This window comes from Phenylobacterium sp. (assembly GCF_037189685.1).
Classification (GTDB): Bacteria; Pseudomonadota; Alphaproteobacteria; order Caulobacterales; family Caulobacteraceae; genus Phenylobacterium.
The window spans coordinates 55,916-111,183 of record NZ_JBBCIT010000016.1 but is presented as its reverse complement, the minus strand read 5'-3'; the positions used below and the strand labels follow the sequence as shown (position 1 = coordinate 111,183).

The following is a 55,268-nucleotide window of genomic DNA, read 5'->3' as shown; positions in this document are numbered from 1 at the left end:
GGCCCCCTTCCTGGTCTCGGGGAAGGGGGCCGCGCGGCGATCAGTGCCGCGTATTGTCGTCGGCGGCCGCCTTCCGCACCTGTCGTCGGCGGACCATCATGTTCAGGGCCTCGACGCCCGCCGAGAACGCCATGGCCGCGTAGATGTAGCCCTTCGGGACATGCACCCCGAAGCCGTCGGCGATCAGGATCGCGCCGATCATCAGCAGGAAGCCCAGCGCCAGCATCACCACCGTCGGGTTGTTGTTGATGAAGTTGGCGAGCGGATCGGCGGCGATCAGCATGATGATCACGGTGATCACCACCGCGGTGATCATGATGGGCAGCTGATCGGTCATCCCGATCGCGGTCAGGATCGAGTCGATCGAGAACACGATGTCGAGAAGGATGATCTGGAAGATCGCCGACCCGAAGTTGGTGATCACCTTGCCCTTCACGTCCAGAAGGGTGTCGGTCTCGTGGGGGTCGACCTTCTCGTGGATTTCGGTCGTCGCCTTCCAGACCAGGAAGAGGCCGCCCGAGATCAGGATGATGTCTCGCCACGAGAAGTCGAGCTCGAAGATCGGCTTGCCGTCCTGGCCGATCATGCCGTGCCAGGGCAGGCTGAAGACCGTCTGGGTCATGCCGACGATGAAGGCCAGCGTCGACAGCAGACCCAGCCGCATGACCAGCGCCAGCGAGATGCCGATCCGGCGCGCCTTCGTGCGCTGGTGCTCGGGCAGCTTGTTCGAGAGGATCGATATGAAGATGAGGTTGTCGATGCCGAGGACCACCTCCATCACGATGAGGGTGATGAGGGCCGCCCATGCGGCCGGGTCGCTCAAGAGGGCGACGATGTCCATTTTCGTAGTTTCTCCCAGCTTCCCCGCGCGCGCATATCTAGTGGCTCCTGCGAGAACAGCCAGAGGGCAGAGCGCGGCGCCCCGCGGCGCCTAAAATCTGGGCGCCCGGAACGGAATCTCACGGGTTCGTGATGTGGAAACTCTCCTGACGCGCGAGTCTCGGTTGGTCTGTGCTCAGGGGACGCGAGCACTTGTTTCGGTTTGTTGCAATGCGGTGTGACCAAGTGACGAGAAGAAAAATGCAGATAAAAGAATAAGTCGAAGACGGCTGATACGACGCCGGAATACAAGATCTAGAGAGGTGGAGCGGAAAATTTTTCTTCGATCGAGGGGATGCTTCACGATAAGCATGGAACTTGCTGATCCCGATCCGCTGTTGGCTTGTGGCGCGGCTATGCAGGCCTGTGGATAACCCGCGAGGATTGGGACGGCTCAGCTCGTAAACCCTCTTTTCACCCCCGGCATATACGGCTAGCCCTTCACGCGGAGAGTTCGGGGAGTCACCGAGAGCATGCGCAAACGGACGCGGACCCTTGTGGGTTCCCTGGCCGCCGCGGCCTTCGTGGCCTTCGCGCCGGCAGGCGCGATCGCCGACACCTACTGGCAGTGCGTGCCTTTCGCGCGCCTCATCTCCGGCATCCAGATCTTCGGCGACGCCCGCACCTGGTGGGGCCAGGCGGTCGGCAAGTACGAGACGGGCTTCGTTCCGCGCGCCGGCGCCGTGCTCTGCTTCAAGCCCACGTCACGGATGCGACTGGGCCATGTGGCCGTCGTGAGCCAGGTTCTGACCGATCGCGTCGTCCAGATCACCCATGCCAACTGGAGCCCCATCGGCGGCTCGCGGGGCAAGGTGGAACAGGACGTCACGGTCATCGACGTGTCGCCCGAGGGGGATTGGAGCGAGGTGAAGGTCTGGTACGACCCCAACCGCGACCTGGGCGGCTCGACCTACGCCGTCCACGGCTTCATCTATCCCGACGCCACGGCCCGCGTCCTGGCCGCCACCGGCATGAGCAAGGTCCAGAACGGCGCCATCGCCGTCGCCCAGTCCGCCGCGTCACAGATGGCCAATGCGGTCCGGCCGGGCCAGGGGCCCATGAGCGTGCTGTCACAGGCCGCCGATTCCACGGACCGTATCGCCGCCCTGATCGCGGCCGCCACCCGCCCGGACGCGCCGACCGCGCGCTGAATCCCCGCGTTGACGCACGTCGCGACGCACGCCCACAAAGGCGCGCGGAGGCTTCGGCATGCTCCAGGTCCTGCGGCGCGGCGACGCCGCCTTCCATATCGTCTCGCCGGACGCCGGCTGGCGCGTCGAGTCCGACGTCGTGTGGATCGACCTGCTCCGGCCCACGCGCGAGGAGGAGCTGGCCGTCGAGGCCGCGCTGGGCCTGGACCTCCCCACGCCGAGCGAGATGGCGGCGCTCGAGCCGTCCAGCCGGCTCTACCAGGAACACGGCGCCACGTTCCTGACCGCTACGCTGCTGGCGCGCAGCGCGGCCGAGGCGCCGTTCGGCGCCCCTGTGACCTTCGTTCTCGCCAAGGGCCTGCTCGTCACCCTTCGCTATCATGACTTCCGCGCCTTCACCGTCTTCGCGGGGCGGGCCTGTGTCGAGGTCGACGCCGACGGCGGCTCGGCCTTCCTGGGCCTGCTGGACGCCGTGATCGAACGCCTGGCCCAGGTTCTCGACGAGACCGGCCATCGGGTCGAGGAGGCCTCGGCCGCCATCTTCGAGCGACCCAAGGCGGGCAACTTCCGTCCGATGCTCACAGGGTTGGCCAAGGCCCAGTCCCTGACCGCCCTGGCCCGTTCGAGCCTGGTCAGCCTGGCCCGGATGCTCAGCTTCGCGGCGCTGGCCCCACGGATCGCCGGGGCCGCGGAGGCGCGGGCGCACCTCGACAGCCTCCAGCGCGACGCCCAGTCGCTGTCCGAGCACGCGAGCCAGCAGTCGGCGCATGTGGCCTTCCTGCTCGACGCCGCCCTGGGCCTCATCAACATCGAGCAGAACGGGATCATCAAGTTCTTCTCGGTGGTCGCGGTGGTGTTCATGCCGCCCACCCTCATCGCCTCGATCTACGGCATGAACTTCCGGGTGATGCCCGAACTCGGCTGGGCCCTGGGCTACCCCGCCGCCGTTCTCGCGATGGTGGTCGCCGCCGCGCTTCCGGTCCTCTGGTTCAAGCATCGCGGCTGGCTCTGAATCGGGTTTCAGGATCGCTTAAGGCTGTCCTGCAACCGCACCTTAAGCCCGCTTGCGGCATGGTGAACGGCAAGGTCCCGAATGTCGTCCCAGCCTCAGCAGCATCACACCGCGCTCGACGCCCCCGCCTTGCGCGAAGCGCTGGAGGCGCATCAGCGCTATCTGGCCGGCCGTTCCGGGGGGCGGCGGCTCAACCTGCACTACGCCGACCTGGCGAACTGTTCGCTGGAGGGCCTGGATCTTCGCGACGCCGACCTGACCGGCGCCCGGCTTTCGGGCGCGACCCTGGCGCGGGCCAACCTCTCGCGGGCGATCCTGTTCGGCGCCGACCTTCGCGAAGCCGACATGCGGCATGTGAACCTGAAGCGGGCCGACCTGCGCGGCGTCTGCATGCGCGGCGCCAATCTCGCGGGCGCCGAACTGGCCGGCTGCGACCTGCGTGAAGGCCGCATCGCGCTTCAGGACAAGCTGGACGGCTTCCGCATCCTGCGTCACGAGCATCGGCCAGGTGAGCTGAACTACGCTGTCCTGGCCGGGGCGAACCTCGCCGGAGCGCAGATGAGCGGCGCGGTGGCGATGACTTCGGACTTCACCGACGCCAATCTGTCGGGCGCCGTCCTGACGGGCGCCAAGCTGATGCGCGCCGTGCTGGACGGCGCCGATCTTTCGCACGCGGACCTCGGCGGCGCCGACCTGACCGGGGCGTCGATGAAGCGGGCCGTGCTGAACGGTGTGAACCTGAGCCAGGCGCGGCTGGACGACTGCGACCTGACCGGCGTGCTCCGGGCGCCGCCGCCGATCTTCTACATCGACGACAAGTCGCTCGCCGAAGTGCTTTCCGAGCACGAGGCGTTCTGTGACACCCATGGCCGGCAGGGCCAGGTCGTGAAGCTGTCCGAAGTGGATTTCCGGCCGATGAAGGCGCTGAAGAAGCGGCGTCTCTCCGGGTTGTCGGCGCCCCGGTCCATCTTCTTCGGCATGGACCTGGAAGGTGTCCAGCTTCAGGGCGCCGACCTGTCGGGCAGCGACTTCCGGGGCGCGAACCTGCGTGAGGCCGACCTGCGCGGGGCCCGGTTCACCCACGCGCAACTGGCCCGCGCCGACCTGCGCGGCGCGAAGATGGGCCCGCTGACCATAGGCGACAACCGCTTCGTCCGTACCGACTTCAGCCGCGCGTCCCTCCGCGGCGCGGATCTTCGAGGCGCCCATGCCCCCCGGGCCCGGTTCCTGGAAGCCGAGATGGACGGCGCCCGCCTCGCCGGCTGCGATCTGGCGGGCGCGGAGATGGAAATCTAGCCCGGCGTGGATCTGGCCGGGTGTCGAGGGCGCGAGGCTTCCGGCGTCGAGCTCCGCGGCCGTGATCCTGCGCCTTGCGACGAGGGTGCGGCGGCGCCCGCGGTGGCCGGCCTCGTCGCCGATCACGGCCAGGGGGATCTTCCGGTCATGGCGCCTTGCCGGCGGCGTCCTTCGGCGGCTCGCGCGTGTGGGCGTCGATCAGGACTTCGGCCGCGCCCCGCGCCGCGGCGGCCGGGCCGTCCGCGCCGAAAAGCTGGCTGGTGAGGAAGACGCCTTCGATGAGCAGCAACAGGCTGTCGGCCAGTTTCTTCGGCTTGCGGGCGCCCATCGCACGGGTCAGTTCGCGCAGGCGGTCGCGCAGGCGGGCCTTCTGCTCCACAGCGACCTGCCGGCCGGGATGCGCCGGGTCGGGGTACTCGACCGCGGCGTTCGAAAGGCCGCACCCGCGATAGCCCGGCTCCACCGCCCGCCGCCCCAGGCCGTCGAAATAGGCGAGGAGCTGGGCCTTGGGATCGTCGGGATGGGCGGCGACGGCGGCGTCGAAATAGGTCCAGAAGCGTTCGCCCTCACCCTGAAGGTAGACCGCGATGAGCTGGTCCTTGGATTCGAACGCCCGATAGAGGCTGGGTTTCGTGGCGCCGGCGCGCGCCACGATCTGGTCCACGCCGATGGCGCGCGCCCCCTCCCGGTAGAACAGCTCGCTGGCCGTCGACAGGATGCGCTCGGCCGCTTTAGGGCCCTGGCTTTCGACCGGGGGCTTGCGGTTGCTCATGGTTTCCCGCCTTGACAATGTTACGGACCAGTACGTATCAATCCGCGCAAGGATCAAACCGTACCGGTCAGTCACACGATGATAGCGCGCGCGGGCCGGCTGGGCCAGAACTACGCCTGGGTGGTCGCCGCCGTCACCTTCCTGGCGCTTCTGGCCGCGGCGGGTCTGCGGTCGGCGCCCGGCGTGCTGATGACCCCGCTCCACCAGGCCTTCGGCTGGGAGCGGGCGCAACTCTCGGCCGCCGCGGCGCTCGGCATCTTCCTATACGGGCTCGTGGGGCCCTTCGCCGCGGCGCTGATGCAGACCGTCGGCCTGAAGCGGACGCTGCTGGGCGGCCTGATCCTGATGAGCGGCTCGACCGCGGCCAGCCTCTTCATGGCCCAACCCTGGCACTACGTCGCGACCTGGGGCGTCCTGTCGGGACTTGGCAGCGGCGCGGTGGCGCTGTCGATGGGGGCGACGGTCGTGAACCGGTGGTTCGTGCGCCGCCGCGGCCTGGCGATGGGTCTGCTCAGCGCCTCGACGGCCACCGGGTCCCTGGTCTTCCTGCCGGGCATGGCGGCCCTCGCCGAGAGCGGCGGCTGGAAACCCGTGGCGATCGCCGTCTCTGCGGCCGCCGCGGCGCTCGTTCCGCTGGTGGCGTTCCTGATGCCCGAGCGCCCGGCCGACATCGGCCAGCCGCCGTATGGCGGCGAACACGTCGAGCCTGCGGCGCCGCCGGGCCGGGCGACCGACGCGGTGGGGATGGCGCTGGGGGTCCTCGCCCGCGCCTCCCGCACGCCGGCCTTCTGGCTGCTCTTCGGCACATTCTTCGTCTGCGGCTTCACCACCAACGGCCTGATCGGCACGCATCTGATCTCGTTCTGCGGCGACCAGGGCCTGATGCTGGTCCAGGCCGGCCTGCTGCTGGCGGCGATGGGCGTGTTCGACATCGTCGGCACGACCGCGTCCGGCTGGCTCACCGACCGCTACGACCCGCGCAAGCTGCTATTCGTCTACTACGTCCTGCGAGGGCTCTCCCTGCTGGCCCTGCCCTTCCTGGAGTTCGATCTCGTGAGCCTGTCGCTGTTCGCCGTGTTCTACGGCCTGGACTGGCTGGCCACGGTGCCGCCCACGGCCCGGCTGGCCAGCGAGTCTTTCGGCGATGGGGAGGGTCCCGTCGTGTTCGGCTGGGTGGCCTTCGGGCATCAGATCGGGGCCGCGACGGCCGCGTTCGGCGCGGGCGTCCTGCGCGATCTCCAGGGCCGCTATCTGGAGAGCTTCCTGATCGCCGGCGTCCTGGCCGTCGTCGCCGGGTTCGCCGCCCTGGCCATCCGCAGGCCGGGCGACGACGCGACGGCGCAGCCCGCAGCCGCCTGATCGGCTTTCCTTTCCCCGCGGCGCCCCGTTAGGAAAGGGGCATGGACGGAAGCGTCGAATTCGAGCCGCGGGCGCGGCATGTGGACCTGGCCTCGCGGGGCGGGGCGATGGCGGTGCTGGATTTCGGTTCGCCGGAACGGCCGGTGGACGTGGTCTTCTGCCATGCCAACGGCTTCAACGCCCGCACCTACCGCTCGATCCTGGCGCCGCTGGCGGCCTCGATGCGCCTCCTGGCGGTCGACATGCGCGGCCACGGCGCCTCGACCCTTCCCGCCGTGGTGGAAGGCCGCGAGGGCTGGCCCGAGTTCCGCGACGATCTCATCGCCCTGCTCCAGTCGGAGACGGAGGGGCCCGTGGTCCTGGCCGGACATTCGATGGGCGGCACGACCTGCCTGCTGGCGGCCGCCGCCGCGCCCGAACGCGCGCGGCGCCTCGTGCTGTTCGACCCCGTGTTCTTCGACCCCAAGCGCGCCGCCCCGGGCCAGTCCAACCCGCTGGCGGAAGGCGCCGCGCGCCGGCGTGCCGTCTTCCCGGACAAGGCCGCCGCGACAGCGGCCTACAGCGGCCGGGGCGCCTTCCGCACCTGGAGCGCCGAGCAGCTCGCCGACTATGTGGACGCCGGTTTCCGCGAGACCGAGGCGGGCGAGGTCACGCTGACCTGCGCGCCCGCATGGGAAGCCTCGAACTTCCGGACCCACAACTACGATCCCTTCCAGGCGCTCCGCGACGTCCGTTGCCCGGTCCGGATGCTGCGCGCCGAGATCGCCTCGACGGCGCGGATCGACGAGCACCGCGCCGAGGTTGACGCCAACACGAGGGTCCGTCACGAGACGGTCCCCGGAACGTCGCACTTCCTGCCGATGGAGCGGCCCGAACTGGTCCGAACGGCCCTGCGCGAAGCTGTGGAGGCGGCGGCGGACCCATCACCCATCTAGCCGCCGCCCCGGCGTCCGTGCCATCTTCGATCTTCGAAGATCGAGCATAATATACGACGTAAAGTCGAGGTGCGGAGGAAACGGGATGGATGCGGTGATCGACGGGCGCGGGCTGGAGGCGCGGCTGGAAGCCGCGGCGCTCGAAGGTATGACCACGGCGGTCTGGGCGGAGGTGCAGCCCGACAAGCCGGCGGTGATCGACCCCGACGGGCGAACGCGCACCTTCGCAGAGGTCAACGCCAACGCGAACCGCATCGTGCGCCGGCTGCGCGCGGCCGGCCTGCAGGCGGGCGACGCCGTGGCCCTGGTCATGTCCAACCGCGGCGAGTTCCTCGAGATCCAGGCCGCGACCCTGCGCGGCGGTTTCCGCATCACGCCGATCAACTGGCACCTGACCGTCGACGAGATCGCCTACATCCTGAACGACTGCGAGGCGAAGGCGGTCTTCGCCGAGGCCCGGATCGCCACGGCCGGCCCGGCGGCCGACCAGGGGACGGGGTTGAAGCTCAAGGTCGCGGTGGGCGGGGCCATCGACGGGTTCACGCCCTACGTCGCCGCGCTGGACGGGCTGGACCCGTCGGACATCCAGGACCCGGTGCTGGGCAACCAGATGCTCTACACCTCCGGCACGACCGGCCGTCCCAAGGGCGTGCATCGCGCCGCGCCGATGGTGAGCCCGCAGGCGATGTACGCCCTGCGCGGCTACGACGCGGCCTCGGTCCAGCTCTGCGCCGGCCCGGCCTATCATGCCGCGCCGCTGGCCTTCGACGTCCGCGCGGCCATGGGCGCGGGCGCGACCCTGGTCTTCCTGGACAAATGGGATTCCGAGCACACGCTGGCCACGATCGCCGAGCGTCGCGTCACGCACATGCACCTGGTCCCGATCATGTTCCAGCGGCTGCTCGCGCTGCCCGAGGCGGTGAAGGCGAGATACGACCTCTCCTCGCTGAAATACGTCGTGCATGGCGCCGCGCCATGCCCGCCCGAGGTCAAGCATGCGATGATCGAGTGGTTGGGGCCGATCCTCAACGAATACTACGCCGGCTCCGAGGGCGGGGCGGGCTTCATGATCAATTCCGAAGAGTGGCTCCGGAAGCCGGGTTCGGTGGGCAAGCGGCCCGAGCTGCTGGGCTCGAAGATCCTGGACGAGCAGGGGAACGAGTGTCCCCCCAACGTCTCGGGCACGATCTACCACCAGCTCCCGCCCGGCGGCGGCTTCACCTACTACAAGGACGAGACGAAGACCCAGGCGTCGCGCGTCGGCGACTACTTCACCATGGGCGACATGGGCTACTTCGACGACGACGGGTACCTGTTCCTGACCGGCCGCAGCGCCGAGACGATCATCTCCGGCGGCGTGAACATCTATCCGCAGGAGGTCGACAACGAGCTGATCAAGCACGAGGCGGTGGCCGACAGCGCGACGGTGGGCGTGCCGCACGACGAGTGGGGCGAACAGGTGAAGGCGGTGATCCTGCTGAAGCCCGGCTACCAGCCCTCGGACCTGCTGGCGCAGGAGATCCTGGCCTTCGCCCGCGACGCGCTGCCCAGCTTCAAGGTCCCGCGCAGCCTGGACTTCGTGACCGAGCTGCCCCGCTCCGAGGCCGGCAAGATCCAGCGCGGCAAAGTGCGCGCGCCCTACTGGGAGGGCCGGGCGCGCCAGATCTGACGCGGGTCTTCAGGCCGTCGCGGCGGCGCGCACCTGCTCCAGGAACCAGGCGGCGCCGGGGTCCGCCGCGCCGGAGCGCCGCATGACCGAAACTGCGATGGCCCAGGGCGGGAAGGGCGTGTCCACGACCTGCAGGCCGAGCCGGTCGGCGTGCCGTTCGGCCAGCCGGCGCGGGACCGTCCCGATGGCGTCGGTGGCGGCCACCAGCATCAGGACGTTCAGCCACTGGGGCACGGCGGCGACCATCGCGACGGAGGCGTCCGACTCGACGTCGGGTCCGGTCTCGGCCGCGTTCCAGGCATAGACGTGGCCGATCCGGCGCCACGCGGCCTCGTCGATGGCGCCGGCGACCTCCGGGTGTCCCCGGCGCGCCACGACGCAGTAGGCGTCCTCGAACAGGGGCTCGACCACATAGCCCGGGCGTGCGGCGCCGAAACGCCCCAGGGCGAAGTCGATCTCGCCGCTCTTCAGGGCGCGCAGCACCTCGGCCTCATCGCTGTGGCCGACCGTGAAGGTCACGCCCGGCGCGGCCTGCTTCAGCCCGAGGATCAGCTCGGCGCCGATCAGGGCGGTCACGAACTCGGGCGCGGCTATCCGGAACACCCGGCGGCTGCGCATCGGGTCGAAGGCGGCGTCCGGACTCATCGCCGCACCGGCCAGGGCGATCAGGGCGTCGACCTGCGGCCCCAGCTCCAGCGCCCGCCGCGTGGGCTCGAAGCCGTGCGGCCGGCGAATGAACAGCGGGTCGTCGAACAGGTCGCGCAGGCGACCGAGCGCGTGGCTGATCGCCGGCTGCGACAGCCCGAGACGTTCGGCCGCTCGCGCGGCGCGCCCCGTGCGGAGGAGCTCGCGGAAGACCAGGAGCAGCCCGCCGTCCAGCCGACGGAATTTACTTTCATCGAAATCATTCATTCAAAGAATTCAGTACTACCGAACCATAGCGCCCAGCTACCGCTGGAGCATGACCCGGTTCGCCATCCCCGCCGCCCTCAGCCTGACGGCCGCGCTCCTGCCCGCTCCGGCCGCCCGTGCGGGCGACTGGGGCGGGCTCTTCTCGGCGGTGATGCTCGCCAGCGATTATCGCTACCAGGGCGTCTCGAACTCGAACAACGGCCCGGCCATGCAGGGCTACGTCCACTGGTGGCGCCCCGACAACTGGTACGCCGGCGTCTTCGCCACACAGGTCGACTACGGCTATGCCCAGGGTCCCGACTTCGAACTCGACCTCTATGCCGGCCGCCATTTCGTCCTGGACGGTGGCCGGACGAGGCTCACGGGCGAGGTCATGGCCACGGTCTTCCCCGACGACCGCACCCCGGGACCTACGCTGAACTTCGTTCAGGTCAAGGCGGTGGCCCGGCGCACCGAGGGGCCGTGGACGTTCGCCGGCGCGGCCAGCTTCGTCCCCGAGGCGTCCTACGGCGGCGGGCGGGCGTGGCGGCTGGAGAGCGAGGCCCACTATGCGGTGCGGCCGGGTCTCAAGGCCAAGGCGCTGGCCGGCCGCGCCTGGCGCGAGCGCGGCGTCGACCGCAGCTACTGGAGCCTGGGCGCCGAGGCGACCTGGAAGACGGTCACCGTCGAGGTGAAGTACCAGGACACCGACCTGTCGAAGCGCCGCTGCGGCTTCAATCCCGACGTCTGCGGCCCCGCCCTGGTGGGCGTCCTCACGGTCGCCCTGCCGCCGATCCTCTAGGACCTCGGGCCGTGCTTCGAGCCTCCGCGCAAGGGGGCTCCGTCATTCCACCGCGGAAAACGCGGAAGGACGCGGAATCGCAGCTTCGCCTTCCGCGGCTTTCCGCGTTTTCCGCGGTTCTCGAGGCTGGAAGGCGCCGTTTCGCGGCCTCGCCGATGGCCGACGCGCCTGCGGATCGCTAGGCTTGGCCGCAGTCTTTCCGGGGAGCGTCCACGTGAGATCCATCGTCCTGGCGGCCGCGGTCGCCGCCGCCATCGCCCTGCCCGCCGCGGCCCAGCCGCCGGCCCAGACCTTCGTCCACGCCGGCCGGGTGCTGGTCGATCCCGCTTCGGGCCGGGTGGAGGCGGCGAAAACGCTGGTGGTCCAGGACGGCAAGGTCGTCCGCGTCGCCGACGGCTACGTCTCCGAGCCGGGCGGCCGGATCGTGGACCTGAAGGACCGCTTTGTCCTGCCGGGCCTGATCGACAGCCACGTCCACATCACCGCCGAGCAGAACCCCAACTCGCGCCTGGAGGAGGTGACCCAGTCGTCGGCCGAGCAGGCCCTGATCGGCGCCCGGTACGCGCGGCGCACCCTGATGGCCGGCTTCACCACCGTGGCCGACCTGGGCGGCGACAACGAGGCCGTCTTCGCCCTGCGCAAGGCGACCGCCGCCGGCGACGTGCCCGGCCCGCGGATCGTGGCGGCCGGCTCGGCGATCTCGGTCCACGGCGGCCACGGCGACGTCAACGGATACCGCGAGGACGTGATGCACGTGCTGCGGCCGGGCTCGGTCTGCTCGGGCCCCGACGACTGCCGCCGCGCGGTGCGCGAGCAGGTGTGGAAGGGCGCCGACGTCATCAAGATCACCGCCACCGGCGGGGTGCTGTCCAATACGGCCGCGGGGCTGGGCCAGCAGTTCTCCGCGCCCGAGCTGGAGGCCATCGTCGACGCCGCCCACCGCATGGGCCGCCGCGTGACCGCCCACGCCCACGGGGGCGATGGCATCGTCAGCTTCATGAAGGCCGGCGGGGATTCGATCGAGCACGGCACCTGGCTGGACGCCGAGGGCGTCGCGGCGATGAAGAAGAACGGCGCCTACCTCGTGCCGACGCTGATGGCCGGCGACTTCGTCTACCGGGTCGCGTCCGGGCCGGACAACTTCCTCACCCCGGCCCAGACCCAGAAGGCGTTGGAGGCCGGCCCGCGCATGCTGGACATGGCCCGCCGGGCGCACGCCGGCGGGGTGAAGATCGCCTTCGGCACCGACACCGGCGTGTCGGCCCACGGCGACAACGCCCGGGAGTTCGCCCTCTTGGTCAAGGCGGGCCTCACGCCCTTGCAGGCGATCCAGGCGGCCACGGTGAACGCCGCCGACCACCTGCAGCTCAGGGGCGTCGCCGGCGCGCTCACCCCTGGCCACGCCGCCGACATCGTGGCCGTGCGCGGCGACCCGCTGGCCGACGTCTCGGTGCTGGAGAGGATCGACTTCGTGATGAAGGCCGGCGTCGTCCACAAGGAGTAGGCGGGAACCACGAAAGACACGAAAGCACACGAAAGGCCGGGCCGCCCCCGAGCCTCCGCGTGAGCGGAGGCTCCCTCATGCAAACCACGGAAAACGCGGAAGGGCGCGGAATCGAAAGCCTCGCCTTCCGCGTTCCTATGCGTCCTTCCGCGGTTCCTTGATTTTGGAAGCCGCCGCTTCGCGGCCTCGCGGGGCCCACGCCCTTTCGTGTCCCTTCATGTTTTTCGTGGTGAACCTCTCGGGCCGGGCCGCTTGACCGACCCCGCGTCAGGACGGCCTGCTGGCTCCAACGATCAAAGCGGGAGGTGACGATGGCCGAGTTGAGCCTGGACGACCTGATGTTCAAGCCTGGCCTGATGAGGGGGCAGCGCATCCTCATCACCGGCGGCGGCACCGGACTGGGGAAGGTGATGGCCGAGGCCTGTGTGGCGCTGGGCGCCGACGTCTACATCTGGGGCCGCCGCGGGAGCGTCATCGAGGCGACCGCGAAGGAACTGATGGACGCCCACCCCGAGAGCGGCAAGTGCGTGGGCATGGCCTGCGACATCCGCGTCCCTGAGGCGATCCACGAGGCGATGGACCAGGTGTGGGCGGGCGGGGCCCTGACCGGCCTGGTCAACAACGCGGCGGGCAACTTCATCAGCCGCACCGAGGACCTCAGCCCGCGCGGCTTCGACGCCATCGCCAACATCGTCTTCCGCGGCTCGTTCTTCGTGACGCTGGATGCGGGCAAGCGCTGGCTGGCCGAGGGCAAGCACGCCTCGGTGGTGTCGATCCTGACCACCTGGGTCTGGCACGGCGGGCCGTTCACGGTGCCATCGGCCATGTCGAAGGCGGGGCTGAACGTCATGACCCAGTCGCTGGCCGTGGAATGGGGCGGGCGGGGCGTCCGCTTCAACGCCATCGCGCCGGGGCCTTTCCCGACCGAGGGCGCGTGGGCCCGCCTGAACCCCGGCTCGACCGGGGCGATGGGCGGCGCGCCCGAAAAGGCCGACCCCACCATTCCGCTGAACCGCAACGGCGAGATGCGCGAACTGGCCAATCTCGCCGTCTACCTGCTGGATCCCGGCTCGGCCTATGTGAACGGCCAGACCATCGCCATCGACGGCGGCGGCCATCTGAAGGGCGGCGGCGGTTTCGCGCGGCTGTCCGAATGGGGCGACACGGAGTGGGCCGCCGCCCGCGACGCCATCAAGGGCGCCAACGAGAAGGACCGCGCCCAGCGAACGGTTTGAGAGGCCCGCGCCGTCGAACGGCCGGAACCTCCGGCGCGTAGGGCCCCGCCTCCGGGCGCCGCCAGAGCGGTGGCGTACCCGGCCTCTGCGCCCGGGGCCCTTCCGTATGCGGAAACCCTTTGCTGTCGTAACGGACACCCCGTTAGAATGACACGCGTCAACTTTCGCGCGTCAGGATTCGCATGTCGCAGGTCGCCTACCTCCCCGTTGGAAAGCTCGCAGGGGGCAAGCGGGAGCAGACCAAGGTCCAGAACCGGCAGGCCATCCTGGACGCCGCGCGCGAGGTGTTCGGCGAACTGGGCTACGAGGCGGCCACGGTGCGCGACATCATCCGGCGGACGGGCCTCGCCGCGGGCACCTTCTACAACTACTACCGTTCGAAGGAGGAGGTGTTCGCCGCCCTCGCCGACGACGGCGCCCGGCGGTTCGCCCCGGTGCTGAAGTCGCTCCGGACCCAGGGGCTGTCCTTCGAGGACTTCGTCCGCGCCGCCATCGTGGCCTACTTCGAGTTCATGGCCGACGAGCATGTGAGCTGGGCCGCACGGCGCCCGGCCGGGGAGTCGCATCCCCATATCCACGGCGAGACGCCCGAGATGGCCGCCGTGTTCGCCGAGGTGAAGGATGCGATCGAGGACGCCATCGAGGCGGGCCGGGGGCCGGTCTCGGACTCCGAGTACATGACGGCCGCCTGCATCGCGGTGGCCCGTGAGGTCTGCGACAAGATGCTGGAGCGGCGTCCCATCGACACCGCCGTCGCGGCCGACTTCGCGGTGGCCATGATCCTCGACGGCCTGCGCGGCCTGCCGGGAACCCAGGGCTGATGGCCGGCACCATGCGCGCGCTCGTCGTCGATCGCCTGGCCCCGGACTACCAGGGCGTCGCCGTGCGCGAGATCGCCCGTCCCGAGCCGGGACCTAGCGAGGTGCGCGTGCGGGTGCGCGCCGCCGCCGTGAATTTCCCCGATCTGATGCAGACGCGCGGCGAGCACCAGCACAAGCCGGACCTGCCGTTCATCGGCGGCCTGGAGATGGCGGGCGAGGTGGATGCGGTCGGTCCGGGCGTGACAGCGTTCAGGCCGGGCGACGCCGTCTGTTCGGGCGGTCGCGGCGTCTTCGCGGAATATGTGGTGCTGCCGGCGGCGATCCTGCAACCCAAGCCGGCGCGGCTGAGCTATGGCGAGGCGGCCGGCTATCCCGTGGCCTACCTGACCGCCTATGTGGCCCTGGTGCGCGCGGCGGACGCCCGGCCGGGGGAATGGGTTCTGGTGCACGGCGCGGCGGGGGGCGTTGGCCTGGCCGCCGTCGACCTGGCCCGGGCGATGGGCTGCAAGGTTATCGCCGCCTCGGCCTCGGACGAGAAGCTGGCGGTGATCGGGCGGGAATACGCCCCCGACGCCCTGGTGAACGTCACGGAGGGCTTCCGCGAACGCGTGAAGGCGCTGACGGGCGGCCGCGGGGCGGACGTGATCTACGATCCGGTCGGCGGCGACATCTTCGACGAGAGCGTCCGCTGCATCGCCTTCGGCGGGCGCATCCTCTCGATCGGTTTCACCTCGGGCCGGCTGCCCACGCTTCCGGTCAACATCGCCCTCATCAAGGGTTTCTCGGTCCACGGCGTCCGGGCCGGCGAATACGGGCGTCAGTTCCCCGAGAAGGGCCGCGAGAACACCGCCGCGATCTGGCGCCTGGCCGAAGAAGGCAGGGTGAAGCCGCGGGTCCATGCGGAATATCCGCTCGACCGGTGGCGCGAGGCCTACGAGACGCTGGCCCAGCGCAAGGTCGTGGGCAAGACCATCATCCGCCCCGATCTGTGAGCCCGCGTCGATGACCATCGGTAGCGAAGACGACCTGGAGAAGCTGAAGGCGGCGGGGCGGCTGGTCGCCCGCACGCTCAAGGCGATGGGCGAGGCGCTCGAGCCCGGGATCACCACCCGCGACCTGGACGGCCTGGGCCGGACGATGCTGGAAGCCGGCGGCGCACGCCCGGCGCCCGAGCTGACCTACGGCTTTCCCGGCGCCACCTGCATATCCGTAGGGCCCGACGTGGCGCACGGCGTTCCCGGCGAGCGCCGGATCGAGGCCGGCGACCTGGTCAACATCGATGTCTCCGCCGAACTGGACGGCTTCTTCGGCGACACCGGCGCCAGCTTCGCGGTTCCGCCGGTCAGTCGGCGGGTGGAACGTCTCTGCCGTGACGGGCGTCGCGCGCTGTGGACCGGCATCCGGGCCGTCCGGCCGGGCGCCGCCCTGGGCGAACCTGGCCGCCAGATCGAAGCCTTCGCGCGGAGAAACGGGTACAGCCTGGTGCGCAACCTGGCGAGCCACGGCGTCGGCGCCGCGCTCCATGAGGAGCCGACCGAGATCCCCACCTGGCGCGAGCCGGGCGAACGCCGCCGCATCACCGAGGGCCTGGTCTTCACCCTGGAGCCGTTCCTCAGCCTGGGCGCCGACTGGGTCGAGGAGGCGAACGACGACGGCTGGACCCTGCGCCCCCCGCGCGGCGAGCCGACCGTCCAGTACGAGCACACCCTGGTGGCCAAGCGCCGCGGGCCGGTGGTGGTGACGCTGGCAGAGTGAGCAGATTGCCATCCTCATCCCATGAGCACGATGAACATCTCGCCGCCGGACTCCCTGGAGGCGTTCGCCGGCATCGCCCGGAACCCGGCGGCCGGATTCCCGCGCTATTCGCATGAGCTAGGCGTTCCAGGCCTTCGAACCCGCCCCGTCAGGCGTTTTCCTTTCCTGGTCTTCTACAAGGAGGGCGTGGATCACGTGGGTGTCTGGCGTGTCCTGCACGCCCAGCGAGATGTTCCCGCTCAACTCGTAGGGACCGGGCCCTGATCGCTCTTCCTGGGCGGTTGACACATCCGGGCCGTTCCACTATCCACCGCCGCTCGATTTTCGACCGGAGCCACTCTCGTGAAGCGGACCTTTCAGCCGTCCCGACTCGTGCGCAAGCGCCGTCACGGCTTCCGCCTGCGCATGTCCACCAAGAATGGGCAGAAGATCCTGGCTCGTCGCCGCGCCAAGGGTCGCAAGCGCCTGAGCGCCTAGGCGCGCCTGCGGTAAGGTGTCCGCATGGCGGACGCCGGGACTGTCATCCAGAGATTGAAGACGCGCAGCGAGTTCCTCGCCTGCGCCCAGGCCCCCTTTTTCGCGAAGGGGGCCGTCGTCGTGCAGGCGCGTCCGCGGGACGACGGCGATCCGATGATCCGCATCGGCTTCACCGCCACCCGGCGCATCGGAGGCGCGGTCGAGCGCAACCGCGCCAAGCGACGCCTGCGCGAGGCCGCCCGCCTGATCGTGCCGCAGCACGGCGCCCCCGGCGTGGACTATGTGCTGATCGCGCGCGGCGGGACCATCGGTCGCCCCTGGCCCCGTTTGCTTGACGATGTGAAAACCGCGCTGATAAGGCTCGGCGCCGACCGCGCGGCCCCCCACCAGCAGACCTCAGCGCCGCCCCCTCCCGCCGACGGAAGCCCCGCGTCCCGCCCATGAGAGACGACAACACCCGCAACACGATCATCTTCTTCGTGTGCGCGGCCCTGCTGCTCCTGGTCTACCAGGTGTTCATCATCGACCCGCAGGCGCGCCGTCAGGCCGAGGAGCGGGCGCGCCAGGCGCCGGCCGCGGCGTCGGCGCCCGTCGCCGGCCCGGCTGCGCCGGCCGTGCCCCAGGCGGTGACGCGCGAGGCCGCGGTCACCGCATCGCCCCGCGTGCCGATCGCCACCCCCTATCTGAAGGGTTCGCTGTCGCTGCGCGGCGCCCGGATCGACGATCTGTACCTGCTCATGCACCGCCAGACCCTGGCGAAGGACTCGCCGCCGGTGGAGCTGTTCCGGCCCGAGGGGACCCAGTACGCATGGTTCGCCGACATGGGCTGGACGGGAGCCAACGTTCATGGCCTGCCGGGGCCGCAGACCGTCTGGACCCTGGCCCAGGGCTCGACCCTGGCGCCCGGCCAGCCCGTGACGCTCACCTACACCAACGGCCAGGGGCTGACGTTCACCCGCGTCCTCGCCGTGGACGACAAGTACATGTTCACCGTCACCGACACCGTGGCCAATACCACAGGCCAGCCGGTCACGCTGGCGCCGTACGGGTCGGTGCAGCGCCAGGGCGTTCCGCCCACGCTGGGCCGCAACGGCGTGGTCCACGAAGGCGGCATGGGGTGGATCGAGAAGCGCCGGCCGCTGAAGTACGCCAAATGGCAGAAGGACGGCTCCAGCCCGACCTACACGGCCCAGGGCGGATGGATCGGCATCACCGACCACTACTGGCTGGCGGCCATGATCCCGGCCCAGAACCAGGAGGTCCAGGGCCAGTACCGGCTGACCCGCGCGCCGGGCGTCAACGTGCTCGACGCCAATTTCGTGGGCCAGGCCCAGGCGATCGCGCCGGGCCGCCAGATCACCGTCTCGACCCACATCTTCGCCGGCGCCAAGAACGCGCCGATCCTGCGCGACTACCAGGACACGCTGAAGGTGGCGCATCTGGACGAGGCCATCGACTGGGGGATGCTCTGGTTCCTGACGCGGCCCGTCTACGACTTCCTCTCGTGGCTCTACGGCCATGTCGGCAACTTCGGCGTCGCCATCCTGATCCTGACGATCGTGGTCCGCCTCGTCTTCTTCCCGCTCGCCAACAAGCAGTACGAGGCGATGACGAAGATGAAGAAGGTGCAGCCGGCGATGACCGAGCTGCGCACGAAGTACAAGGACGACCCGCAGAAGCAGCAGCAGGAGCTCCTGGCCCTCTACCAGAAGGAAAAGGTGAACCCGCTCGCGGGCTGCCTGCCGATCTTCCTGCAGATCCCGGTCTTCTTCGCCCTCTTCAAGGTGCTCCAGCTCGCCATCGACATGCGGCACGCGCCGTTTGTGGGCTACATCAAGGACCTCTCGGCGCCCGACCCCACGACCGTCTTCAACCTGTTCGGCCTGATCCCCTGGGACCCGGGCGCGCTGCCGATGATCGGCAGCCTGTTCGCCTATGGAACGCCGCCGGGCTTCCTGCACATCGGCGTGCTGCCGATCCTCTACGGCTTCACGACCTGGCTCACGACGTCGATGAATCCGCCGGCGCCGGACCCGATCCAGCAACGGATCTTCCAGCTCATGCCGATCCTGTTCACCTTCATCCTGGCCCAGTTCGCGATCGGCCTCCTCGTCTACTACACGTGGTCGAACATCCTGACCGTGGCGCAGCAGTACGTGATCATGCGCCGGTTCAAGGTGGACAATCCGATCGATCAGATCATCCGCCGTCTGCAGGGCAAGCCGAAGGAGGCCGGGTGACCGGCCCCGCCGCCCCGGAGTCCGCGTTCGACGCCGAGGCCCTCGAGGCGGCGCGGGTCTTCTTCGCCCACCCCGTCACGTTCCTGATGGGCGCCGTCCGTATGGACGGCCTGCCGCCCGCCGACCTTCCCGAAGTGGCCTTCGCCGGCCGGTCCAATGTGGGCAAGAGTTCGCTCATCAACGCCGTCACCGGGCGGACGCACCTGGCGCGGGCCTCCACCGCGCCCGGCCGGACGCGCGAGATCAACTTCTTCGTCGCCGACGACGCCCTGCGCCTCGTCGACCTGCCGGGATACGGCTTCGCCAAGGTCAGCCGGGGCGAGAAGAACAAGTTCCAGAACCTCGGCCGCGCCTACCTGCGCGGCCGGCCGAACCTGAAGCGCGCCTACCTGCTCATCGACAGCCGGCACGGCGTGAAGGACCTGGACCTCGAGGCGATGGAGGCCTTCGACCTCGCCGCGGTCAGCTATCAGATCGTGCTGACCAAGGTCGACAAGCTGCGGGGCCGCGACCTGGAGCAGGTCCACGCCGAGACCACCCGCAAGATCGCTCGCCGCCCGGCCGCCTTCCCGCGCGTCCTGGCCACATCGTCCGAGAAGGGCGCGGGCATTCCCGAACTCCGCGCCGAGATCCTGGCGGCCTGCGCCGCGTAGCCTGACCCAGCGTAATCACGCTAAGCGGCGGCCCTCTCCAAGGAGCCCGCCCGATGATCGACACCGCCGCCCGCCCCGTCTTCGACGAGGAACTGAACCTGTTCCGCGATCAGGTCCGGAAGTTCTACGAGCGCGCGCTCCTGCCCCATCTCGACCGCTGGGAGGAAGACGGGATCATCGACCGCGACTTCTGGCTGGCCTGCGGCGAGGCGGGAATCCTGTGCCCCACGGCGCCGGCCGAATATGGCGGGCTGGGGCTCGACTTCCGCTACAACGCCGTGATCTCGGAAGAGCTGTTCTATGCGGGCTCGTCGGCCGGGATCACGCTCCAGTCGGACATCGTCGCCGACTACATCGCCAACTACGGCTCGGAAGCGCAGAAGCTGGAATGGCTTCCGAAGATGGTCTCGGGCGAGGCCATCACCGCCATCGCCATGACCGAACCCGGCACGGGCTCGGATCTTCAGGCGGTCCGCACCACGGCGATCCGCGACGGCGACCACTATGTGGTCAACGGCTCGAAGACCTACATCACCAACGGCCAGAACGCCGACCTCGTCATCGTCGTGGCCAAGACCGATCCGACCCAGGGCGCCAAGGGGATCTCCCTGATCCTCGTGGAAGCGACGCGGGAGGGTTTCAAGCGCGGCCGCAACCTGGACAAGGTGGGCCAGAACTCGGCCGACACCTCGGAGCTGTTCTTCGAGGACGTCCGCGTTCCCGTCGAGAACCGGCTGGGGGACGAGGGTAGGGGCTTCTCGTACCTGATGAACCAGCTCCCGCAGGAGCGCCTGGGCATCGCGCTCCAGGCCCAGGCCGGCGCCCAGCGCGCCTTCGACGAAGGCGTGAAGTTCACCAAGGAGCGCAAGGCGTTCGGCCAGACCGTCTTCGACTTCCAGAACACCCGTTTCACCCTGGCCGGGCTGAAGGCGAAGCTCCAGGCCGGGTGGGCGCACCTCGACTGGGCCATTGCGCGCCATCTGGAAGGGAAGCTGACCGCGGCCGAGGCCTCGGCCGCCAAGCTGTTCCACACCGAACTGCAATGGGAGGTCTGCGACGCCGCCCTGCAGCTTCACGGCGGCGCCGGCTACATGAACGAGTACCTGATCGCCCGGCTGTGGCGGGACGCCCGCGTCCAGCGCATCTATGGCGGCACCTCCGAGATCATGAAGGAAGTGGTGTCGCGCACCCTCTGAACGGCCGTTGCGTCGAACAGGCGTTGCGTCGGACGCCCGACGCAACAAGCGCGGCCGTTCGCGCGTTCATCCCAGGTTCCAGCTTCGGAGACCCCAGGGCCATGAGCGAAGGGAGCGTCGCTTCGCGACGTGCGGCCGTCGACGCCAAGGCGGCGGGGCGGGGCAATCGCCTGCTGTCGACGCTCGCGCCGCGTGACTTCGACGTCCTGGCTCCGCATCTGGAACGGGTCAAGCTGCCGCGCGGAAGGGTCCTGTTCGAGCCCGGCGACGAGGTGGAGACGACCTATTTCCTCCTGCACCGCACGATGGTGTCGCTGCTGATCGTCACCCGCGACGGCGACGAGGTGGAAGCCGCCACCATCGGCCGCGAGGGCGCGGTGGGCGGCATCGTGAGCGAGGGGAGCAAGCCCGCCTTCGGTCGCGCCGTCGTGCAGATTCCCGGCGAGGCCTACGCCGTGCCGACCCGTCATCTGGAGGCGGCCAAGGAAGGATCCGTGCGCTTCGGCGACCTCTTCGCCCGCTACGCCGACGCCCTGCTTGCCCAGATCATGCAGTCGGTGGCGTGCAATGCGCTGCACGCGGTCGAGGCCCGTTGCTGCCGCTGGCTGCTGGCGGCCCACGACCGGGCCGGAGACGGCACGATCCACCTGACCCAGCAGGCCCTGGCCGGGATGCTGGGTGTCCAGCGCACCACGGTGACGGCGGTGACGCGGGCGCTTCAGGACCGCGGGCTGATCCGGACGCGTCGCGGGGGCGTCGAAGTGATCGACCGCCCCGGCCTCGAACGCGCCGCCTGTGAATGCTATGCGGCGGTCGACTCCCATTTCGAGCGACTGTTGCCCGAGGTGGCGATCTAGGCTGCATCCGACCGGCGCCCGCGACGGCCGCAGCCGGGTGACAGGGGCGCCCTCGTCCGCTATCGGGACGCCGCAGGTTCGAGGGCGATGAATTGAGCGACGAGACGGAAGCGCAGGGCTGGGCCACCGCGAAGACCCTGGCCGAGGCGCTGCCCTACATCCAGATCTATGACCGCGAGACGGTGGTCATCAAATACGGCGGCCACGCCATGGGCGAGGAGGCGGTCGCACGGCTGTTCGCCACCGACGTCGTCCTGCTCAAGATGCTGGGCATCAACCCCGTGGTGGTCCACGGCGGCGGGCCGCAGATCTCGGCCATGCTGGAGCGGGCCGGCGTCAAATCCACCTTCGTGGACGGCCTGCGCGTCACCGACGCCGCGACCATGGAGATCGCCGAGATGGTGCTCTCGGGCGCCATCAACAAGGAGATCGCGAGCTGGATCACCCAGGCCGGCGCCGAGGCGAAGGTGCGCGGGGTGGGCCTCTCGGGCAAGGACGCGGGCCTGATCACCGTCGAGAAGGTCCGGCGGACCAAGAAGGACCCGGACAGCCAGATCGAGAAGGTGGTCGACCTGGGCTTCGTGGGCGAGCCCAGCGCCATCGACACCACGCTGCTGGAAGACCTGATCACCTCGCAGGACGACTACATTCCCGTGGTCGCCCCCATCGGCGTCTCGGCCGAGGGCCAGACCTACAACATCAACGCCGACACGGTGGCCGGGGCGCTGGCGGGCGCGCTGGAGGCCAAGCGGATGCTGCTGCTGACCGATGTGCCGGGCGTGCTGGACAGGAACGGCGACCTGATCCGCGAGCTGACGGTCGCCCAGGCGCGCCAGGCCATCGCCGACGGCGTCGCCACCGGCGGCATGATCCCCAAGCTGGAGACCGCCATCGCCGCGGCGGAATCGGGCGTCGAGGCCGTGGTCATCCTCGACGGCCGCCGTCCGCACGCCATGCTGGTCGAACTCTTCACCGAGTTCGGCGCGGGCACCCTGATCCGGCGATGACCGCCGACCTCGCCCACGTCGACACCTGGCTGTTCGACCTGGACAACACGCTCTACCCGGCCGAGTCCGGCTTCATGGCCGAGATCACCAGCCGGATGACCGACTTCGTGCAGAAGGCCACGGGCCTGCCGCGCGACGAGGCTTTCGCCCTCCAGAAGGCCTATCTGGCCGAACACGGGCTGACGCTGAAGGGCATGATGCTGAACCACGGCGTCGACCCGGCCGAGTTCCACGCCATCTTCCACGACATGTCCCTGGAGGCCCTGGCCCACGACCCGGACCTGCTGGCGGGTTTGGCGCGACTGCCGGGGCGGCGGTTGATCTTCACCAACGCCGACGACGTCCACGCCCGGCGCGTGCTGGCGCGGCTGGAACTGACCGGCCTGTTCGACGACGTCTTCCACATCGCCTCCTCCGGCTACGAGCCCAAGCCCAGCCCGCGGGCGTTCCAGGCCATCGGCGCGGCGCACGCCATCGACCCCGTCGCCACGGCGTTCTTCGAGGACTCCGAGCGCAACCTCGCCCCCGCTGCGGACCTGGGGATGACCACCGTTCTGGTCGGCGCCTGGGCGCCCCGGTCCACCGCACCCTTCGTCCACCATCGCACCGAGAAGCTCGCGCCCTTCCTGACGGGCGCGCGCCTGAGAGAGGCCCTCTGATGTCCGAAGACCTGAAGTCCGTGATCGAAGCCGCATGGGCGGCGCGCGACACGATCAACACCGCCACCACCGGCCGGGTGCGCGACGCCGTCTTCGAGACCCTGGAGCAGCTGGACGCCGGCCGCCTGCGCGTCGCCGAACGCGGGGCGGACGGAACCTGGACGACCCATCAGTGGGCCAAGCAGGCGATCCTGCTGTCGTTCCGCCTCTCGCCCAACCGCGTGATGGAGGCCGACGTCCCGGGGCCGTTCTGGGACAAGGTCCCGGGCAAGTTCGCCGGCTGGGACGCCGCCCGTTTCGAGGCCGCGGGGTTCCGGGCCGTCCCCGGCGCCGTGGTCCGCAAGGGGGCCTTCGTGAACAAGGGCGTGGTCCTGATGCCGTCGTTCGTCAACATCGGCGCCTATGTGGACGAGGGCACGATGGTCGACACCTGGGCCACGGTCGGTTCGTGCGCCCAGATCGGCAGGAACGTCCACATCTCGGGCGGCGCGGGCATCGGCGGCGTGCTGGAGCCGCTCCAGGCCAATCCCACCATCATCGAGGACAACTGTTTCATCGGCGCCCGCGCCGAGGTGGCCGAGGGCGTGATCGTGCGCGAGGGCTCGGTGCTCTCGATGGGCACATTCATCACTGCGACCACCCCGATCATCGACCGCCGTACGGGCGAGACCTTCACCGGCGAGGTGCCGCCGTACTCGGTGGTGGTCTCGGGCAACCGGCCGAATCCCGTCGACCCTGGCCTGCCCTCGACCTACTGCGCAGTGATCATGAAGCGGGTGGACGAGCGCACGCGCAGCAAGACCAGCATCAACGAGCTGCTGCGGGATTGAGGACGGATTCGCGGGCCTCTCAGCCGCGAAGGCGCGCCAGCGCCGAGAGGATTCAACCGCGGAAAACGCGGAAAGGCGGACGTGCAGCAGGCACGGCCCCTTCCGCGCTCTTCCGCGTTTTCCGCGGTTCTCTCTTCAGGCCTGCGGCGCAGGCAGCCGCGGGAGACGGGCCGGCGCTTCCCTCAGTCCTCCGGATACGGCGTCCCGTCGCGGCGCCGGTAGCCGTCGGGGCCGGCGACCATGTCGATGTCGGGATAGTCGCATTCGTCGATGTCCGGCCGGCGCGAGCCCACTTCGAGGTAGACGGCGTCGCGGCCCGAGCGGTTCTGGAGGTGGTGGCCGTTGGCCTCGCCGGCTTTCCAGCCGGCGCAGTCGCCCGCGCGCAGAATGTGGTCGCCGTCGTTCTCGACCAGGACGACCTCGCCCTCCAGGACCCAGACGAACTCGTCCTCGGCGGTGTGCCAATGCCGCTGGCTGGACCACTTGCCGGGCGGCAGGCGGACAAGGTTCACGCCGAAATCGGCGAGGCCCGTGGCGTCTCCAAGCTTGCGCCAGGTAGGGCCGAGGCAGATGTCCCTGAACGGATGCGGATAGCTGCAACCCGAGCGGACCTCCAGGGCGCCGATGTCGATCTTGGCCATGATCCCCTCGCTTGTCCTCTCATTGCTAGGTAGATCGACGGCATGCCTGCCGCCATAGACGCCGTCGAACTCACCCGCGACCTGATCCGCCGTCCCTCCGTCACCCCCGCCGACGCCGGGGCGATGGACGTGGTGGAGCAGACCCTGGCCCGGTTGGGCTTCGCCTGCCGGCGGATGCGGTTCGGCGAGATCGAGAACCTCTACGCCCGCTACGGAACGGCTTCGCCCAATCTCTGCTTCGCCGGCCACACCGACGTGGTTCCCGTGGGCGACGCCGCCGCCTGGACCAGGGACGCCTTCGCCGCCGAGGTCGCCGACGGGGTGCTGATCGGGCGCGGCGCCGTCGACATGAAGAGCGCCATCGCCGCCTTCGCCGCCGCCGCCGCCGAGGCCATCGCGTCGGGCCAGGTGACCGGTTCGCTCTCGTTCCTCATCACCGGCGACGAGGAGGGCGTGGCCACCGACGGCACCGTGAAGGTCGTCGAGGCCCTGAAGGCCGAGGGCGAGGCCATCGACCACTGCATCGTGGGCGAGCCCACCTCGGCCGAGACCTTCGGCGACATGGTCAAGGTGGGCCGCCGCGGCTCGATCAACGCCGAGATCGTGGTGGAGGGCGTCCAGGGCCACGTGGCCTATCCGCATCGCGCCGCCAACCCGGCCCGGCCGCTGATCAGGATGCTGACGGCGCTGCAGGACCGCAAGCTGGACGACGGCTATCCCGAGTTCCAGCCCTCGAACCTGGAAGTCACCCTGATCGAGATGCCGAATACGGCGACGAACGTGATCCCCGCCGTGGCGCGGGCCCGGCTCAACATCCGCTTCAACCCCAACCATACGGGCCGTCAACTCGCCGACTGGTTCGACCTGGAGGCCTGGCGCGCCGCGGCCGGTTTCCCGGGCAAAGTCACGGTCACTTCTCAGATCAGCGGCGAGGCCTTCCTGACCGAGCGCGGCGGGTTCACCGATCTGGTGGCCCAGGCCGTGGCCGACGTCACGGGCCATGCGCCCGAACTCTCCACCTCGGGCGGCACCTCGGACGCGCGCTTCATCCGGGCGCTGTGCCCGGTGATCGAGGTGGGCCTGGTGGGCAAGACCATGCACCAGGTGGACGAGCGCGCGCCGGTGGAGGAGATCCGCACCCTCCAGCGCGTCTATTCGCGCATCATCGCCCGGTATTTCGGCTGAGCCGCCGCATCCTGCGCCGCCGTCTCCACTGAAGCGCGAGGCGAACACCCGGCTCAGGGGAATCCATTGCGTGACGCGGACGGGATGCCGCTATAGCCAAGCTCGCCCGGGGGCGGGTGAGTGGATGCGACGGGGCAGGCGAATGCGTTTCAAGCTGGCGGCGATGGTGGGGGCGGCCCTCGTGTGCGCGCCCCTCGTGTGCGCGGCGGGCTCGGCCCAGGCGGCGGGCGTCCCGGCCGACGGCCTGCAGGCCATGCGCGAGCTGAACATCATCGTGCTCGGCGACATGGACGCCAACCACAGCATCGAGGGCAAGGTCTACGTGGGCGGCAAGCTCACCGGGAACAACGGCATCTTCGGAACAGGCAACACCCAGCAGGGCCTGACGCCGTCGGATCGGGTCACGCTGACCGTCGGCGGCGACGCCACGGTGAGCAACCTTCACATCAACGCGGGCTCGAACGGCGGTGACGGCGCGATCGGCCCGGCCGGCGCCACGATCGGCGGCTCGGTCTCCACCATGAACCTCAACGCCCAGAACGCCACGGTGCAGGTGGGCGGTACGATCGCCAACACCAACGGCTCGACCGGATCCAGCATCCAGGCGGGCGGGGCCCAGTCCGGCTACCTGAACGGCAACGGCGCGACGGTGCAGACCAATCTCGGGTCGACCTTCACCCAAGGGCTCACCGACACGCTGACGGCCGAGACGAACAGGCTCGAGATCGACCTGAAGGCGCTTTCCGCGGCGCTCAGCGTCATCACCCTGGACGACAACCTCAGCTCGATCACGATGGGCGGGCAGGGTCCGATCTTCAACGTGGTGGACAGCGGCGCGGGCTTCGCCCTCTTCGACATCGACGCCAGCCTGCTGTCGTCGAACGAGCTGAACTTCAACGTCTTCGGTTCGCCGATGCCGATCATCATCAACGTGCGCGGGACCAGCGCGACCTGGATGATGAATGCGGTGGGCGGCTACAACGCCGCGCTCAATCCCTGGATCATCTGGAACTTCGTCGACGCCACCAGTCTCAGCATCGACCGGATGATGCACGGCTCGGTCCTGGCCCCCTACGCCACGGTCACCAACACGGGCCGTATCGAAGGTTCGCTGGTCGCCGCGGCGTTCAATCAGGGCGCACAGGTCCACCTGGGCGCCTTCAAGGGGCCGGACTTCCTGACCACCGCGGTCCCCGAACCGGCGACCTGGGCCATGATGATCATGGGCTTCGGCGCCGTAGGCGCCCTGGTCCGACGCCGGCGCGCGGCCTTCGCCTGACCGGCGCCGGCCGCCAGCCTACCGGTTCCCGCCGATCAGGTCGCCCAGACCCCCCAGCACCGAGCCCTCGCCCCGGTTCTGACCGCCATAGCTTCCGGCCGCCGCCAGCATGCGGCCGGCCAGGCGCGAGAAGGGCAGCGACTGGATCCATACCGTCCCGGGGCCGGTGAGGCGTGCGAAGAACAGGCCCTCGCCGCCGAACAGCATGCTCTTGACCCCGCCCGCCTTCACCAGGTCGAAGTCGACGCCGGCCGTGAAGGCCGCCACGCAGCCGGTGTCGACGTGCAGGGATTCGCCGGCCTTCAGTTCACGCTCGACCAGGGCGCCGCCCATCTGGACGAACACCCAGCCGTCGCCCTCCAGCTTCTGCATGATGAAGCCTTCGCCGCCGAACAGGCCGGTCATGATGCGCTGCTGGAAGTGGACCCCGATCGACACGCCCTTGGCGGCGGCCAGGAAGCTGTCCTTCTGGCAGATGAGCGTCCCGCCCACCTGATCCAGCTTGATCGGCAGGATCGAGCCCGGCGTGGGCGAACCGAAGGCCACCTTGGCCTTGCCGCCGCCCTGATGTGTGAAGACGGTGGTGAACAGGCTCTCGCCGGTGACCAGCCGCTTGCCGGCGCCCAGCAGCTTGCCCATGAAGCCGGCGTCGCCGGCCGAGCCGTCGCCGAAGACGGTGGTCATCTGGACGCTGGCGTCCTTCCAGACGAAGGCCCCGGCCTCGGCCACCGCGCTCTCTCCCGGATCCAGCTCGATCTCGAGGAACTGGAGTTCCTGGCCCTTGATCTCGAAATCGATGTCGTCGGCGACGCCGGCGCTGCGGTGGTGGTGGGTCCAGGGACCTTGCGACATGTGGGGCTCCGTTGGGGTCTGGCCGCCTCATAGGGCCGCCCGCGCCTCAGCGGAAGGCGTCGACCACCTCGCCGGCCCAGGCCTTCAACGCGTCCTTGTTCTCCAGCGGCGTGTCGCCGTTGCGGACGAGGATCAGGTCCAGGTCGGGCGCCAGGATCGTGTACTGGCCGGCATAGCCGTTGGCCGAGAACGAGCCCGGCCCGCCCACGCCCAGCCACCAGTGCGCGCCGTACGCGCCCTCGGCCGTCCCGGGCGGCTGCGGCGTCGGCGTGCGCGCATAGTCGACCCAGCCCTCGGGCAGCAGGCGGCGGCCTTCCCACACGCCGTCGCGCAGGTAGAGCAGTCCGAAGCGGGCGAAGTCGCGCGGCGTGCAGAAGCAGTAGGACGAGCCGATGAACGTCCCGGCGGCGTCGAACTTGGGGACCGGGCTCGTCATTCCCAGCGGTCCGAAGAGGCGCGCCTGCATGAAGCCGGCGATGTTTCCGTCCGCCGCCGCCCCGGCCAGCCGGGCGACGATGTTGGTGGTCCCGCTGGCATAGCTCCAGAACGACCCGGGCGGATGGATCGGCGGCTGGCCGGCGGCGTAGGCGGCGACGTCGCCCTTGCCGGCGTTGAACAGCATCTCGATCACGTCCGAGACGTGGCCGGGCGCATAGTCCTCCACGAACTTCAGGCCGCTGGACATCCGGAGGAGGTGGTCGAGCGTGATCGCTGCGCGCGGGTCGCCCCCGCCCCGCCACTCGGGAACCGCCGCCGGCGCGTGGATGTCCAGCCGCCCGTCGCCGACCAGCAGGCCGACCAGGGCGTGGGTGATGCTCTTGGCCTTGGACCACGACGGCTGGGTGTCGTCGGGGCCGAAGCCTTCGCCGTAGCGTTCGAAGACCACCCGCCCGCCCTGGACCAGCAACAGGGCGTGGGTCTTCCCGAGCCGCCCGACGGGGGCGTCGAACGCCTCGGCCGTGAGGGCGTCGAACCGCGCCCGGTCCAGCGCCCCGGGCAGTTCGCCCACGGGCCAGGCGCGGGTGGGCCATGGGACGTCGGCAGGCTGGACGGGCAGGGGCGGCAGGCTCATGCGGCCAAGCTAAGGGCCTCTCCGGCTCCGGCGCAACGTCCTCAGTAGGTCACGCCGGTCAGGTACAGCCCCTCGGCCGGCGCCACGGGGCCACAGGCGCGGCGGTCCCTGGCCTCCAGCGCGGCCTGCACGTCGGCCGCCGTCCAGCGGCCCACGCCCACCTCGGCCAGGGTGCCGGCCATCGAACGCACCTGCCGGTGCAGGAACGAACGGCTGGCGAACACCAGCAGGACCTCGTCGCCCTCGCGGCGCACGTCGGCCACGTCCAGGGTCTTCATCGGCGACTTCGCCTGGCAGGCCAGGTCGCGGAAGGTGGTGAAGTCGTGGTGGCCCACCAGCGCCCGGGCCGCGGCGTGCATGGCCGTCGCGTCCAATGGCTTCTTGACGTGCCAGACGCGCCCCTGGTCCAGCGCCGGCGGCGCCATGCGGTTGAGGATGCGGTAGCGGTAGCGTCGCCCTGTGGCCGAGAAGCGGCTGTGCCAGTCGTCCGCCACGACCTGCGCCTCGATCACCGCGATGGGTTCGGGGACCAGATGCGCGTTCAATGCGTTGCGCACCGTCTCGGCGGGCCAGTCCCTGGCGAGGTCGATGTGGATGACCTGTCCCGTGGCGTGGACGCCGGTGTCGGTGCGCCCCGCCGCGTGGACCCGCAGGGTCTCGCCACAGAAGGCCTGGATGGCCCGTTCCAGCGCGCCCTGCACCGAGGGCAGCCCGGCCTGGGCCTGGAACCCGTGGTAGGGGCGGCCGTCGTACTCGACGAGGAGGCGGTAGCGGGGCATCAGCCAAGCCTCGTCCCGGCCGGCACGGGCTGCCCGCGCAGGAAGGTTTCGGCGTCCTGTGGCCCCCTGCCTTCGCGCTGTACGCGCAGGAGCCTCACGGCGCCGTCGCCGGCGGCCACCAGGAGCCGGTCGTCCAGCGTCACGCCCGGCGGGGCGCCGGCGTCCCCGTCCACCGCCTCGAACCGCGAGAGGAGCGCCTTCACCCGCGCCGGCCCCTTCGCGGTCGGCAGTTCGAACCAGGCGCCCGGAAACGGCGACAGGCCGCGGATCTTGTGGTCCAGGGCGCGGCCGTCCTTCGCCCAGTCCAGGCGCGCGATCCCGGGGCCGATCTTGCGGGCGTAGGTGACGCCGTCCGTGGCCTGCGGCCGGGCCACGGCGACACCGGCCTCGATGTCGGCCAGGGCGCGGACGATCAGGTCGGCGCCGGCCACGGCCAGCCGGTCGTGCAGGTCGCCGGCCGTGTCCAGCGGGCCGATCCGCACCGTGGCGGTCGCCAGCACGGGACCTTCGTCCAGGCCTTCGGTCATCCGCATGACCTGGACGCCCGTGACCGGGTCGCCGGCCATGATCGCCCGCTGGATCGGCGCGGCCCCCCGCCAGCGCGGCAGCAGCGAGGCGTGCACGTTGTACGAGCCCAGGCGCGGCCCCTCCAGCACCTCGGCCGGCAGGATCTGGCCGAAGGCCACGACGACCGCGGCGTCGAGGTCGAGGGCGCGAAAGGCGGCGATCGCCTCGGGGTCGCGCATGGAGGCGGGCGTGCGGACGGGGATGCCGCGGGCCTCTGCGAAGGCGTGGACCGGCGAGGGGCGGAGCTCGTGGCCTCGGCCCCGCGGCGCCGGCGGTTGCGAATAGACGCACGCCACGTCATGGTCGGCCGCCACGATGGCGGCGAGCGCCTGTACGGCGAAGTCGGGTGTGCCGAGGAAAGCCAGTCGCATGCCGCGCGTCTTAGCGGCCGATCCGGATCAAGGGAACTTCCCGTCAAGCGTGGCCGTTATGGCGAAAGAGTCGAAGGGAGCCTTACTCATGAAGATCACCGCCTTGCTCGCGACCGCGGGCGCCGTACTCATGCTTGCCGCCTGCACCCAGGCCGAGCGCCAGGATACCGCCGCCGACGTCAACGCCGCCGCCGAACAGGCCGCCGACGACGCCAAGGCCGTGGGTGCGGATATCAAGGACGCCGCCGCCGACGCGGGCACGGAAATCAAGGACGCGGCCAGTGGCGCGGGCGCCGCGGCCAAGGACGCCGCGAGTGACGCCGTCGCCACCGCGAAGGAAGGCGCCGCCAAGGCCGAGGCCAAGGCGAAGGAAGTGGTCGCCGACGTCAAGCACTAGACAGCGCCTGGTCTGAGCGGGCCCTCTCCCCCTTGTTCATGTTCAGAGCGGGGGAGGGCTACGCCGCCCGGGCCTTCTTGACCTTCTTCACCGCCTGCTCGCGCTTCAGCCGCGACAGATGGTCGATGAACAGCACGCCGTTCAGATGATCCATCTCGTGCTGGATGCACACGGCGTACAGTCCCTCGGCGTCTTCCTCGACCGTCTCGCCCTGGTAGTTCAGGTAGCGCAGCTTCACGCGCGCCGGACGTTCGACCTCGTCATAGAACTCGGGCACCGAGAGGCAGCCCTCCTCGTAGGGCGCGGTGTCGTCCGACGCCCACAGGATCTCGGGGTTCACGAAGAACCGCGGCTGCTTCTCCTCGCCCTCGCGCGCCAGGTCCATGACAATCACCCGCTTCGCCACGCCGATCTGGATGGCGGCCAGGCCGATGCCGGGCGCGTCGTACATCGTCTCCAGCATGTCATCCATCAGCGACCGCAGGTCGTCATCCACCCGTTCGACGGGCGCGGAAACCTGCTTCAGAAGCGGATTCGGGACGGTGATGATCTCGCGCAGAGCCATGTCCGGCAGGTAAGGGCGCTATTCCCGAGCGTCAAGGTCGGAGACTGGCCCGGCGACGCCATGTCGCCGGACGGGCTTCCTACTCTCCGCCGGCGGCCAGCCGCACCGGCGGGACGGGCTCGTCGGCCGAGAGCTTGGCCAGGGGACGCACGGCGGTCTCGACTGGCGAAAGCTCGACCACCTCCTTGCCCTGGTGGTCGACCTTCAGCTCCTCGAAGCGGCGCGCCTGGGTGAGCACCTGGGTCTCCAGCGAGCCCACGAACTGGTTGTAGCGGCCGACCGCCGCCTCCAGCGACTTGCCCACCGCGCCGGCGTGGGCGCCCATCACCGCGATGCGCTTGTAGAGTTCCTTGCCCAGGTCGGCGATGCGCTGGGCGTTGGCCGCCTGCTCCTCGACCCGCCAGCCGTAGGCCACCGCCTTGCAGAGGGCGAACAGCGTCGTGGGCGTGACGATCACCACGCGCCGGTCCATCGCCTCGGTCATCAGGTCGGGCGCGCGGTCCAGCGCCGCCGCGAGCGCCGAGTCCAGGGGCACGAACATGGCCACGAAGTCGGGCGAGGCGTCGAACTGGTCCCAATAGGCCTTGGTCGACAGGCCCTGGATGTGGGCCTTGACGCTCTGGACGTGCCGCAGGCCCGCGGCGTCGCGCGCGAAATCCTCGGTGGCGTCCTGCAACTCGAGGAAGGCGTTCAGCGAGCACTTGGCGTCGATGACGAAGACCCCGCCGCCAGGCAGGCGCACGGTCACGTCCGGCCGCCGTCGGCCCTCCTCGGTGTCGGTCGAGGTCTGCTCGTCGAAGTCGTAGCGGGCCGAGAGCCCCGCCGCCTCCAGCACGTTGCGCAGGGTCTGCTCGCCCCAGCGGCCCTGAACGCCGGCGCCCCGGCGCAGCGCCGCCGACAGCTTGCGCGCTTCGTCCTGGGTCGCCGTGGAGGCGGCCATGAGCTGGGCGATCTGCTGCTTCAGCCCGCCCGAGTCCTCGGCGCGCGCCTTCTCCACGGCGGCGACCTGCGCCTGGAACTTCTGCAGGGTGTCGGCCACCGGCTTGAGCTGCGCCTCCAGGCGGGCCTGGGCGAGTTGTTCGCGGCTGCGCACGGTCTCCTCGTTCCGGCGCAGGATCTCCTCGGCCATGCTCGCCGCCGACTGGGAAAGTTGCGCGCGCAGGGTGTCGCCCTGCTCGCTCAGCAGGCGCAGGCGAAGCTCGGCTTCGGCGGCGCGGGCGCGTTCGCGCGAGGCGGCGGCGCGTTCACGGAACGCCCAGCCCAGGGCGAGGGCGGCGATCACCACGCAGGCGAGGGCCAGCAGGAGAAGTCCGTTCATGCTGCGTTCTTAGCGCGCCGGGTGAGTCGGGACCAGCCGCCCGCGCGGGGTCCGTCAGGCCGGCCGCCGGGCCCGCAGGGCCTGGGCGATGGTGCCGTCGTCCAGCCAGTCCAGTTCGCCGCCCACCGGCACCCCGCGCGCCAGCAGGGTCACGCTCACGTCGGTGCCCGCCAGCCGGTCGGCCAGGTAGTGGGCGGTGGTCTGGCCGTCGACGGTGGCGGGAAGGGCCAGGATCACCTCGCGCACCCCGACCTCGGAGGCCCGGCCCACCAGCGGCCCCACGCGCAAGGCGTCCGGCCCCACGCCGTCCAGCGCCGAGAGGAGGCCGCCCAGGACGTGGTAGCGGCCGCGGAAGGCGCCGCCCCGTTCCATGGCCCATAGCGCGCCGACTTCCTCCACCACGCAGATGAGCGAGGCGTCCCGCGCCCCGTCGGCGCAGATCGCACAGGGATCGGTGGTGTCCAGGCTGCCGCAGGTCGTGCAGGTCTTCACCCGCGCCGCCGCTTCGCCCAGCGCATCGGCCAGCGGCAGGAGAAGCTGCTCGCGCCGCTTGAGCAGGGTCAGGGCCGCCCGCCGGGCCGATCGCGGCCCCAGCCCGGGCAGTCTGGCGAGCAGGCCGATCAGCCGCTCGATCTCGGGTCCGGCGGAGGATGCCAAGGTCAGAACTTCGGCATGCCCGGGATGTTCATGCCCGCCAGCGGCCCGGCGGCTTCGCGCATCACCTCGGCCTGCTTCTCGTCCAGGCGGCGCTTGGCGTCGGCGTGGGCGGCGACGATCAGGTCGGCGACGACCTCGCCCTCGCCGGGCGCCATCAGGCCCTCGTCGATATCGACGCGGGCCAGTTCCCCCGAGCCGCGCAGGGTCACCTTCACCATGCCGCCGCCGGACGTGCCCTCGACCTCGATCGCGGCGATCCGTTCCTGGGCCTCGACCATGCGCTGCTGCATGGCCTGGGCCTGCTTCATGATCGATCCGAGATCCTTCATCACTCACTCCTCATGCGCCGAAGGCGCAATTCTTCGGGAACCACGAAAAACACGAAAGGGGCAGTGTCCTGACAGGCCGCGAAGCGGCGCCTCTCAAGTTTTGAAGAACCGCGCTTTGCATGACGGAGCCTCCGCGCGCGCGGAGGCTCGGAGCTCGGCCCACCCTTTCGTGTCCTTTCGTGTCTCTCGGGGTTCGACAAATCGCTCCGCCGCCTCAGTCCTCGTCGCCGTCGTCCTCCGGAGGGGGCGCTTCGGCGGACGGTTCGGGTTGCAGGACCTGGCGCACGCCCACGATCTCGGTCCCCGGGAAGGCCGCCATCACGCTCTGGACAAAGGGATGCGCCTCGACCTCGGCGCGCACCTCGCGTTCCTCGCGCTTCTGCTTCTCCCACAGGCTCTCGGCGCCGCCGCCGCCCTGGGTGGACAGCAGCCACCGCTCGCCGGTCCACTCCTTCAGCCGGCTCACCAGCCGCTGGGCCAGGTCGGCCGGAGCGCCCGGCGCGGGCTCGTACTCGATGGCGCCGGGGCGGAAGCTGATCGGCCGGATGAACCGTTCGACGTCCAGCTTCAACCCGATGTCGCGGCGCCGGTCGATCAGGGCCAGCATGTCCTCGAAACTCCGGAGGGTCGCCGCGGGCTCGACGCCCATGGCCGGCATCATCTGGCGCGCGACCGCGCTGGTCGCGGCGCCCCCCTGCCGCGCCACGGGCCCGCCCGGCGGGGCGCCGCCGGTCGCGCCCCCGGTCGCGCCTGGCCCGCCGCCGCTCACCGGATCGCCGGCCCTCAACGCCTTCAGCGCCTCCTCGGGGCCCGGCAGGTCGGCGGCATAGGCCAGGCGGATCAGGGCCATGTCCACGGCGGCGGCCGCATCCGGCGCGCGCCGCACCTCCTCGTAGGCCTTCAGCGTGAGCTGCCACATGCGCGAAAGCGTCCCCGCCGACAGCGCCGCGCCCACGGCCGCCAGCCGCATCGCCTGCTCCTTGGGCAGCACCAGCGCCTGCGGCCCAACGGCCTTGGCCACCGAGGCGGCGTGGATGTGGTCCAGCAGGTCCAGCATCACCTGGTCGGGGCCCGCGCCATAGCCGTAGAGCTGGCGGAAGGTCTCGACCGCCGCGCCCGCCTCGCCGCGCATGGCCTGTTCGAACAGGGTGATGGTCTGCGCTCGGTCGGCAAGGCCCAGCATGTCGCGGATCTCGGCGGCGGTGACCGTCTGGCCGGGGTCGGCCTGGACGATGGCCTGGTCCAGCATCGACTGGCCGTCGCGCACGCTGCCCTCGGCGGCGCGGGCGATCAGCATCAGGCCCTCGGCCTCGACGCGGGCGCCCTCGGTCTCGCAGATCATCTCCAGGTTCTTCACCAGCACCTCGGGTTCGACCCGGCGCAGGTCGAACCGCTGGGTGCGCGAGAGGATGGTCACCGGCACCTTGCGGATCTCGGTGGTGGCGAAGATGAACTTGGCGTGCGGCGGGGGCTCCTCCAGCGTCTTCAGGAGGGCGTTGAACGCCCCCGTCGACAGCATGTGGACCTCGTCGATGATGTAGACCTTGTACCGCGCCTCCACGGGCGCATAGCGCACGCTGTCGGTCAGCTCGCGGATGTCGTTCACCCCGGTGCGGCTGGCGGCGTCCAGCTCCAGCACGTCCATGTGCCGGCCTTCGATGATGGCGCGGCAGTGGCGACCCTCCTCCCGGAGGTCCAGGGACGGCTCGTGGACGGTGTCGGTCTCGTAGTTCAGCGCGCGGGCCAGCAGGCGCGCGGTGGTGGTCTTGCCCACGCCCCGGACCCCGGTGAGCATGAAGGCGTGCGCGATCCGGCCGGTGGCGAAGGCGTTGCGCAGCGTCCGCACCATGGCCTCCTGGCCATAGAGGTCGTCGAAGGTGCGGGGCCGGTACTTGCGCGCGATGACGGTGTAGGCCGCCGACCCTTCCGTCGCCGGAGATGGCGGAGGCGGCGCCCCGCCGAACATGTCGGGCGCGTCCGGGTCGCGCTCCGGCAAGCCGGAATCGTCGTGGTCGAAGTCGTCGCCCATGACGGCATTTAGGGGAACCCGGGGCGTCGATGCCACGCCAAAGTTGAAACTTCCCGCGTCGAGGAGGAACGGTCGCGGGAAAGGCGAAGGTGTGTGGTCCCGACCGGCCTCGCGCTGCGTCCGCATGGGCGAAAGCCCGTCACGCTTGTTTCGTCATTATATGTTTCATAGTTACTAGACTCAAAAGAAAGAAGCGCGCATGTGGGGTGCGGATTGGGTCATCGGAGTCTCGATATGAAACGTGTTCTCGCCCCTGTCGCCGCAGCCTTCGCGCTCGCGGCGGGGATCTCGGCGTCGGCTGTCCAGGCCGCGACCTATATCAACTACGGCCCTGTCGGCGACGACGGGGGCTTCACCATAACGTTCGGCAACACCGGCATCACCGACGCGAATTTCACCGACGTCTTCGACTTCGCCATGCCGACGGGCCGCGGCGACTTCGTCATCACCTCCACCATGAGCGGCGGGTCGCAGAACATCACCTGGACCAGCGTGGCCTTCAACGGCGAGGAATTCGAGAGCGGGGCCGCCGGCTGGAACGAATTCCGTTTCCTCAACGGCGTGACGATCACGGTGGGGGCGGGCCAGCAGCTCATCCTCAGCGGGCTCGGCGGCGGCAACGCCTCGTACAGCGGCGTTATCACTTTCATGCCGGTGGCCGCGGTGCCCGAGCCGGCGGCCTGGGCTCTGATGATCCTGGGCTTCGGCGGCGCCGGCGCGGCGATCCGTTCGCGACGGAACATCGTGGCCTGAACGGCCGCGAGACGGTTCCCGAACGCAAACGCCCCGAACGCAAACGCCCCGGCCATCGGCCGGGGCGTTCTGCATTCCCCATGGCGGAGAAACGGTGGAGACCGGACAACGACCCGAGCCGTGACCCGTTGTGGCTGCTGCCTTCCGGCCCTGACCAGGTTGGCGGGGCGTTCGTCCGCCGCCGATCTCCGCGGCGGCATATGGCGGATCAGGGCCGCTGGAGCAAGGGGCGATGGCGCGCCGGCGCCGGACGCCGAAGCGGGCAGGCGCCATCATGCCATAGCCCGGCGCGGCGAACCGTCGGGAGACATCACGCCTACCCGCCAAGGCGCCGGACGTAGTCGCCGCGATAGTCATCGACGACCCGCATGTTGGTGTCGAAGACCATGGTTGCGCGCCGCCTGGCGTCGTAGGCGGGCCATTCTGGAATGAGCGGATTGGCCGGGTTGCCGGTCTTGGCGAAGGCCACCCAGGTGGCGGCCAGGCGGTCGGCCATCAGGCGACCCTGCGCCTTACCGGATCCGCTCGACGGCGAGCGATACATGTGAAGGGAGGTTTCGACGTCGAGGCCGTGCGTCGCGCCATATCGCCCGTCGAAGGCGTCGGTAGCCCAATCCCAGACATAGACATAGGCCGGCGCCGCCTTGAGGGCGGCCTTCCGCTCCGCCTGGCGCATCGCACTCCCCCGGGCCGCGTCGGTAAAGGCAAGCGCCTGGATCAGGAACGGCGAGTCGTTTGGGCGCTCCTTGCGATAGGCCGCGAGAATCTCGCCGCCGCGAGAACCCCATCGCTCTCGAAACATCGCCGTCAGCCCCGCTTCAGTCAGGTCGAAGTTGTCGAGAAGCAGACTTGCATCGTGCAGGGTCGTCGAAATGATCATCGGCACGTTCGCGGTCGCCGAGGGGGCGCTCGGATCGAAAGGATGTTGCGGCAGCACAACGCCATCCAGAACTGGGCTGAAATCGGCTGTCGTCGCGGCCTGTGCTTGGAGCAGGTCTTGCCAAGGTCGGCTTTGGATGTCGCCGATGTTCCTGGCTGACAAACCCAAAGCCTTCAGCACCTTGTCTGTCTCGACAGTCCCCTGTTCGCGAGTGCGGTGCCGCAGCAACGCGCCCGACTGCACGGCCGCGCGATGAAACAGGCCGGCGGCGGACGGGGTGGCCATCAGGGTCGAGACTTTGGCGCCGCCTCCGGATTGCCCGAAGATCATGACCCGGTTGGGGTCTCCGCCGAACCGCTCGATGTTGTCCCTAACCCAGGTCAATGACGCGACCATGTCCATGACGCCGCACGCGCCGGCGCTTGCGAACTCCGGCGGCGCGCCGAGATCCGCAAGGTGGGCATAGCCGAAGGTCGCCAGGCGATGATTGACGGACACGACGACAACGTCGCCATGCAAGGCCAGCATGGCGCCATCGTAGCCGGGGACGTTCCCCGACCCTGCGGTCCAACCGCCTCCGTGGAAGCAGACCAGGACCGCCCGTTTCGCGCCGTCGCCCACCCCAGGTGTCCAGACATTGAGGTTCAGGCAGTCCTCGCCCATGCCGCCAGGGCCCACGCACCTGTCCCAATAGATCATCTGGCCGTACTCGAAGGTCAGATCGATCGGAGACTGCGGCGACGCTTGGCCGTAGCCGATGCACTCTCTGACGCCGGCCCAAGGCTGGGGCGCCTGGGGTGGCATGAACCGGTTTCGGCCCCCGGTCGATGCGCCGTAGGGCACGCCCTTGAACATGCGGATCTTGCCGTTGCGGATGCCCTGGATCTTGCCCCACGTCGTCTCCACAATCGGAAACATGGGTTCCTTGGTCATGTAGAGGCTCACCCCCAGGGGCGGCGGCTCGCTGGATGGAGGGCCCGCCGACTGCGCGGATGCAGCTCCGGCGGCGGCGGCTGCGACCGCCGCCGCGCCCTGAACAACCGCGCGACGATCGATTTCGGAATGGTCACCTTGCGAACTGGGCACATAACCCTCCAGTTTATGTTTCGAGTACGAACGAGAAAGTGGGTCAGTTGGCGAGAGGGGCTTCAGATGTCTGGCCAATTGTTTTGGGTCGTGGCGCCGAACTGAACTTGTCGACCTTGTGCTCGGCGCTGACCGGTGTTGCTGAGAAAGCGGCGGATGAAGAAGCGGCGGCCATGAAATCCACGCGCCAAGGCCGCCTGGTTTTCCTTGGGAAGGACTCCTCGCCGAGCTCAGCCAGGCAGCGGGCGACGGCTATCGCCGTCCAACGGCAATGACCGCGACCGCTCCGCTAGTGCTCCCAGCTTAGCCGCACGCCGACTGTCCGAGGCCGCAGCGTCTTGTACCGGTTGGCGGTAAAGTTCGCCGGGTTGATGAAGATCACATCGTCGGTGTCGAAGAGATTCTCGACATAGAACACCGCTCCGAAGCGATCCTTCGTCCATCCCGCGCTGAGGTCGGCCTTGGCGTAGGCTGGAATGCTTGCGAATGTCGGGCTCAGTCGCCGTGTGCCTGCCGTATTGGGAAAGGCGTTCGGATAGGCGCCGACGTACTGTGCGTCCAGCCGGAGATAGAGGTCCGATTCCGCCAGAGACCAGGTGTACTTCGCGTACCCACTGAGCGCTCTCGCAGGCGAGGACAGTTTTGAACCCAGCTCCGCGCCCGAGATCAGCGCCTCCTGGTCCGTGATCGATGTGATCTTGGCGTCCTGGAAGGTGAAGTTCAGGCCAAGATCGAGATTCTTGGTGGGCCGGGCTTCAAGTTCGCCTTCGACGCCTATCGACCGCGCGCGACCGATGTTGCCAGCGTAGGGGTGCTGGTCGGAGGTTCGGATAAGGGGAACCTGCATGTTTCGCCAGTCGACATAGTAGAACGCCAGGTTCGTCTTCAGCCGATTGTCGAACCAAAGCGCCTTCATGCCCGCTTCGTAGTTCCACAGTTCATCACCCACTGCGAACGGCGGGACGATCGCCGGATCGGTCGGATCCACCACGCTTCGACCGCCGTTGAGGGATTCCAAGCCGTTTGGTTGTCCGCGGCGGAATCCCTTGGCCGCTGTCAGGTAGTAGGTCTGATCGCCGTTGGGTTGGTAGGTGACGGAAAACTTCGGCGTGACCTTGACCACATGGCCCGTCGTAAAGGCCCCCGTCGGCCTGGGCACGAGAGGAATGTCCCTGTTGCCGCCGGTGAAGATGGCGAGGAAGGACGTCGGAGCCGTAAATCCGCCCGTGGTGATCGCGGTGTACTTCTGATTGGTGACCCGGGCTCCGACCGTCACCTTCAGGTGCTGCGTGAGCTGGTAGTTTGCTTCCCCGAAGGCGGCGAGTTCCCTGTTCTCTCGTTTGCCCACATCGTTGGAATCCGCCGACCCCGGCGCGAGGTTCGTGGGCAGACCCGTGATGTTCAGTGCGCTGACGAAAGGCGTCGAGAAGTACAGGACGGTTTGATCGTCCGTGTCCTGGCGCAGGTAGAAGGCGCCTAGGACCCAGTCTAGGCGTTCCGAGGGCTTCGAGACGAGGCGCACCTCCTGGGTGACCGTCTTGGTCTCAGCCACGGATCGGATGTGGTAGGGGATGCCCGGCACGATGGCGGGCAGGGCGAGGGTCCAGTCGTTGGGCGATTGCGCCACGGTCGACGACGACGTCAGATCCGCGAAACCGAGGTCGGCGTCGACGGTGAGGTTGAGGGTCTTCAGGTCGATGGTCGACTCAAACGGCACGTCGGACTTGGACTTGTTCACACCAAGCGCCGGATCGTAGAGCGCCCCATCTCCCGCGACCGCGCGGTTGTAGCTTCCCGCCAAGGTCGCGGAGAAACTATCGGTCGGCCGCCACAGGAGGGCGCCACGAACTCCCCAAGCCTCGTGGGTATTGGAGTTCTTCTGACCCGTTCCGACATTTTCGACGTAACCGTCGTCGTTCCTGTAGTAGCCCGCCGCACGGGCCGCGAGCCTGTCTTCGGCCAGCGGAAGGTTGAGCATGCCGTTGAGACGGCGGCGGTAGGATTTGTTCCGGCTGACAGCGCCCTCGAGGGACAGAGCGGCGTCGTATCCGCCCGAGTCGGGCTTGTTGGTGATGTAGCGGACGGCGCCGGCCAGCGAACCTGAGCCGAACAGCGTCCCTTGCGGCCCCCTAAGCACCTCGATCCGTTCGATATCGAAGGGAGTGACGTCGGCGGTGACCACCGAGAAGGTCGTGACAGGCAGGTCATCGACGTAGATTGAGACCGACTTCTGCGAGCCGTTGCCGCTGGTGGTCTGCGATGTTTGAATGCCTCGCATCGTCAGTTTGTCGAAGCCGGCCTCTCCCGTCGCGATCACGCCGGGGACCGTCCGAACGAGGCTCTCGTAGTCGGTGATCCCTTGCTCCCGGGCTGTTTCGCCCGTCACCGCGGTGATTGCGAGCGGCACGTCCTGCACCGACTCCGCCCGGCGGTTCGCCGTCACCACGATCTCCCCGATCTCCGTGGCCGTGGCCGAAGGGCTGAATCGGTCAACAGCGGCTGCTTGCTGGGCGCCCGCATTCGTCGAGAACCCCAGGGCGCCGGCCGCCGCCGCGGTCAGCAATGCTCTTTTGCGGATGTGGCAGGCGTTCGAAGCGGCCCCCATCTTTCCCCCCTTATTTTGTTGGTCGTTTCAAGGACCATGGGGGTTCAGAGGTCAGGGAGGCAGTGCCGAATGATCGCCAAACTGGCGGAAAGCCAGGACACTTACGCTCACTTGGGAATGAGCGTGAGGATTTCCCTTAAGCGCGCGTGGAGCCTGGCAGGCGGAACCGCCATCCCAAGGTCATGCCGAAGCTCGCTTGGAGTGCGGCCAGTTGCGCGCTTCACGAACCGCCTCAGGCTTCCGGCGTCCGAGTACCCAAGATTGGCGGCAATGGCTTCCATCCCCCAGGACGTGGTTCCGAGGAGGTCTAGCGTTGCCTCAAGCAGCGCCTGCTCCCGAAACCGTCGGAAGCCCGGGCCCGTGCTCGCGATCATTCGCCTGTAGGTCGACGGCGCCATCATGTGACTGGCCGCCAGGTTGCCTACTCGAAGGTCTTGATTGCTGACGCTGCGCGAACGCTGATCCGGTGAAGGCTCGATAAGGCTGATGGCGCAGCGAAGTGGACGCAGCGCAAACTCATCTATCTCCGCGTCGGGGGGGCGCCAGGCCAGCAGGGCCTTTGGGAAGGCGAAGCCAGTGCAATTGTGCGGCTTCACGGGCCCTCTCATTAAATAATGAGGGGCGCCTATGTTGAAATGCTGGGAGTCTTTGGTCGCAACCCAGGAAACCGGAAACGGTCGACCTAGGAACGACGTCAGCCCAAGATAAAGATAAGCCAGTTGTATTTCAGCTTCGAGGGTATGCTCGCCCCGTTCATCCTCCGCCTGGATAGCCAGGAATGCTTGATCACCCTCGGTCGAGAGGTGCAAGCGGATCGAGGGGGATGAAATCTCATATAGCTTGGCCATGGCGAGAAGGCCGTCGCCGAGGTTGGCGCTACCGAATAGGATTCGAAAGCCAAGTGGGCCGATTTCCGGAGGGTGACGATGTCGCATGATGCCGTGGGCGCCGTCAGCCGTTTCCAGGACCAGCACCGCGTCCAGCAATATGAGTTGAAGCAACGATATGTGGTCTCGGTCGTCGCCAAACCGTGGCGCGATCAGCGCACGTTCAAACACGTGGTCGAGCGAGACTCCGCGTTCCAGCGCCCCGATGGCGTGCCGCTTCGCCCAAGACACTGGGATACTCCGGTAAGCCATGGACCCGTCAACTTCGCCACAACCAGACAGCCTAGAGGACAGACTGGCGCTGGAGCCGTCAAGGGACGTCAACTCAGGTCCAAGTAGGACTGCCTGCATGGCGCCGTTTTAAGGGGTAGGCTGACCCATACAGCCCGAGTGGGTTCACCATCAGGATAGGAACTCCACAATACAACTGCATAAAACTAAAGCTATCTACCTTCGAATGCATCGGGTCAATTCCGTATCATTTGATATATAGATTTTAGTGTCAGGTATTACGCCGCATTCCATACGTCTTTACTATCGCTCAAAGCCTCCTGCGGGCCCCGGTCACTACGGGTGGCGAACTTGCCTCCCTATGGTGCTCAAATCAGAGAGGTCGACAGGGCGTGGACATCGGTGACGCGGCATCAGACTGGGACCGTCCGTTTCGGACATCGGCAGACTGGCTTGCGCGGTGTTCGCAGGGCGTCGTCGCAGCAGGCTTCGACGACGAGACGCTTCTCGAATCCTCGCTCATTCCGCTTCGGAGTCATGGAGCGATCGAAATCGCGGTCGCACAGCGACTTCTGCTCACCCTGAGCATCGTCAACAGCCTCCACGACGAGGCGCATGGCCTGTGTTCGCGACGGCCACAGCCCGTTCGAGGTGAGGCCGTCGCACGGCGGCTTCGACGTCGCCGTACAGGCGAGCGCGCCCGGCGTCACCATGGGCACTGATCGAGGAGCGCTGGGCCAGTATGAGTTTCAGGCGATGTGCTGGTTCGTGGGACCGCGAGAAGGCCTACGTCCGACTCGCCGTCGACGTCAGCGAGAACGTCACCATCTGGGGCGATGCGACCTATGGCCGGACCAAGACCGAATATCAGACGACCCGGCCGACCAGCGTCGTCTCGGGGCGTTGCGCCATCCAGGCGGACAACTCCGCACGAGCGGCCCCCGATCTAGGGCTTGGCGCGGCGCGCCCCTAAAATCTCGTTTCAACGAGCATTTTGAGACGGGGCGAAGACATCACCCGATACGCTGATTTTTCTGGAGAAAATGGCGCGCCCGGAACGATTCGAACGTCCGACCCTCAGATTCGTAGTCTGATGCTCTATCCAGCTGAGCTACGGGCGCGCACTGCCTCTCGGCGAGGGCGCGGAACCTAGTCGCGGGCGGGACGGAGCGCAAGACCCCGTCCCGAGGATTTTTCCCGCAACCCGTGGCGGTTCAGCGCGGGAAGGGCAGCCCGCCGCCGAGGATGCCGCCGCGCAGGATGTCGGCGGCGCTGGGGGCCTTGGGCGGCTGTTGCGGACGACCGGGCTGCTGGGGCGGGGCGGAGCCGGCGCGACGGCCGCCGCCGCCCATCTGGGGCATCTCCTGGCCGAGCAGGCCGCCGGTGGCCGAACGGTAGCGGACCTTGACCTGCCACTGCTGGTTCCAGGTCACCTTGGGATCCGAAGGCCGGGGCGGGTACACGAAGTTCGCCTCGCCGCCGTAGGCCACGAGCTGGAGCATGGCGGACGGTGCGGCGTCGATCACCTCCTTGGGCACCGCGCAGGTGCGCTGGGCCGGGCCCATCAGGGCCTTGCTGGCGACCAGCCGGGTGATGTCGCCCTGGGCCAGGAAGTCGGGGTTGGCGAAGGCCGCGGCCTGGGTCTCGGACGAGGTCCACATCACCACGGTCTCGCCGTCGCCGCCGCCGATGGCCGAGGCATAGTAGGCCTGGGCGTTGGGCACCAGGTTCCAGCCCAGGTTCACCCAGCCGCCCGGCGCGCGGGCGTTGGTGGCGAGGTTGAGCGGCGCCAGGAAGTCCTGGTCCTCCTCCAGCGTGAAGTTGATCTCGGGGCTGTAGTTGCCGCGGATCGTGTGGGCGCCCACCAGCGAGCCGTTCGCCGGCACGAGGTCGCGGGTCTTCTCGTTGGGCCATTCGCCGTAGCTGCGGTTGCGGCGGACGGACGGCGGCTGCATGGGCCGGTAGTCGATGCCGCGGAACAGGTTGGCGGGATTCTGCTGGCCCGAGGCCATGCGGGCGAAGTCGATGACGTAGGGCTGGCCGGGCCGGGCGCGCTCGCCGCAGCCCCAGAAGATCAGCATCCGGCCACGGGGCTTGCGGTATTCGTCCGGGATGTCGCCCGGGCCTTCGTCGTGGACGACCTGGGTCGGCTTGGGCGACAGCAGGGGCAGGCGCTGGCCCGCCTGGAGGCCCGCAGGCGGCAGGTGGTCGGCGGCCGGCGCCGCGTTGGTCTGGCTGGAGCCGAGCTGGAGCTGGAGCGACTTGGACGCGCCGCCGCCGCCCATCATCGCCCGCATCATGGCGCCCATGTCGGGCGCGCCGCCGCCACCCATGCCGGGCATGCCGAAGCCCGTCTGGGTCTGGGCGCTCATCCAGTAGACCGCGACGGGCCCGGTGACCTTCTGCTGTTGCTGGGCGGTGGCGCCCACGGTGATGGTGGACGCCGCGGCGGCGACACCGGCGGCCAGCGCGGCCTTGCGACCCGGACGCATGCTAATCTCCTGAACGAACCCTATTCGGCGAATCTACCAGCGGCTCGGTCACGCCGGAAGATGCCGCCAGCAGGAGACATACGCGCCGGGCCAGGGGTCGGCTTCAAAGACGCCGCGCGCGATGGCGCGGGCCAGCGTATCCGCCGCCAGGGCCCCCAGTCGCGCGAGGGTGTAGTCGGCGGGATCGGCGAGGGGCCGGTGGCCCGTGGAGAGCGCGAAGACCACGTCGCCGTCGAACGGCGCATGGACCGGCCGGATCGCCCGGGCGAACCCGTCCTGGGCCATGACCGCCAGCCGCTTGGCCTGGGCCGGGGTGAGGACCGCGTCGACAGCGACGCAGGCGATGGTGGTGTTGCGCGTATCGGCGGGGCGCTTGGCGAGGCCCCATTCGTCGGGTGCGGCGCGCAGGCCGGCGGAACCCAGCCCGCCGAATTCGGCCCCCAGTTCGTAGGGCGCGGCCCAGAACGTGCGGCCGCCAGGCGCCGTCACCGAACCCCAACTGTTCACGGCCACGATCGCGCCCACCGTGTAGCCGTCGGCGGTCATGGCCGACGCCGAGCCCAGCCCGCCCTTCAGGCCGCCCGCCAGGGCGCCATAGCCCGCGCCGGCCGTGCCCAGGGCGAAGTCCGGACCCGCGGCGGCGGCGGCGGCCCGGCCCAGGGCGCGATAGGGCGGGTCCTCGCCCCAGCCCTTGTCGCCGCCATTGGCCATGTCGAACAGGATCGCGCCGGGCACGACGGGCGATTTCGGCACCCCGGCGATCAGGCCATAGCCTCGCCCCCGCGCGCCCAGCCAGGCCACCACGCCGTCGGCGGCCGCGAGGCCGTAGACCGAGCCGCCCGACAGCACCACGGCGTCCACCGCGTCCACCAGGTTCTCGGGGGCCAGCGCGTCGGTCTCGCGCGTGCCGGGCGCCCCGCCGCGCACGTCGGCGGCGCACACGGCGCGGTCGTCGGGCAGGATCACGGTGACGCCGGTTCGGGCGCCGATGTCCTCGGCCTGCCCAATGCTTAGGCCCGGGACATCGGTGATCAGGTTCCTGGGGCCTGGACCGGGGGGAATTCCATCCATAGGCAGGAGGTCGCACAGCCAGGCGTTTGTTGTCCACGCGCGCCGGCCGCTATGGTGGCCCCGCCATCGCCCAACCGGAGTCCGTCCGCCCCGTGAAGCGCCTGTTTCCGCTCGCCCTGCCCGCCGCCGCCCTGCCCGCCCTCGCCCTGGCCCTGGCCGCTGCCGCTTTCCTGTCCGCCTGCGCCACGCCGCAGCCGGCGGCCTCGGGGGATACGTCCCCAACGACCGTGGGCCAGACAACTGCGGGCCAGACAACTGCGGCCCAGGCGAACGTCGGCGAGGGGATGGTCTCGGCGGCCAATCCGCTGGCCGTGGAGGCCGGGCTGAAGGTGCTGCGCGCCGGCGGAACGGCGGTTGACGCCGCGGTGGCGGTGCAGGCCGTCCTGGGCCTGGTGGAGCCGCAGAGCTCGGGCCTGGGCGGCGGCGCGTTCCTTGCCTACTACGACGCGCAAGCGAAGGCGGTCAGCGCCTACGACGGCCGCGAGACGGCGCCGGCCGCCGCCACGCCCGAACTGTTCTACGGCGCCGACGGCAAGCCGCTGGGCCGGGCCGACGCCATGCTGTCGGGCCGGTCGACGGGCGTTCCGGGCGCCGTCGCCATGCTGCACATGGCTCATGCCGACCACGGCCGGCTGGCCTGGAAGGACCTGTTCGGCGAAGCCGAGCGGCTGGCCGACCAGGGCTTTCCCGCTCCACGCCGCATGGCCGCCGCGGCGTCCGGCCGCGCGCCCCAGGCCGCCGCGCCCGACGCCGTCGCCTATTTCACCAAGCCCGACGGGACGAAGATCCAGGCCGGCGACGCGGTGCGCAATCCGGCCTATGCCGAGACGGTGCGGGCGATCGCCGCCCAGGGCCCCCAGGCGCTGCTGGCCGGCCCCATCGCCGCCGCCATCGTCGCCAAGGTGCGCGAGGGCCCGAACCCGGGCGCCCTCAGCCTTGCCGACCTCGCGGCCTACAGGGCCAAGGCCGGGCCGGCGCTTTGCCGCCCCTACCGCGTCTACGTCGTCTGCACGCCGCCGGCCCCCTCGGGCGGCCCCGCGGTGCTGGAGGGCCTGGGCCTTCTGGAGCGCACCGAGATCGCGAAGCATCCCGACACCGCCGAGGGCTGGTACCTGTTCAGCCAGGCCAGCCGGCTGATGTACGCCGATCGCGACCGCTACATCGCCGACCCCGACTTCGTGACCGTGCCGGTCGAAGGCCTGCTGGACCCGGCCTACCTGGACGCGCGGGCGAAGCTGATCGGACCGACGGCCGCGGCCAGCGTCACCTTCGGTCAGCCCAAGGGCGCGCCGGCCTATGCGCAGGATCGAACCCGGGAGGTGTCCGGCACGACCCACTTCTCGATCGTCGACCGCTGGGGCAACGCCGTCTCGATGACCACCACCGTCGAGAGCACCTTCGGTTCGGGCCGGATGGTGGGCGGCTTCTTCCTCAACAACCAGCTCACCGACTTCTCGTTCTCGCCCACCGATCGCGACGGCGCCCCGGCGGCCAATGCGGTCGGGCCGGGCAAGCGGCCGCGCTCTTCGATGGCGCCGGCCATCGTACTGGACCGCGAGGGGCGATTGGTCGCGGCGGTGGGGTCCCCTGGCGGCCCGGCGATCCTGGCCTACAATCTGAAGACCCTGGTGGGCGTGCTGGACTGGAAGATGCCGGTGCAGCAGGCGATCGATCTGCCGAACCTCATCGCCGGCGGCAGCTTCTACGCCGCCGAGGTCGAGAAGTTCTCGCCCGAGATCCGGACCGGGCTTGAGGCGCGAGGCGTGAAGCTCAGCCCGGGGTTCGGCGCCGAGGGCTCCGGCCTGCACGGCGTCGAGGCCACGCCGCAGGGCCTCCGCGGCGGCGCCGACCCCCGCCGGGAGGGCGTGGCGCGGGCGCCCTGACGCCGGCGGAGAGATCGGGCGGACGCGGAGGGGGCGACCTCCGCGATATGCGGCCGGACAAACTTTCGGACCAATCGCGGGTTCTGGCGTTTGCAGGCTGCACAGTCCGGAGACGTCACATGAAACTGGCCTCGACCCTCGCCTTCCTCGCCTTCGCTCCCGCCTCCTTCGCCCTGGCCGCCCCGACGGCGGCGGCTCAGCCGGGCGCCGGGCGCACGGCCCTTGCGGTCACGCCGGAGACGCCCGTGGTGAACATCATCGCGGAGGGGCGCTCCGACAGGGTTCCCGACCTGGCGATGTTCAACGCCGGGGTCGTCGCACAGGGGCGGAGCGCAGGCGAGGCCATGAGCGCCAACACCGCACGCATGAACGCCGTGCTCGCCGCCATCCGCGGCGCGGGCGTCGAGCGCCGCGACATCCAGACCTCGGCGCTCAGCCTGCAGCCGCAGTATCACCATCCCTCGCCCGCACCCGTCGGCCGTCGGCCCGGCGATGCGACGACCGACGGCGCCGTCCAGCCCCAGCCTCCGCGGATCATCGGCTACGAGGCGCGCAACACCGTCAGTGTCCGGCTGCGCGACGTGGCGGGGATGGGCAGGCTGATCGACGCGCTGGTGGCGGCCGGCGCCAACCAGGTGGACGGACCCTATTTCAGCGTCGAGCAATCGGACGCGGCGGCCGACGAGGCGCGCGCCGACGCCCTGCGCAAGGCCCGGGCGCGCGCCGAGCTGTACGCCCGCGAGGCCGGCTTCCGCACCGTGCGGCTCCTGACCATCAACGAGGGCGGCGGGTCCTATCCGATGGCCCGCGAAGTCGGTGCGATCACCGTGACCGCCCAGAGCTTCGGCGGGGCGATGGCGTCCCCGCCGCCGCCGCCACCGATGGTACAGCCCGGCCAGGTCGCCGTCGGCGTCACCCTGTCGGTTCAGTTCGCGCTGGAACGCTAGGCAAGTCCTGAAGGCGGTTCGCCAGGGGACGGCCCCTGAACCCGTCAGGCCGGGCTCGTCGTGCGTCGCGTGCGGACCCGCGGCTTCGGGGCGTCGGGGAGGCGGAGTTCGAAGACCGTACCCTCGGGCCCCGTCACCGACAGGGTGAGGTCGCCCCCGTGGCCCTGGGCCAGCTCGCGCGCGATCGCGAGGCCCAGGCCGGTGGAATCCGGCCGCCCGGACCCGGCGAAGGGCTGGAAGAGGCGCTCGCGGATGCGTTCCGGCACGCCGGGCCCGTCGTCGGAGATGCGGATGAGGCTGGCGCCGCCCACCGTCTCCAGCGACACCTCGATGCGGCCGGGATCCGTCCGCCCGGCCTGATGCTCGATCGCCTGGCGGGCGTTGCGCAACAGGTTGACCAGGATGCGGTGGAGCTGGTCCGGATCGGCCGTCACCTGATCGCCGGCCGCCACCTTGCTCGCCAGCTTCGCAGGCGAGTCCGGCAGGCGCGCCTCGGCCGCCGCTTCGCTCAGCGCCTGGGCCAGGCCCACGGTCTGCGGTTCGGGCGCGGCCTCCTGGGTCTTGCCATAGACGAGGACGTCCGAGGCCAGCTTCACCGCGCGGTCCAGCGCCCGCTCGAGGCGCGGCAGGGCCTGGCTGACGGTCGGGTCCTTGGACGCGGCCAGCCGCTCGGAGGCGAGCTGGGCGCTGGTCAGCATGTTCTTCAGGTCGTGGTTGATCTTGGCCACCGCCTCGCCCAGCGCCGCCAGTCGGGCGCGCGAATTCAGGGCCGTGCGCAGGTCGGCCTGCATCCGGTCCAGTTCGGCCTCGGCGCGGCCGATCTCGTCACGGCGCCCGGAAAGCTGGATCTGGGCGGCCGGGTCCTCGGGATCGGCGCGGAACCGCTCCATCGCGAACGTGATCCGCTGCATCGGCCGCACGAGGAAGAGGTTCAGGGCGAAATAGACGATGACCCCGGCCAGGGCCGCCACCCCCGCCACGATGGCCACCAGCCGCCAGAGGTAGCTGGCCAGGGCGCGGCGCAGCTCGGTGTCGGTGGCGACGAACTCGATGAAGTCGGCCTTGCGGAACCGGGGCTCGGCCACCACCCGCATGCGGTTGCCGGGCCCCAGCAGGGTCTGGAACGGGGCGAACAGGGCCAGCCCCGCCGCCTGGGGCCGCAGGTCCACGAGATAGGGCGCGCGCTCGGGCCGGGCGCCGGCGAACACCAGAGAGCGGACGCCGTCCACCGAGACCGCCACGATCTCGACGCCCGCGCCTTCGAGGAGCTGGGTCTTGAGCTGCTCCGAGACCACCCGGTCGGGCGCGACCTCGGGGGCGAGCGAGGCCAGTTCCGCCGCGCGCACCCGGTCCAGAAGCCATTGCCGTTCATAGGCCGCCATGGCGGGCGGAATCGCCAGCGCCCCGCCCAGGGCCGCGAACACCACGGTCAGGACCAGCAGGCGCGCGGAAAGGCCGCCGGGCCAGAAGAGGCGGCGCCGGATCGGCTGTGGCGCTTCGGTCTGTGCGTCCGCCATCGGTTCCCGATTACCGTCCCAGGCCCGGCGCGGCAACGACAGGAGCCTGAAAGGCCGAGGTTATTCCGTCCCGACGGCCTCGGCCACCGACCGGAAGCCATCCGCATCCAGGCGCCGCGCAAGCTCCTGTTTGATACGCACCACCAGGCCGGGACCGTCATAGGCCAGGGCGGAATAGAGCTGCACCGCGCTGGCGCCGGCGCGGATCTTGGCATAGGCGTCCGCCCCGCTGGCGATCCCGCCCGCCCCGATCAGCAGGAAGCGGCCGTCCGCGGCCTGGCGGAACCGGCGCAGAATCCGGGTGGAGGCGGCGAACAGGGGCGCGCCGGACAGCCCGCCGGCCTCGCTCGCGTGGACCGAGGCCAGGGACGGCCGCGCGATGGTGGTGTTGGAGACGATGACGCCCGCCAGGCCGCAGGCCGCCACCACGTCGCAGATCGCCTCGACCTCGTCGTCCTCCAGGTCGGGGGCGACCTTCAGGAACATCGGGACGGCCTGGCCCTGGGGCAGGGAGTCGGCCGTGGCCACGATCCGGCCCAGCAACTCCTCCAGCGCGGCCCGGGTCTGGAGCGCGCGCAGACCCGGCGTGTTGGGCGACGAGATGTTGATGGTGAAGTACGACGCCAGGCCCCACAGCCGCCTCAGCCCGGTGGTGTAGTCGGCGAACCGGTCCTCGGAATCCTTGTTGGCCCCCAGGTTGGCGCCCACAATCCCGCGGCCGCGCCGCGCCAGCCGGGCGGCGAAGGGCTCGAGGCCCGCGTTGTTGAACCCCATGCGGTTGATGACCGCCCGATCCTCGCTCAGCCGGAACAGGCGCGGTCGCGGATTGCCCGCCTGGGGCAGGGGTGTGACGGTTCCGCACTCGGCGAAGCCGAACCCCGCGCGCAGCATCGGCCCGAAGACCTCGGCGTTCTTGTCGAAACCCGGGGCCAGCCCGACGGGATTGGGCAGTCTCAGGCCCGCGACTTCGGTCGCCAGGATCGGGGGATCGGCCGGCGCCCGCGGCCCCAGGCCCAGCTTGAGGCCCAGGATGGCGAGGCCGTGCGCATCCTCGGGGTCGAGGCCGCGCAGGGCGCGCGTGGCGAGGCCGTGGACGTCCATCATGCGGGGACCCGGATCCGGGGGGCGCCATCGTCGTCGAGGGGCGCCTCGTGCACCGCCAGCACCCGCGCTGCGGCCAGGGCGCCGTACAGGTGCGGGAAGAGGTCGCCTCCACGCGAAGCCTCCCAGCGCAGGTCGGCGCCCAGATCCTCCGCCTCGACTTCGAGCACCACGAGGTCGGCCTGGCCCGCGAAATGGCGGCGCGCCGTCTCCTGCGCCTGGGCGGCGGTGGAGAAGTGGATGTAGCCGTCCTGCCGGTCCACGGCCGAGCCGGTGAAGCGGCCCGCCGCCTGCGCCGCCGCCCATTCGGCGCGCGGCAGGATCTTGTAGACGCGCAAGGCTCAGCGCTCCGGGAAGAAGAGGCCGTCGTAGTGGGGCCGGCGATTGCCGTCGAACAGGAACACCGCCGCGGCCGCGGTCGGGAAATTGCGCTGGGCGCGTCCGATCAGGCCCGAGGGGGCCGCGCCTTCCTGCAGGAGCCGCAGGGTCAGTTCCTGCAGGCCCGGATTGTGGCCCACCACCAGCACGGTCTTCGCCTCGTCGGCGACGCTCTCGGCCGCGCGACGGATCGTCCCGGCGTCGGCGTGGTAGAGCTCGTCCAGGAAACGGGCCTCGGCGCCGGCGAAGGCGCCGCAGGCCGCATCCCAGGTGCCCCGGGTGCGCGCGGCCGGCGAGATCAGGGCGATCTGGGGCGTGAAGCCCAGGTCGGCCAGGTGCGCCGCCATATCCGCCGACTCGCGGACGCCGCGCGCCGCCAGGCGCCGGTCGAAATCGTCGCCGCTGTCGGAATCGGATTCGGCCTTGCCGTGCCGCAGGAGGATCAGCCGATCCATGCACTCTCCCTTACGCTCCACCTCCATAGCCCAGCCTCGCACGCGGGGGCAAAGCGGAAACCGCCGCCGCCGCCGCGGCCATTGACAGGCCCCCGTCCCGCGCGGTCCAAGGCGGCCATGACAGCGCCGGCGCGCATAGAGGCTGAAATCCAGTCGGGTGGGGGAACGTGGCGATTCCCGGCCAGCCGGCCGCTGCGCCTGGATTCCGGCGCGACGCTGGCCCCGCTGGAGATCGCCTACAAGACCTATGGCGCGCTGAACGCCGACAAGACCAACGCCGTGCTCGTCTGCCATGCGCTCACGGGCGACCAGCATCTGGCCTCGACCCATCCCGTCACCGGCAAGCCCGGCTGGTGGGACCGGTTCGTGGGCCCGGGCAAGCCGCTGGACCCCACCCGGCACTTCATCGTCTGCACCAACGTCATCGGCGGCTGCATGGGGACGACGGGCCCTGCGTCGATCGATCCGGCCACGGGCGAGCCCTATGGCCTGAAGTTCCCCGTCATCACCATCGCCGACATGGTGCGCGCCCAGGCCATGCTGATCGAGGACATGGGCATCGAGACCCTCTTTGCCGCGGTCGGCGGCTCGATGGGCGGGATGCAGGTGCTCCAGTGGGCGGCCGACTATCCCGAGAAGCTGTTCAGCGCGGTGGTGATCGCGGCAGCCGCGCGGCATTCGGCGCAGAACATCGCGTTCCACGAGGTGGGGCGGCAGGCGATCATGGCCGATCCCAACTGGTGCGGCGGCGCCTATCTCCAGGCCGGCGTGCGGCCCGAGAAGGGGCTGGCCGTCGCGCGCATGGCCGCGCACATCACCTATCTCTCCGAGGCCGCGCTCCAGCGGAAGTTCGGCCGAGAGCTGCAACGCGACGGCCTGTCCTGGGGCTTCGACGCCGACTTCCAGGTCGAGAGCTACCTGCGCCACCAGGGCGCCAGCTTCGTCGACCGCTTCGACGCCAACAGCTACCTCTACATCACCCGCGCCCTGGACTACTTCGACCTCGCCGCGCAGCATGGCGGCGTGCTGGCCGAGGCGTTCGTGCGCGCCCGGCACGTCCGCTTCTGCGTGTTGTCGTTCTCGTCCGACTGGCTCTATCCCACGCCCGAGAGCCGCGACGTCGTCCGCGCCCTCAACGGCGCCGGATGTCGGGCCAGCTTCGCCGAGATCGAGACCGACAAGGGCCACGACGCCTTCTTCCTCGACGAGCCGCTGCTGGACCAGACCCTCAAGGGATTCCTGGCCGCTCAGGCCCAGGCCAGAGGGCTTTATCGAAGGGGCCTGGATTGACTCGCGTGCGGGAGGATTTCGCGGAAATCCTGAAGCTGGTGCGCCCGGACGCGCGCGTCCTCGACATCGGCTGCGGCGAGGGCGAGTTGCTGGAGCTGCTGACCCGCGAGAAGTCCGCCGACGGCCAGGGCCTGGAGATCAGCCCCGAGGGCGTCGCCGCCTGCCTCGCCCGCGGCCTGGCGGTGGTGCAGGGCGACGGCGACCGGGACCTGGACCATTTCCCGTCGCGCGCGTTCGACTACGCCATCCTGTCCAAGACGCTCCAGCAGATGCGCGAGCCCAAGCACGTGCTGTCGGAGCTGTTGCGGATCGCCGACCAGGCCGTGGTGTCGGTGCCGAACTTCGGCCACTGGCGGGTGCGCTGGGCCCTGCTCTCGCGCGGGCGGATGCCCGAGACCGGCGCCCTGCCCGAGCCGTGGTGGTCGACGCCGAACATCCACCTCTGCACGCTGCGGGACTTCGTGGGCCTGTGCGACGACCTGGAGCTTCGGATCGACGCCTGCGCCTCGCTGGCCGACGGCCGCCCCGCGCGGCCCATCGATCCGCGCGCGCCGATCGAGAACTGGCGCGCCGAGACCGCGCTGTTCCTGCTCAGCCGGAAAGCCGAGGCCCAGCCGGCGGCCGCGGCCGGGCAGCAGAACCTGTTCGGAGAGGTCGAGCCGCCCCGTCCGCAGTCTGCCGGTCCGCAGCCTGCCCGTCCGCAGCCTGCCCGCGCGCGAACCGCGAAGGCCGCCCGCAAGCGGTAGCGCCGCGACGGACGAGGGGCGTGGCCCACCCGCCTGCCGCGGCGGTCCGGATCAGAAGATCTCGAACAGGCCGGCCGCGCCCAGGCCGCCGCCGACGCACATGGTGACGACGCCGTACTTGGCCCCGCGGCGCTTGCCCTCGTACATCAGGTGCGCGGTGCAGCGCGCGCCGGTCATGCCGTAGGGGTGGCCGATCGAGATCGAGCCGCCCGAGACGTTGTACTTGGCCGGGTCGATGCCCAGCTTGTCGCGGCAGTAGAGGACCTGGGACGCGAAGGCTTCGTTCAGCTCCCAGATGTCGATGTCCTCGACCTTCAGGCCGTTGCGCTCCAGCAGCTTCGGGATCGCGAACACCGGGCCGATGCCCATCTCCTCGGGGCCGCAGCCGGCCACCGCCATGCCGCGGTAGGCGCCCAGGGCCTGGAGGCCGCGCTTCTCGGCCTCCTTGCGCTCCATCAGCACCACGGCGGCGGCGCCGTCCGAGAGCTGGCTGGCGTTGCCGGCGGTGACGAACTTGCCCTCTTGGACGTAGCGGCCGCCCTTGAAGACCGGGTTCAGCTTCTGGAGGTCGGCCAGGGTGGTCTGCGGGCGGTTGCCCTCGTCGCCCGAGATGGTGATCTCCTTGTCGGCCGTCTCGCCGGTCTCCTTGTTGACCAGCACCTTCATGATGGTGGTGACCGGCACGATCTCCTGGGCGAAGCGGCCTTCGGACTGGGCCTGGGCCGTGCGGCGCTGGGATTCCAGGGCGTATTCGTCCTGAGCCTCGCGGGAGACGCCGTAGCGCTCGGCGACGATCTCGGCGGTCTCGATCATCGAGGTCGCGAGTTCCGGCACGTGCTCCTTCAGCCACGGGTCGGTGGCCATGAAGCGGTTCACCTTGTCGTTCTGCACCAGGCTGATCGACT

General features: G+C 69.8%; 53 protein-coding genes, 1 tRNA gene and 1 other RNA gene (1 of these 55 cut by a window edge). 30 read left to right on the top strand and 25 right to left on the bottom strand.

The window, feature by feature from the left end; translation table 11 throughout:
• Window positions 1-40 precede the first annotated feature (40 nt).
• A complete protein-coding gene (locus tag WG212_RS12540; protein WP_337187433.1) occupies window positions 41-841 on the bottom strand; it encodes a TerC family protein in 801 nt (266 codons plus the stop codon).
• Between the two features lie 511 nt (window positions 842-1,352).
• Here WG212_RS12540 and WG212_RS12535 point away from each other — a divergent pair.
• The 3 genes from WG212_RS12535 (at window position 1,353) to WG212_RS12525 (ending at window position 4,338) form a co-directional block, all read left to right on the top strand.
• Window positions 1,353-2,030, top strand: coding sequence for a CHAP domain-containing protein (locus WG212_RS12535; RefSeq protein WP_337187432.1), 678 nt, complete (start codon window positions 1,353-1,355; stop codon window positions 2,028-2,030).
• A 58-nt stretch (window positions 2,031-2,088) separates the two neighbouring features.
• A complete protein-coding gene (locus tag WG212_RS12530; protein WP_337187431.1) occupies window positions 2,089-3,042 on the top strand; it encodes a magnesium transporter CorA family protein in 954 nt (317 codons plus the stop codon).
• Between the two features lie 81 nt (window positions 3,043-3,123).
• Window positions 3,124-4,338: a pentapeptide repeat-containing protein gene (locus tag WG212_RS12525; protein ID WP_337187430.1), complete on the top strand. Its 1,215-nt coding sequence runs from the start codon at window positions 3,124-3,126 to the stop codon at window positions 4,336-4,338.
• Window positions 4,339-4,483: 145 nt separating this feature from the next.
• On the opposite strand, the gene WG212_RS12520 is transcribed toward WG212_RS12525, so the two are convergent.
• Window positions 4,484-5,110, bottom strand: a complete 627-nt coding sequence (locus WG212_RS12520) for a TetR/AcrR family transcriptional regulator (RefSeq protein WP_337187429.1) — start codon at window positions 5,108-5,110, stop codon at window positions 4,484-4,486.
• 78 nt (window positions 5,111-5,188) lie between these two features.
• On the opposite strand from WG212_RS12520, the gene WG212_RS12515 reads away from it, so the two are divergent.
• The 3 genes from WG212_RS12515 (at window position 5,189) to WG212_RS12505 (ending at window position 9,073) form a co-directional block, all read left to right on the top strand.
• Complete coding sequence (locus tag WG212_RS12515; RefSeq protein ID WP_337187428.1) at window positions 5,189-6,469, top strand: MFS transporter; 1,281 nt, start codon at window positions 5,189-5,191, stop codon at window positions 6,467-6,469.
• Between the two features lie 41 nt (window positions 6,470-6,510).
• Window positions 6,511-7,404, top strand: a complete 894-nt coding sequence (locus WG212_RS12510; protein ID WP_337187427.1) for an alpha/beta hydrolase — start codon at window positions 6,511-6,513, stop codon at window positions 7,402-7,404.
• A gap of 85 nt (window positions 7,405-7,489) precedes the next feature.
• Complete coding sequence (locus WG212_RS12505) at window positions 7,490-9,073, top strand: AMP-binding protein (RefSeq protein WP_337187426.1); 1,584 nt, start codon at window positions 7,490-7,492, stop codon at window positions 9,071-9,073.
• Window positions 9,074-9,082: 9 nt separating this feature from the next.
• Here the strand turns inward: WG212_RS12505 and WG212_RS12500 are convergent, their stop codons facing one another.
• Entirely contained in the window at window positions 9,083-9,985 is a 903-nt protein-coding gene (locus tag WG212_RS12500) for a LysR family transcriptional regulator (RefSeq protein ID WP_337187425.1), read from the bottom strand.
• A gap of 49 nt (window positions 9,986-10,034) precedes the next feature.
• On the opposite strand from WG212_RS12500, the gene WG212_RS12495 reads away from it, so the two are divergent.
• The 15 genes from WG212_RS12495 (at window position 10,035) to dapD (ending at window position 24,000) form a co-directional block, all read left to right on the top strand.
• Window positions 10,035-10,766 (top strand): TorF family putative porin, encoded by a 732-nt coding sequence (locus WG212_RS12495; protein WP_337187424.1) that lies wholly within the window; start codon window positions 10,035-10,037, stop codon window positions 10,764-10,766.
• Window positions 10,767-11,019: 253 nt separating this feature from the next.
• Entirely contained in the window at window positions 11,020-12,270 is a 1,251-nt protein-coding gene (locus tag WG212_RS12490; protein WP_337187451.1) for an amidohydrolase family protein, read from the top strand.
• Between the two features lie 311 nt (window positions 12,271-12,581).
• Window positions 12,582-13,505 carry an SDR family oxidoreductase gene (locus tag WG212_RS12485; RefSeq protein ID WP_337187423.1) on the top strand — a complete coding sequence of 308 codons (924 nt, stop codon included), beginning with the start codon at window positions 12,582-12,584 and terminating at the stop codon, window positions 13,503-13,505.
• A gap of 182 nt (window positions 13,506-13,687) precedes the next feature.
• Window positions 13,688-14,326: a TetR/AcrR family transcriptional regulator gene (locus WG212_RS12480; RefSeq protein ID WP_337187422.1), complete on the top strand. Its 639-nt coding sequence runs from the start codon at window positions 13,688-13,690 to the stop codon at window positions 14,324-14,326.
• Entirely contained in the window at window positions 14,326-15,318 is a 993-nt protein-coding gene (locus WG212_RS12475; protein WP_337187421.1) for an NADPH:quinone oxidoreductase family protein, read from the top strand. Before WG212_RS12480 ends, WG212_RS12475 begins: the two co-directional genes overlap by 1 nt.
• A gap of 10 nt (window positions 15,319-15,328) precedes the next feature.
• Window positions 15,329-16,081 carry a type I methionyl aminopeptidase gene (gene map / locus WG212_RS12470; RefSeq protein WP_337187420.1) on the top strand — a complete coding sequence of 251 codons (753 nt, stop codon included), beginning with the start codon at window positions 15,329-15,331 and terminating at the stop codon, window positions 16,079-16,081.
• 342 nt (window positions 16,082-16,423) lie between these two features.
• Window positions 16,424-16,558: a 50S ribosomal protein L34 gene (gene rpmH / locus WG212_RS12465; protein WP_012520954.1), complete on the top strand. Its 135-nt coding sequence runs from the start codon at window positions 16,424-16,426 to the stop codon at window positions 16,556-16,558.
• A gap of 24 nt (window positions 16,559-16,582) precedes the next feature.
• Window positions 16,583-17,002, top strand: coding sequence for a ribonuclease P protein component (gene rnpA / locus WG212_RS12460; RefSeq protein ID WP_337187419.1), 420 nt, complete (start codon window positions 16,583-16,585; stop codon window positions 17,000-17,002).
• Window positions 16,999-18,798, top strand: a complete 1,800-nt coding sequence (gene yidC, locus WG212_RS12455; protein WP_337187418.1) for a membrane protein insertase YidC — start codon at window positions 16,999-17,001, stop codon at window positions 18,796-18,798. The genes rnpA and yidC overlap by 4 nt, the downstream gene beginning before the upstream one ends.
• Before the next feature lie 86 nt (window positions 18,799-18,884).
• Window positions 18,885-19,451, top strand: coding sequence for a ribosome biogenesis GTP-binding protein YihA/YsxC (gene yihA / locus WG212_RS12450; RefSeq protein ID WP_337187450.1), 567 nt, complete (start codon window positions 18,885-18,887; stop codon window positions 19,449-19,451).
• A gap of 53 nt (window positions 19,452-19,504) precedes the next feature.
• Window positions 19,505-20,647: an acyl-CoA dehydrogenase family protein gene (locus WG212_RS12445; protein ID WP_337187417.1), complete on the top strand. Its 1,143-nt coding sequence runs from the start codon at window positions 19,505-19,507 to the stop codon at window positions 20,645-20,647.
• A gap of 101 nt (window positions 20,648-20,748) precedes the next feature.
• Window positions 20,749-21,504 carry a Crp/Fnr family transcriptional regulator gene (locus WG212_RS12440; RefSeq protein ID WP_337187416.1) on the top strand — a complete coding sequence of 252 codons (756 nt, stop codon included), beginning with the start codon at window positions 20,749-20,751 and terminating at the stop codon, window positions 21,502-21,504.
• 92 nt (window positions 21,505-21,596) lie between these two features.
• A complete protein-coding gene (gene argB, locus WG212_RS12435; protein ID WP_337187415.1) occupies window positions 21,597-22,511 on the top strand; it encodes an acetylglutamate kinase in 915 nt (304 codons plus the stop codon).
• On the top strand, window positions 22,508-23,170 hold the full coding sequence (locus WG212_RS12430) for a pyrimidine 5'-nucleotidase (protein WP_337187414.1): 663 nt from the start codon (window positions 22,508-22,510) through the stop codon (window positions 23,168-23,170). Before argB ends, WG212_RS12430 begins: the two co-directional genes overlap by 4 nt.
• A complete protein-coding gene (dapD, locus tag WG212_RS12425; RefSeq protein WP_337187413.1) occupies window positions 23,170-24,000 on the top strand; it encodes a 2,3,4,5-tetrahydropyridine-2,6-dicarboxylate N-succinyltransferase in 831 nt (276 codons plus the stop codon). Before WG212_RS12430 ends, dapD begins: the two co-directional genes overlap by 1 nt.
• 182 nt (window positions 24,001-24,182) lie before the next feature.
• Here dapD and WG212_RS12420 read toward each other — a convergent pair whose 3' ends face one another.
• Window positions 24,183-24,641: a cupin domain-containing protein gene (locus tag WG212_RS12420; protein ID WP_337187412.1), complete on the bottom strand. Its 459-nt coding sequence runs from the start codon at window positions 24,639-24,641 to the stop codon at window positions 24,183-24,185.
• A 42-nt stretch (window positions 24,642-24,683) separates the two neighbouring features.
• Here WG212_RS12420 and dapE point away from each other — a divergent pair, with 42 nt between their 5' ends.
• Window positions 24,684-25,826 carry a succinyl-diaminopimelate desuccinylase gene (dapE, locus tag WG212_RS12415; RefSeq protein WP_337187411.1) on the top strand — a complete coding sequence of 381 codons (1,143 nt, stop codon included), beginning with the start codon at window positions 24,684-24,686 and terminating at the stop codon, window positions 25,824-25,826.
• Window positions 25,827-25,968: 142 nt separating this feature from the next.
• Window positions 25,969-27,105, top strand: coding sequence for a collagen-binding domain-containing protein (locus WG212_RS12410; RefSeq protein WP_337187410.1), 1,137 nt, complete (start codon window positions 25,969-25,971; stop codon window positions 27,103-27,105).
• An 18-nt stretch (window positions 27,106-27,123) separates the two neighbouring features.
• Here WG212_RS12410 and WG212_RS12405 read toward each other — a convergent pair whose 3' ends face one another.
• Genes WG212_RS12405 through fmt form a run of 4 tightly spaced genes read right to left on the bottom strand, consistent with a single transcriptional unit; the run spans window position 27,124 to window position 30,746 of the window.
• Entirely contained in the window at window positions 27,124-27,957 is an 834-nt protein-coding gene (locus tag WG212_RS12405) for a TIGR00266 family protein (protein ID WP_337187409.1), read from the bottom strand.
• Window positions 27,958-28,003: 46 nt separating this feature from the next.
• Window positions 28,004-29,029, bottom strand: a complete 1,026-nt coding sequence (locus WG212_RS12400; RefSeq protein ID WP_337187408.1) for a serine hydrolase — start codon at window positions 29,027-29,029, stop codon at window positions 28,004-28,006.
• A gap of 41 nt (window positions 29,030-29,070) precedes the next feature.
• On the bottom strand, window positions 29,071-29,808 hold the full coding sequence (truA, locus tag WG212_RS12395; protein ID WP_337187407.1) for a tRNA pseudouridine(38-40) synthase TruA: 738 nt from the start codon (window positions 29,806-29,808) through the stop codon (window positions 29,071-29,073).
• A complete protein-coding gene (gene fmt, locus WG212_RS12390) occupies window positions 29,808-30,746 on the bottom strand; it encodes a methionyl-tRNA formyltransferase (protein WP_337187406.1) in 939 nt (312 codons plus the stop codon). The genes truA and fmt overlap by 1 nt, the downstream gene beginning before the upstream one ends.
• 88 nt (window positions 30,747-30,834) lie before the next feature.
• On the opposite strand from fmt, the gene WG212_RS12385 reads away from it, so the two are divergent.
• Window positions 30,835-31,143: a hypothetical protein gene (locus WG212_RS12385; protein WP_337187405.1), complete on the top strand. Its 309-nt coding sequence runs from the start codon at window positions 30,835-30,837 to the stop codon at window positions 31,141-31,143.
• A gap of 58 nt (window positions 31,144-31,201) precedes the next feature.
• Here the strand turns inward: WG212_RS12385 and def are convergent, their stop codons facing one another.
• The 5 genes from def to WG212_RS12360 all read right to left on the bottom strand — a co-directional run bounded on the left by def (window position 31,202) and on the right by WG212_RS12360 (window position 36,041).
• Window positions 31,202-31,708 carry a peptide deformylase gene (def, locus tag WG212_RS12380; protein WP_337187404.1) on the bottom strand — a complete coding sequence of 169 codons (507 nt, stop codon included), beginning with the start codon at window positions 31,706-31,708 and terminating at the stop codon, window positions 31,202-31,204.
• A 79-nt stretch (window positions 31,709-31,787) separates the two neighbouring features.
• Window positions 31,788-33,026, bottom strand: a complete 1,239-nt coding sequence (locus tag WG212_RS12375; RefSeq protein WP_337187403.1) for a DNA recombination protein RmuC — start codon at window positions 33,024-33,026, stop codon at window positions 31,788-31,790.
• A 54-nt stretch (window positions 33,027-33,080) separates the two neighbouring features.
• The gene (recR, locus tag WG212_RS12370; protein WP_337187402.1) at window positions 33,081-33,683 is read right to left on the bottom strand and encodes a recombination mediator RecR; all 603 of its coding nucleotides are present in this window, start codon (window positions 33,681-33,683) and stop codon (window positions 33,081-33,083) included.
• 2 nt (window positions 33,684-33,685) lie between these two features.
• Window positions 33,686-34,012 carry a YbaB/EbfC family nucleoid-associated protein gene (locus WG212_RS12365; protein WP_337187401.1) on the bottom strand — a complete coding sequence of 109 codons (327 nt, stop codon included), beginning with the start codon at window positions 34,010-34,012 and terminating at the stop codon, window positions 33,686-33,688.
• A 214-nt stretch (window positions 34,013-34,226) separates the two neighbouring features.
• Window positions 34,227-36,041 carry a DNA polymerase III subunit gamma/tau gene (locus WG212_RS12360; protein ID WP_337187400.1) on the bottom strand — a complete coding sequence of 605 codons (1,815 nt, stop codon included), beginning with the start codon at window positions 36,039-36,041 and terminating at the stop codon, window positions 34,227-34,229.
• Between the two features lie 234 nt (window positions 36,042-36,275).
• Between WG212_RS12360 and WG212_RS12355 the strand changes: the two genes are divergently transcribed.
• Entirely contained in the window at window positions 36,276-36,794 is a 519-nt protein-coding gene (locus WG212_RS12355) for an FxDxF family PEP-CTERM protein (protein ID WP_337187399.1), read from the top strand.
• 92 nt (window positions 36,795-36,886) lie between these two features.
• On the opposite strand, the gene ffs is transcribed toward WG212_RS12355, so the two are convergent.
• From ffs to WG212_RS12335, 4 genes are all read right to left on the bottom strand, one after another.
• Window positions 36,887-36,985: signal recognition particle sRNA small type (gene ffs, locus WG212_RS12350), an RNA gene on the bottom strand.
• Window positions 36,986-37,110: 125 nt separating this feature from the next.
• Window positions 37,111-38,607, bottom strand: a complete 1,497-nt coding sequence (locus WG212_RS12345) for a carboxylesterase family protein (protein ID WP_337187398.1) — start codon at window positions 38,605-38,607, stop codon at window positions 37,111-37,113.
• A gap of 442 nt (window positions 38,608-39,049) precedes the next feature.
• Complete coding sequence (locus WG212_RS12340; protein WP_337187397.1) at window positions 39,050-41,365, bottom strand: TonB-dependent receptor; 2,316 nt, start codon at window positions 41,363-41,365, stop codon at window positions 39,050-39,052.
• Between the two features lie 107 nt (window positions 41,366-41,472).
• Complete coding sequence (locus WG212_RS12335) at window positions 41,473-42,504, bottom strand: helix-turn-helix domain-containing protein (protein ID WP_337187396.1); 1,032 nt, start codon at window positions 42,502-42,504, stop codon at window positions 41,473-41,475.
• A 721-nt stretch (window positions 42,505-43,225) separates the two neighbouring features.
• Here WG212_RS12335 and WG212_RS12330 point away from each other — a divergent pair.
• Complete coding sequence (locus WG212_RS12330; RefSeq protein WP_337187395.1) at window positions 43,226-43,456, top strand: hypothetical protein; 231 nt, start codon at window positions 43,226-43,228, stop codon at window positions 43,454-43,456.
• Window positions 43,457-43,527: 71 nt separating this feature from the next.
• Here the strand turns inward: WG212_RS12330 and WG212_RS12325 are convergent.
• The 3 genes from WG212_RS12325 to WG212_RS12315 form a co-directional block, all read right to left on the bottom strand.
• Window positions 43,528-43,604: transfer RNA gene (locus WG212_RS12325), tRNA-Arg, on the bottom strand.
• Window positions 43,605-43,697: 93 nt separating this feature from the next.
• Window positions 43,698-44,975 carry a hypothetical protein gene (locus WG212_RS12320; protein ID WP_337187394.1) on the bottom strand — a complete coding sequence of 426 codons (1,278 nt, stop codon included), beginning with the start codon at window positions 44,973-44,975 and terminating at the stop codon, window positions 43,698-43,700.
• Between the two features lie 48 nt (window positions 44,976-45,023).
• Entirely contained in the window at window positions 45,024-46,046 is a 1,023-nt protein-coding gene (locus WG212_RS12315; RefSeq protein WP_337187393.1) for a P1 family peptidase, read from the bottom strand.
• A gap of 92 nt (window positions 46,047-46,138) precedes the next feature.
• On the opposite strand from WG212_RS12315, the gene WG212_RS12310 reads away from it, so the two are divergent.
• On the top strand, window positions 46,139-47,929 hold the full coding sequence (locus WG212_RS12310) for a gamma-glutamyltransferase family protein (protein ID WP_337187392.1): 1,791 nt from the start codon (window positions 46,139-46,141) through the stop codon (window positions 47,927-47,929).
• Between the two features lie 119 nt (window positions 47,930-48,048).
• Window positions 48,049-48,876 carry an SIMPL domain-containing protein gene (locus WG212_RS12305; protein WP_337187391.1) on the top strand — a complete coding sequence of 276 codons (828 nt, stop codon included), beginning with the start codon at window positions 48,049-48,051 and terminating at the stop codon, window positions 48,874-48,876.
• A gap of 44 nt (window positions 48,877-48,920) precedes the next feature.
• Here the strand turns inward: WG212_RS12305 and WG212_RS12300 are convergent, their stop codons facing one another.
• From WG212_RS12300 to WG212_RS12285, 4 genes are read right to left on the bottom strand one after another with little or no spacing between them, the layout of a single operon-like run.
• Window positions 48,921-50,393 carry a HAMP domain-containing sensor histidine kinase gene (locus tag WG212_RS12300; RefSeq protein WP_337187390.1) on the bottom strand — a complete coding sequence of 491 codons (1,473 nt, stop codon included), beginning with the start codon at window positions 50,391-50,393 and terminating at the stop codon, window positions 48,921-48,923.
• A gap of 60 nt (window positions 50,394-50,453) precedes the next feature.
• Window positions 50,454-51,494: a quinone-dependent dihydroorotate dehydrogenase gene (locus WG212_RS12295; protein WP_337187449.1), complete on the bottom strand. Its 1,041-nt coding sequence runs from the start codon at window positions 51,492-51,494 to the stop codon at window positions 50,454-50,456.
• Entirely contained in the window at window positions 51,494-51,832 is a 339-nt protein-coding gene (locus tag WG212_RS12290; protein WP_337187389.1) for a DUF952 domain-containing protein, read from the bottom strand. The genes WG212_RS12295 and WG212_RS12290 overlap by 1 nt, the downstream gene beginning before the upstream one ends.
• A 3-nt stretch (window positions 51,833-51,835) precedes the next feature.
• Entirely contained in the window at window positions 51,836-52,327 is a 492-nt protein-coding gene (locus WG212_RS12285) for a histidine phosphatase family protein (RefSeq protein WP_337187388.1), read from the bottom strand.
• 117 nt (window positions 52,328-52,444) lie between these two features.
• On the opposite strand from WG212_RS12285, the gene WG212_RS12280 reads away from it, so the two are divergent.
• Together WG212_RS12280 and metW are read left to right on the top strand one after the other, a co-directional pair.
• Window positions 52,445-53,617, top strand: a complete 1,173-nt coding sequence (locus WG212_RS12280) for a homoserine O-acetyltransferase (protein ID WP_337187387.1) — start codon at window positions 52,445-52,447, stop codon at window positions 53,615-53,617.
• Window positions 53,614-54,363 (top strand): methionine biosynthesis protein MetW, encoded by a 750-nt coding sequence (gene metW / locus WG212_RS12275; RefSeq protein ID WP_337187386.1) that lies wholly within the window; start codon window positions 53,614-53,616, stop codon window positions 54,361-54,363. Before WG212_RS12280 ends, metW begins: the two co-directional genes overlap by 4 nt.
• A gap of 51 nt (window positions 54,364-54,414) precedes the next feature.
• Here metW and WG212_RS12270 read toward each other — a convergent pair whose 3' ends face one another.
• Window positions 54,415-55,268, bottom strand: the 3' portion of a protein-coding gene (locus WG212_RS12270; RefSeq protein WP_337187385.1) for an acetyl-CoA C-acyltransferase. Its footprint extends 352 nt past the window's final position; the window shows 854 of its 1,206 coding nt (coding positions 353-1,206); its start codon lies off the right edge, out of view — the gene reads right to left on this strand; the stop codon is at window positions 54,415-54,417.

Bases quoted from the DNA above. Each gene is read 5' to 3' on its own strand.
- WG212_RS12540 (WP_337187433.1), bottom strand. From the start codon at position 841: ATGGACATCGTCGCCCTCTTGAGCGACCCGGCCGCATGGGCGGCCCTC.
- WG212_RS12535 (WP_337187432.1), top strand. From the start codon at position 1,353: ATGCGCAAACGGACGCGGACCCTTGTGGGTTCCCTGGCCGCCGCGGCC.
- WG212_RS12530 (WP_337187431.1), top strand. From the start codon at position 2,089: ATGCTCCAGGTCCTGCGGCGCGGCGACGCCGCCTTCCATATCGTCTCG.
- WG212_RS12525 (WP_337187430.1), top strand. From the start codon at position 3,124: ATGTCGTCCCAGCCTCAGCAGCATCACACCGCGCTCGACGCCCCCGCC.
- WG212_RS12520 (WP_337187429.1), bottom strand. From the start codon at position 5,110: ATGAGCAACCGCAAGCCCCCGGTCGAAAGCCAGGGCCCTAAAGCGGCC.
- WG212_RS12515 (WP_337187428.1), top strand. From the start codon at position 5,189: ATGATAGCGCGCGCGGGCCGGCTGGGCCAGAACTACGCCTGGGTGGTC.
- WG212_RS12510 (WP_337187427.1), top strand. From the start codon at position 6,511: ATGGACGGAAGCGTCGAATTCGAGCCGCGGGCGCGGCATGTGGACCTG.
- WG212_RS12505 (WP_337187426.1), top strand. From the start codon at position 7,490: ATGGATGCGGTGATCGACGGGCGCGGGCTGGAGGCGCGGCTGGAAGCC.
- WG212_RS12500 (WP_337187425.1), bottom strand. From the start codon at position 9,985: ATGAATGATTTCGATGAAAGTAAATTCCGTCGGCTGGACGGCGGGCTG.
- WG212_RS12495 (WP_337187424.1), top strand. From the start codon at position 10,035: ATGACCCGGTTCGCCATCCCCGCCGCCCTCAGCCTGACGGCCGCGCTC.
- WG212_RS12485 (WP_337187423.1), top strand. From the start codon at position 12,582: ATGGCCGAGTTGAGCCTGGACGACCTGATGTTCAAGCCTGGCCTGATG.
- WG212_RS12480 (WP_337187422.1), top strand. From the start codon at position 13,688: ATGTCGCAGGTCGCCTACCTCCCCGTTGGAAAGCTCGCAGGGGGCAAG.
- WG212_RS12475 (WP_337187421.1), top strand. From the start codon at position 14,326: ATGGCCGGCACCATGCGCGCGCTCGTCGTCGATCGCCTGGCCCCGGAC.
- map (WP_337187420.1), top strand. From the start codon at position 15,329: ATGACCATCGGTAGCGAAGACGACCTGGAGAAGCTGAAGGCGGCGGGG.
- rnpA (WP_337187419.1), top strand. From the start codon at position 16,583: ATGGCGGACGCCGGGACTGTCATCCAGAGATTGAAGACGCGCAGCGAG.
- yidC (WP_337187418.1), top strand. From the start codon at position 16,999: ATGAGAGACGACAACACCCGCAACACGATCATCTTCTTCGTGTGCGCG.
- yihA (WP_337187450.1), top strand. From the start codon at position 18,885: ATGGGCGCCGTCCGTATGGACGGCCTGCCGCCCGCCGACCTTCCCGAA.
- WG212_RS12445 (WP_337187417.1), top strand. From the start codon at position 19,505: ATGATCGACACCGCCGCCCGCCCCGTCTTCGACGAGGAACTGAACCTG.
- WG212_RS12440 (WP_337187416.1), top strand. From the start codon at position 20,749: ATGAGCGAAGGGAGCGTCGCTTCGCGACGTGCGGCCGTCGACGCCAAG.
- WG212_RS12430 (WP_337187414.1), top strand. From the start codon at position 22,508: ATGACCGCCGACCTCGCCCACGTCGACACCTGGCTGTTCGACCTGGAC.
- dapD (WP_337187413.1), top strand. From the start codon at position 23,170: ATGTCCGAAGACCTGAAGTCCGTGATCGAAGCCGCATGGGCGGCGCGC.
- WG212_RS12420 (WP_337187412.1), bottom strand. From the start codon at position 24,641: ATGGCCAAGATCGACATCGGCGCCCTGGAGGTCCGCTCGGGTTGCAGC.
- dapE (WP_337187411.1), top strand. From the start codon at position 24,684: ATGCCTGCCGCCATAGACGCCGTCGAACTCACCCGCGACCTGATCCGC.
- WG212_RS12410 (WP_337187410.1), top strand. From the start codon at position 25,969: ATGCGTTTCAAGCTGGCGGCGATGGTGGGGGCGGCCCTCGTGTGCGCG.
- WG212_RS12405 (WP_337187409.1), bottom strand. From the start codon at position 27,957: ATGTCGCAAGGTCCCTGGACCCACCACCACCGCAGCGCCGGCGTCGCC.
- WG212_RS12400 (WP_337187408.1), bottom strand. From the start codon at position 29,029: ATGAGCCTGCCGCCCCTGCCCGTCCAGCCTGCCGACGTCCCATGGCCC.
- truA (WP_337187407.1), bottom strand. From the start codon at position 29,808: ATGCCCCGCTACCGCCTCCTCGTCGAGTACGACGGCCGCCCCTACCAC.
- fmt (WP_337187406.1), bottom strand. From the start codon at position 30,746: ATGCGACTGGCTTTCCTCGGCACACCCGACTTCGCCGTACAGGCGCTC.
- WG212_RS12385 (WP_337187405.1), top strand. From the start codon at position 30,835: ATGAAGATCACCGCCTTGCTCGCGACCGCGGGCGCCGTACTCATGCTT.
- def (WP_337187404.1), bottom strand. From the start codon at position 31,708: ATGGCTCTGCGCGAGATCATCACCGTCCCGAATCCGCTTCTGAAGCAG.
- WG212_RS12375 (WP_337187403.1), bottom strand. From the start codon at position 33,026: ATGAACGGACTTCTCCTGCTGGCCCTCGCCTGCGTGGTGATCGCCGCC.
- WG212_RS12365 (WP_337187401.1), bottom strand. From the start codon at position 34,012: ATGAAGGATCTCGGATCGATCATGAAGCAGGCCCAGGCCATGCAGCAG.
- WG212_RS12360 (WP_337187400.1), bottom strand. From the start codon at position 36,041: ATGGGCGACGACTTCGACCACGACGATTCCGGCTTGCCGGAGCGCGAC.
- WG212_RS12355 (WP_337187399.1), top strand. From the start codon at position 36,276: ATGAAACGTGTTCTCGCCCCTGTCGCCGCAGCCTTCGCGCTCGCGGCG.
- WG212_RS12345 (WP_337187398.1), bottom strand. From the start codon at position 38,607: ATGACCAAGGAACCCATGTTTCCGATTGTGGAGACGACGTGGGGCAAG.
- WG212_RS12340 (WP_337187397.1), bottom strand. From the start codon at position 41,365: ATGGGGGCCGCTTCGAACGCCTGCCACATCCGCAAAAGAGCATTGCTG.
- WG212_RS12335 (WP_337187396.1), bottom strand. From the start codon at position 42,504: ATGGCTTACCGGAGTATCCCAGTGTCTTGGGCGAAGCGGCACGCCATC.
- WG212_RS12330 (WP_337187395.1), top strand. From the start codon at position 43,226: ATGAGTTTCAGGCGATGTGCTGGTTCGTGGGACCGCGAGAAGGCCTAC.
- WG212_RS12320 (WP_337187394.1), bottom strand. From the start codon at position 44,975: ATGCGTCCGGGTCGCAAGGCCGCGCTGGCCGCCGGTGTCGCCGCCGCG.
- WG212_RS12315 (WP_337187393.1), bottom strand. From the start codon at position 46,046: ATGGATGGAATTCCCCCCGGTCCAGGCCCCAGGAACCTGATCACCGAT.
- WG212_RS12305 (WP_337187391.1), top strand. From the start codon at position 48,049: ATGAAACTGGCCTCGACCCTCGCCTTCCTCGCCTTCGCTCCCGCCTCC.
- WG212_RS12300 (WP_337187390.1), bottom strand. From the start codon at position 50,393: ATGGCGGACGCACAGACCGAAGCGCCACAGCCGATCCGGCGCCGCCTC.
- WG212_RS12295 (WP_337187449.1), bottom strand. From the start codon at position 51,494: ATGGACGTCCACGGCCTCGCCACGCGCGCCCTGCGCGGCCTCGACCCC.
- WG212_RS12285 (WP_337187388.1), bottom strand. From the start codon at position 52,327: ATGGATCGGCTGATCCTCCTGCGGCACGGCAAGGCCGAATCCGATTCC.
- WG212_RS12280 (WP_337187387.1), top strand. From the start codon at position 52,445: ATGACAGCGCCGGCGCGCATAGAGGCTGAAATCCAGTCGGGTGGGGGA.